This is a genomic window from Halalkalibacter oceani, assembly GCF_023715605.1.
Classification (GTDB): Bacteria; Bacillota; Bacilli; order Bacillales; family Bacillaceae_D; genus Halalkalibacter; species Halalkalibacter oceani.
Genome location: NZ_JAMBOL010000020.1, coordinates 1 through 53,860, shown reverse-complemented (window position 1 = coordinate 53,860; position 53,860 = coordinate 1). Strand labels below are relative to the sequence as shown.

Annotated in this window: 44 protein-coding genes and 1 pseudogene; 5 read left to right on the top strand and 40 right to left on the bottom strand. The window is 44.2% G+C overall.

The window, feature by feature from the left end; genetic code table 11:
* Positions 1 to 367 precede the first annotated feature (367 nt).
* The gene (locus M3202_RS16990; RefSeq protein WP_251224467.1) at positions 368 to 820 is read right to left on the bottom strand and encodes a hypothetical protein; all 453 of its coding nucleotides are present in this window, start codon (positions 818 to 820) and stop codon (positions 368 to 370) included.
* 360 nt (positions 821 to 1,180) lie between these two features.
* On the opposite strand from M3202_RS16990, the pseudogene M3202_RS16985 reads away from it, so the two are divergent.
* The 4 genes and pseudogenes from M3202_RS16985 (at position 1,181) to M3202_RS16970 (ending at position 5,910) form a co-directional block, all read left to right on the top strand.
* Positions 1,181 to 1,871 (top strand): annotated as a pseudogene (locus M3202_RS16985) (N-acetylmuramoyl-L-alanine amidase family protein).
* A gap of 248 nt (positions 1,872 to 2,119) precedes the next feature.
* Entirely contained in the window at positions 2,120 to 3,193 is a 1,074-nt protein-coding gene (locus M3202_RS16980; protein ID WP_251224466.1) for a GerAB/ArcD/ProY family transporter, read from the top strand.
* A 9-nt stretch (positions 3,194 to 3,202) separates the two neighbouring features.
* Positions 3,203 to 4,750, top strand: a complete 1,548-nt coding sequence (locus M3202_RS16975) for a spore germination protein (protein WP_251224465.1) — start codon at positions 3,203 to 3,205, stop codon at positions 4,748 to 4,750.
* Positions 4,751 to 4,764: 14 nt separating this feature from the next.
* Positions 4,765 to 5,910: a Ger(x)C family spore germination protein gene (locus M3202_RS16970; protein WP_251224464.1), complete on the top strand. Its 1,146-nt coding sequence runs from the start codon at positions 4,765 to 4,767 to the stop codon at positions 5,908 to 5,910.
* 213 nt (positions 5,911 to 6,123) lie between these two features.
* Here M3202_RS16970 and M3202_RS16965 read toward each other — a convergent pair whose 3' ends face one another.
* From M3202_RS16965 to M3202_RS16790, 36 genes are all read right to left on the bottom strand, one after another.
* On the bottom strand, positions 6,124 to 6,969 hold the full coding sequence (locus M3202_RS16965) for an aldo/keto reductase (RefSeq protein ID WP_251224463.1): 846 nt from the start codon (positions 6,967 to 6,969) through the stop codon (positions 6,124 to 6,126).
* Between the two features lie 223 nt (positions 6,970 to 7,192).
* Positions 7,193 to 7,474 (bottom strand): DNA-binding protein, encoded by a 282-nt coding sequence (locus M3202_RS16960; RefSeq protein ID WP_251224462.1) that lies wholly within the window; start codon positions 7,472 to 7,474, stop codon positions 7,193 to 7,195.
* Between the two features lie 18 nt (positions 7,475 to 7,492).
* Positions 7,493 to 8,590, bottom strand: coding sequence for a LolA family protein (locus tag M3202_RS16955; protein WP_251224461.1), 1,098 nt, complete (start codon positions 8,588 to 8,590; stop codon positions 7,493 to 7,495).
* Complete coding sequence (locus tag M3202_RS16950; protein WP_251224460.1) at positions 8,568 to 10,055, bottom strand: sensor histidine kinase; 1,488 nt, start codon at positions 10,053 to 10,055, stop codon at positions 8,568 to 8,570. Before M3202_RS16950 ends, M3202_RS16955 begins: the two co-directional genes overlap by 23 nt.
* Complete coding sequence (locus tag M3202_RS16945; protein ID WP_251224459.1) at positions 10,052 to 10,756, bottom strand: response regulator transcription factor; 705 nt, start codon at positions 10,754 to 10,756, stop codon at positions 10,052 to 10,054. Before M3202_RS16945 ends, M3202_RS16950 begins: the two co-directional genes overlap by 4 nt.
* A gap of 256 nt (positions 10,757 to 11,012) precedes the next feature.
* Positions 11,013 to 12,203: a galactonate dehydratase gene (gene dgoD / locus M3202_RS16940; RefSeq protein WP_251224458.1), complete on the bottom strand. Its 1,191-nt coding sequence runs from the start codon at positions 12,201 to 12,203 to the stop codon at positions 11,013 to 11,015.
* A gap of 42 nt (positions 12,204 to 12,245) precedes the next feature.
* On the bottom strand, positions 12,246 to 13,391 hold the full coding sequence (locus tag M3202_RS16935; protein WP_251224457.1) for a mandelate racemase/muconate lactonizing enzyme family protein: 1,146 nt from the start codon (positions 13,389 to 13,391) through the stop codon (positions 12,246 to 12,248).
* 154 nt (positions 13,392 to 13,545) lie between these two features.
* The gene (locus M3202_RS16930) at positions 13,546 to 13,788 is read right to left on the bottom strand and encodes a hypothetical protein (protein WP_251224456.1); all 243 of its coding nucleotides are present in this window, start codon (positions 13,786 to 13,788) and stop codon (positions 13,546 to 13,548) included.
* Between the two features lie 369 nt (positions 13,789 to 14,157).
* The gene (locus M3202_RS16920) at positions 14,158 to 15,189 is read right to left on the bottom strand and encodes a LacI family DNA-binding transcriptional regulator (protein ID WP_251224455.1); all 1,032 of its coding nucleotides are present in this window, start codon (positions 15,187 to 15,189) and stop codon (positions 14,158 to 14,160) included.
* Between the two features lie 155 nt (positions 15,190 to 15,344).
* Positions 15,345 to 17,273: a TRAP transporter permease gene (locus tag M3202_RS16915; protein WP_251224454.1), complete on the bottom strand. Its 1,929-nt coding sequence runs from the start codon at positions 17,271 to 17,273 to the stop codon at positions 15,345 to 15,347.
* Between the two features lie 71 nt (positions 17,274 to 17,344).
* Positions 17,345 to 18,430 (bottom strand): TAXI family TRAP transporter solute-binding subunit, encoded by a 1,086-nt coding sequence (locus M3202_RS16910; RefSeq protein ID WP_251224453.1) that lies wholly within the window; start codon positions 18,428 to 18,430, stop codon positions 17,345 to 17,347.
* A 257-nt stretch (positions 18,431 to 18,687) separates the two neighbouring features.
* A complete protein-coding gene (gene eutC, locus M3202_RS16905) occupies positions 18,688 to 19,575 on the bottom strand; it encodes an ethanolamine ammonia-lyase subunit EutC (protein ID WP_251224452.1) in 888 nt (295 codons plus the stop codon).
* A 15-nt stretch (positions 19,576 to 19,590) separates the two neighbouring features.
* A complete protein-coding gene (locus M3202_RS16900; protein ID WP_251224451.1) occupies positions 19,591 to 20,952 on the bottom strand; it encodes an ethanolamine ammonia-lyase subunit EutB in 1,362 nt (453 codons plus the stop codon).
* A 16-nt stretch (positions 20,953 to 20,968) separates the two neighbouring features.
* A complete protein-coding gene (locus tag M3202_RS16895) occupies positions 20,969 to 22,411 on the bottom strand; it encodes an ethanolamine ammonia-lyase reactivating factor EutA (RefSeq protein WP_251224468.1) in 1,443 nt (480 codons plus the stop codon).
* A gap of 309 nt (positions 22,412 to 22,720) precedes the next feature.
* Entirely contained in the window at positions 22,721 to 23,290 is a 570-nt protein-coding gene (locus M3202_RS16890; RefSeq protein WP_251224450.1) for an ANTAR domain-containing response regulator, read from the bottom strand.
* The gene (locus M3202_RS16885; protein ID WP_251224449.1) at positions 23,287 to 24,711 is read right to left on the bottom strand and encodes a sensor histidine kinase; all 1,425 of its coding nucleotides are present in this window, start codon (positions 24,709 to 24,711) and stop codon (positions 23,287 to 23,289) included. Before M3202_RS16885 ends, M3202_RS16890 begins: the two co-directional genes overlap by 4 nt.
* 201 nt (positions 24,712 to 24,912) lie before the next feature.
* Positions 24,913 to 25,494, bottom strand: a complete 582-nt coding sequence (locus tag M3202_RS16880; protein ID WP_251224448.1) for a TetR/AcrR family transcriptional regulator — start codon at positions 25,492 to 25,494, stop codon at positions 24,913 to 24,915.
* A 67-nt stretch (positions 25,495 to 25,561) separates the two neighbouring features.
* Positions 25,562 to 26,923 carry a cytochrome P450 gene (locus tag M3202_RS16875; protein WP_251224447.1) on the bottom strand — a complete coding sequence of 454 codons (1,362 nt, stop codon included), beginning with the start codon at positions 26,921 to 26,923 and terminating at the stop codon, positions 25,562 to 25,564.
* A gap of 145 nt (positions 26,924 to 27,068) precedes the next feature.
* Positions 27,069 to 27,626 (bottom strand): thioredoxin family protein, encoded by a 558-nt coding sequence (locus M3202_RS16870; protein ID WP_251224446.1) that lies wholly within the window; start codon positions 27,624 to 27,626, stop codon positions 27,069 to 27,071.
* Between the two features lie 64 nt (positions 27,627 to 27,690).
* The gene (locus M3202_RS16865) at positions 27,691 to 28,560 is read right to left on the bottom strand and encodes a putative RNA methyltransferase (RefSeq protein WP_251224445.1); all 870 of its coding nucleotides are present in this window, start codon (positions 28,558 to 28,560) and stop codon (positions 27,691 to 27,693) included.
* 357 nt (positions 28,561 to 28,917) lie between these two features.
* Entirely contained in the window at positions 28,918 to 28,962 is a 45-nt protein-coding gene (locus M3202_RS22730) for an erythromycin resistance leader peptide (protein ID WP_354572138.1), read from the bottom strand.
* Positions 28,963 to 29,090: 128 nt separating this feature from the next.
* Positions 29,091 to 29,861 (bottom strand): MerR family transcriptional regulator, encoded by a 771-nt coding sequence (locus M3202_RS16860; RefSeq protein ID WP_251224444.1) that lies wholly within the window; start codon positions 29,859 to 29,861, stop codon positions 29,091 to 29,093.
* Between the two features lie 558 nt (positions 29,862 to 30,419).
* Complete coding sequence (locus M3202_RS16855; RefSeq protein ID WP_251224443.1) at positions 30,420 to 30,881, bottom strand: tripartite tricarboxylate transporter TctB family protein; 462 nt, start codon at positions 30,879 to 30,881, stop codon at positions 30,420 to 30,422.
* On the bottom strand, positions 30,878 to 32,425 hold the full coding sequence (locus tag M3202_RS16850; RefSeq protein ID WP_251224442.1) for a tripartite tricarboxylate transporter permease: 1,548 nt from the start codon (positions 32,423 to 32,425) through the stop codon (positions 30,878 to 30,880). Before M3202_RS16850 ends, M3202_RS16855 begins: the two co-directional genes overlap by 4 nt.
* Positions 32,426 to 32,528: 103 nt before the next feature.
* The gene (locus M3202_RS16845) at positions 32,529 to 33,563 is read right to left on the bottom strand and encodes a tripartite tricarboxylate transporter substrate binding protein (protein ID WP_251224441.1); all 1,035 of its coding nucleotides are present in this window, start codon (positions 33,561 to 33,563) and stop codon (positions 32,529 to 32,531) included.
* A 75-nt stretch (positions 33,564 to 33,638) separates the two neighbouring features.
* A complete protein-coding gene (locus M3202_RS16840; protein ID WP_251224440.1) occupies positions 33,639 to 34,721 on the bottom strand; it encodes an Ldh family oxidoreductase in 1,083 nt (360 codons plus the stop codon).
* A 116-nt stretch (positions 34,722 to 34,837) separates the two neighbouring features.
* The gene (locus M3202_RS16835) at positions 34,838 to 35,614 is read right to left on the bottom strand and encodes an SDR family NAD(P)-dependent oxidoreductase (protein ID WP_251224439.1); all 777 of its coding nucleotides are present in this window, start codon (positions 35,612 to 35,614) and stop codon (positions 34,838 to 34,840) included.
* The gene (locus M3202_RS16830; RefSeq protein WP_251224438.1) at positions 35,611 to 35,979 is read right to left on the bottom strand and encodes a VOC family protein; all 369 of its coding nucleotides are present in this window, start codon (positions 35,977 to 35,979) and stop codon (positions 35,611 to 35,613) included. The genes M3202_RS16835 and M3202_RS16830 overlap by 4 nt, the downstream gene beginning before the upstream one ends.
* Before the next feature lie 75 nt (positions 35,980 to 36,054).
* A complete protein-coding gene (locus M3202_RS22590) occupies positions 36,055 to 36,681 on the bottom strand; it encodes a GntR family transcriptional regulator (protein WP_251224437.1) in 627 nt (208 codons plus the stop codon).
* Between the two features lie 324 nt (positions 36,682 to 37,005).
* Positions 37,006 to 38,340, bottom strand: a complete 1,335-nt coding sequence (locus M3202_RS16820) for an NCS1 family transporter (protein ID WP_251224436.1) — start codon at positions 38,338 to 38,340, stop codon at positions 37,006 to 37,008.
* A gap of 85 nt (positions 38,341 to 38,425) precedes the next feature.
* Positions 38,426 to 39,676 carry a M20 family metallo-hydrolase gene (locus tag M3202_RS16815; RefSeq protein WP_251224435.1) on the bottom strand — a complete coding sequence of 417 codons (1,251 nt, stop codon included), beginning with the start codon at positions 39,674 to 39,676 and terminating at the stop codon, positions 38,426 to 38,428.
* A 21-nt stretch (positions 39,677 to 39,697) separates the two neighbouring features.
* The gene (locus tag M3202_RS16810; RefSeq protein WP_251224434.1) at positions 39,698 to 41,473 is read right to left on the bottom strand and encodes a hydantoinase B/oxoprolinase family protein; all 1,776 of its coding nucleotides are present in this window, start codon (positions 41,471 to 41,473) and stop codon (positions 39,698 to 39,700) included.
* A gap of 2 nt (positions 41,474 to 41,475) precedes the next feature.
* Positions 41,476 to 43,548: a hydantoinase/oxoprolinase family protein gene (locus tag M3202_RS16805; protein WP_251224433.1), complete on the bottom strand. Its 2,073-nt coding sequence runs from the start codon at positions 43,546 to 43,548 to the stop codon at positions 41,476 to 41,478.
* A gap of 372 nt (positions 43,549 to 43,920) precedes the next feature.
* Positions 43,921 to 45,618 carry a sigma-54 interaction domain-containing protein gene (locus M3202_RS16800; RefSeq protein ID WP_251224432.1) on the bottom strand — a complete coding sequence of 566 codons (1,698 nt, stop codon included), beginning with the start codon at positions 45,616 to 45,618 and terminating at the stop codon, positions 43,921 to 43,923.
* Positions 45,619 to 45,828: 210 nt separating this feature from the next.
* Positions 45,829 to 46,497, bottom strand: coding sequence for an MOSC domain-containing protein (locus M3202_RS16795; protein ID WP_251224431.1), 669 nt, complete (start codon positions 46,495 to 46,497; stop codon positions 45,829 to 45,831).
* A gap of 56 nt (positions 46,498 to 46,553) precedes the next feature.
* Positions 46,554 to 47,234: a FadR/GntR family transcriptional regulator gene (locus M3202_RS16790; protein ID WP_251224430.1), complete on the bottom strand. Its 681-nt coding sequence runs from the start codon at positions 47,232 to 47,234 to the stop codon at positions 46,554 to 46,556.
* Between the two features lie 228 nt (positions 47,235 to 47,462).
* Here M3202_RS16790 and M3202_RS16785 point away from each other — a divergent pair, with 228 nt between their 5' ends.
* A complete protein-coding gene (locus M3202_RS16785) occupies positions 47,463 to 48,098 on the top strand; it encodes a LysE family translocator (RefSeq protein WP_251224429.1) in 636 nt (211 codons plus the stop codon).
* Positions 48,099 to 48,252: 154 nt separating this feature from the next.
* Here M3202_RS16785 and M3202_RS16780 read toward each other — a convergent pair whose 3' ends face one another.
* From M3202_RS16780 to M3202_RS16770, 3 genes are all read right to left on the bottom strand, one after another.
* Entirely contained in the window at positions 48,253 to 49,395 is a 1,143-nt protein-coding gene (locus M3202_RS16780; protein WP_251224428.1) for a mannitol-1-phosphate 5-dehydrogenase, read from the bottom strand.
* 6 nt (positions 49,396 to 49,401) lie between these two features.
* The gene (locus M3202_RS16775; protein ID WP_251224427.1) at positions 49,402 to 51,489 is read right to left on the bottom strand and encodes a BglG family transcription antiterminator; all 2,088 of its coding nucleotides are present in this window, start codon (positions 51,487 to 51,489) and stop codon (positions 49,402 to 49,404) included.
* Positions 51,490 to 51,616: 127 nt separating this feature from the next.
* Entirely contained in the window at positions 51,617 to 53,539 is a 1,923-nt protein-coding gene (locus tag M3202_RS16770) for a PTS mannitol transporter subunit IICBA (RefSeq protein WP_251224426.1), read from the bottom strand.
* Between the last annotated feature and the right edge of the window lie 321 nt (positions 53,540 to 53,860).

The following is a 53,860-nucleotide window of genomic DNA, read 5'->3' as shown; positions in this document are numbered from 1 at the left end:
AAGATACCCTTAAAAAGTCAAATAAAACTATTCAAAAATGGATGAAAAGTCAACTTCAGCAATGGATTAGCGGTCTGCCTACCTATATCAAGGCTTATTTATCAATTTCAGTCTGCGAAGTTTGAGTTACTTATATTAAAAATTTCCGGGGATTGTGAAACAACATACCTAATCAAGCAGGCTATTTCTATAAGGAAGTATTTGTTTATCTAACTAGGCACGATCATCAAAGGGTTCCGAGTACATTTTAACGGAGATATACGCTAAACTCAGATTTAAAGCAAGGCTGTATTTTCCGAGAACACTTTTTAAAAAACAACCTTAGTCAATCACAAACGAAGGTTGTTTTTATAAAGTCATGGTCTAATTAAAATAATTGCTGTCCCAAGAGCATACTTGAGACTGAAAAGGCACCAGCAGGTGGTAAAACATTAGTATATATGGGAGGTCCCAAACGGGTTGTAAAGGTTGTAGCAATCCAATTTCCGTATTCACCAGCCAGCAAAGAGGGAGGTTTCATTATAAACCGTCCACTTAAAACGAAATGCCGAATGCTTATAGCGGTCTCATCAAATATTGTCAAGTTGCCAAAAAAGGAGGCATATGGTGAATCGAAACTTATTTGTTTAGCTCTTTCGTCCCAATACCCATTAATCGGAATAGGTATACCACGAAAATTAACTGTACCTACTACTTTGTTGTCTACAATGGAATCAATGGTAAGTATACCTCTAATAATGGATCTCCCCGCAATAGAAGCATCAATCCCCCATACGGATGGAAAGGGGATACTGACTTTGGCTGTCTTTGGAATTTTCAAAATTAACCTCTCCTTGATTATTTTATGTATGGACTGAGTTGTATTTAATCATAATCCTGTAGTAATGATACAGTGTATGCACAGAGAATCACTTAGGTGTTTTGTTAAGAAAGAAGCATCAATAATCAATCAGCCTACTGTCTATACAAGAGTTTGCCTGACCCACGAAAAATATGGAACATTAATTGCTGCTGCTCATACATATGGTCTCGCATTTGGAAAATTTCTTAGCTTTAAAATAAATCATCTGATTCAATGAAATGTAATGCCTATCATCACCTATTTTTATATGTACCTCAGACGAATTCCTATACCTCCGTTACTCTTCGATCATATTGCATTTGTACGAGGTGGTGTAAAATGTTTAAATTATATTTAGATCCTGGTCACAGGGGAGTGGACCCAGGAGCTATTGGCAATGGGATGCAGGAAAAAGAAATTACCTTAAATATTTCCCATAGCATTCGAAATCTCTTGGAAAACCATTATGAAGGCCTGCAAATTAAAATGAGTAGAACAGCAGATATTACGCGCAGCTTAAAAGAACGTACAGATGATGCGAATGCTTGGGGTGCAGATTATTTTCTATCCATCCACGTTAATGCATTTAACGGTTCAGCACATGGGTATGAAGATTATATTCATAACAGTTTGTCTGATTCATCGAGAACAGCGTTCATTCGGGACATTAGAAATTGTCAAAGTAAATAACTTGCATAACCGTGGCAAAAAAAAGGCCAATTTCCATGTACTGCGAGAAACCAGAATGCCCGCTTTATTAACGGAGAACGGATTTATTGATCATGCAAGCGATGCCCAAAAATTAAGAGACCCGAATTGGCGGCAAGCGGTTGTCCAAGGGCATGTTAATGGGTTAGCACGCGCGTTTAATTTGAAGAGAAAATCGACTAATCTGAAAAGCAATATGGCTATTAAACGTGTAATTGTTGACGGTGTGCAAGTAGGTGCTTACGCAGAAGAAGAAAATGTGTTGAGAACTGTACAACGCAACCTGAGAACAGCACAAAGGATTATTATTGAAAATGTGTAGTTTCGTTGGGCTAACGGTTGCTTGACTGCAAGCACGTTAAAGTTTTATCAAAATGGATAACTAGGCTGGATGAACAAAATATACGCTAAGCCTTTGATGTGACGGGCTTAGCATTTTTTTCTTGCTCTAAGTTGGTCCGGCCGATATAAGCCAGGACTAGCTTAATATCAGATGAATAGAACGAAGTTGTTAAGGGAATTATAGCTCATGATGTTTCTATTTCCAATTGTTGGATTTGAGGTGAGTTTTTGCCTAAGATTACTCCTATTCAGTCATACATGATTATTATGCTTTCGGTTGGATTAATGAACCACGTGATTATTATCCCTTTACTACTCGAAGCATCAAAGCGAGATGCCTGGCTCGTAGTGCTTCTTGTTTTTGTCGCTTCACCTGTCTGGATTGGTTGCTTGAACTACATCATTCAAAACATGAACAATCAACACATTAAAAAGTGGCTAGATCAGCACTTTGGAAAGTTTTTATCTGCAATCTTAGTGATTATTTATAGTTTGTTATTATGGCTCATGGGCTTTATTTCCTTAAAAGATACTCTAACATGGACAATCGCATCTTACTTGCCGCAAACACCGATACTAGTTCTTGCGGGAACTACACTTGTTGCATGCTTCTTTGCTGCTTTTCAAGGACTCCGTACAATTGCAATTGTGAGCGGAATATTGTTGCCATTTGTTGTTATTCTAGGTCATCTTGTGGCGATTGCCAATTTTCAGTTTAAAGATTATACCCTGCTTTTTCCTTTGTTAGAAAACGGGACAGCTCCATTATGGAAAGGTGTTCCTTACGTTGCCGGGGGATTGCTGGAGTTGTCTTTCTTGATGTTGCTGATTCAGCACAAATTAACAAAGAAACCAGGATTTAAAAGCTTGATGTTGATGTGCTTCATCCTTACAGGACTTACGTTAGGACCATTGATGGGATCGATTGCGATGTTCGGCCCTGATGAAGCGGCTAACCAGAGATACCCCGCTTACGCTCAATGGAGAATCGTGAGACTGGGAGAATATGTGGAGCATGTCGATTTTTTTTCGATTTATCAGTGGCTATCCGGTACATTTATTCGTGTGTCCCTTTCTATCTATCTCTTGGGAGAATTGTGGAATTTACAAAAACGCAGATGGTTACCCGTGTTATTTGGCGCATTGGCCATGCTTGTTGCCATTTTGCTGCCGATGAGCGACATAGCTTTTCTAGACTTGTTAGGAAGATTTTATTTTCCTTCATTTTGTATCTTTACAGTAGGGACCTTGATCCTGTATGTCGGTCGAATGATCATCTCAAGAATTCGCCAAAAGGAGTGACTAGCTAGGATGAATAAACTATTCCGACGAATGATAAGATTATTTGGAAATCAGGGGGCAGAAAGCAAGAGGCCATCGCCTAATACAGAGGCAACAGTCTTGCAACCGCTTAATGAACAATCACTCATCCAACACTTTAAAATGTGTCAAGATGTTAAGCACCATGTTTACAAATTAAACCCTGATGATGAACAATCGAGAATCCTATTGCTTTATTGTGAGGGGTTAAGTGACAACCAAACATTCATTCATGAAACTGTGCTTCCTCATTTGACCCGATTTTATGAAAACAATGGTTTTCATCATCAGGAGGAAATGGTCGAGTCGAGCCAACTGCAATTAGAGTTCGTTACTCTTGAAGAGTGGGAGCAAACGGCCGAAACGGATATTTTTGAAGGCAAACTGCTTTTGTTTATTCCGACCCTACGCTCCTTATTCTCCCTCGATATCTCAAAAAAACCAGCGCGAAATCCGGAAGAATCCAGTATTGAGGTCTCGGTACGTGGACCAAAGGATGGATTTGTGGAAGAACTTGGAGTCAATGTGGCGTTAATTCGGAAACGAATCAAATCAACCAGTATGGTTTATGAAACGAAAAAAGTAGGCGTTCGCACGAAAACAACCGTTGCGATTCTATACATGCGTGACATTGTTGATCCTAAGATTGTTCAAGATGTAAAGAATAAATTAGATGATCTTCACATTGACGGAGCGTTTAGCGCCACTCAGCTAGAAGAATTAATGGAACCGACAAAAGCATTATTTCCTTTGATGGGGTATACAGGCAGACCAGACTTTACCGCTAACTGTATGCTAAATGGCCGTGTAGCGTTGATTGTGGATGGTACACCAGCTGCGTTGATTGCGCCTGCCAATTTATTTTTGCTTGTGAAAGCACCCGAAGATATCCACTTTACTGCTTTGTCAGCTACATTTGGTCAAACGCTTCGTTTACTTGGTTTGTCCGTATCGCTACTGCTTCCTGCATTTTTTGTTGCCATTCTTTCCTATCATCAAGATCAGCTTCCCTATTATCTGCTTGCCACTTTGGGGATTAACCGGTTGGGAATCCCTTTTGATGTGGCAACTGAAATGTTTATTGTACTTATCTTCTTAGAAATCCTGCGGGAAGCTGGTACCCGACTCCCTTCTGCGGTCGGCAGCACGGTAACGGTTGTAGGAGGACTTATCCTGGGGGATGCAGCCATTCGTGCAGGATTCTTATCCCCTGGTATTGTTGTCATCGGAGCAATTACACAGATCTTTGGTTCAACTTTATCGAGCCTATCATTGGCTGGTACGATTAGTGTCTTACGCTTTTTTCTTTTCATTCTGTCTGCCATGCTTGGCATTTATGGCTTCTTTCTTGGATTATTTATTGTGCTCAGCCATTTAGCTTCTTTGCGTTCATGCGGCTTGCCTTACTTGGCCCCAATATCACCTCCATTTAAAGACTTTGCCAACGCTTTGTTCCGACTACCTTGGCAATGGCGAAAAACACGACCGGACATGTTGAAGATGCGAGATTCTACAAGCCAAGGGGACAGGAAAAAATGAGGAGATATAAAAGCATGGTGGCACTTCTCCTCCTTCTCACCCTTACCGGTTGCTGGAGCAGTTATGAAGTGCAAAACATGAACTATGCTACGGCTGTTGGAATAGACTATGTCGATGGTCAATACACCTTATATGTGCAATTGCTTGATTTCTCGACAGTGGCCAAGCTGGAGGGACAGCAAAAAGCGGAGCAGCCCCCGGTTTGGGTGGGCAAAGGCGAAGGTTCCTCGTTTACGGAGGCGGCAAATGATTTGTACAGTACATCACAACAACGCTTAAACTGGGGACAAATCTCTGCCATTTTGTTCAGCGAGAGATTGATGAAGGAAAACAAAGTCGGAGAAGTGCTGGAATTGATCAATCGTTATCGTGAAATAAGGTACTTGGCCTGGCTGTTTAGCACAAGAGAGCCTCTTGAAGAAATCTTGCTGGCAACCCCATTTTTTAGATTATCGCCAAATGCATCCATTCTTCACAATCCCGAGCAAAATTTCAGACAGCGTTCTATCCTTGCTCCGGTCCGCCTGCAACAATTTGTACTGGACTCAAACGAAAAGGCCAGAACCAGTTATATACCGGAATTATCGCTTCGCAAAGGTCAATGGCAGGAAAGTAATAAACCAAAAGAGCTGCTTAGATATTCTGGCATACATGTATATGATCTACACAATTATTATGGACGAATGGATCTTAAGGATTTGCCGGGAATGCCCTGGCTAAGTACTCACACGATCCGAGTACCTCTTGATTTGTTTGCCGAAGAGAAGCTTGCGGCTGTTCTTGTCGCAGAAAAACCCAAATATGAAGTGACTCCTATTGTGAAATTGAACAAGGCGTATTTCGATATTTCAGTAAAAGTGAAGGCAGGGATCAATGAATTGCATACGGACCTTACCGAAAAGGAACTCACACAAATGGCTCAGGAAAAAATAGAGGAGCAAATCCGCAAAACGTATCAAACTGCTTTTAAAGAGGGTATAGATATTTACAATTTGGGCGAATCTTTGTATCGCAAACATCCACATCAATGGAAGAGCATTGCCACAGGAAAACAGCAACTCGTTTTAAACCAAGATTCCCTGCGCCATGTAAAGGTTGAGGTGAATATTGTTTACCCTGGAAGATATAAATTACATGAACATGGTGAATCCACCTCGTGATTCTGGCAAGTGAAATTATTAACTCACCTTGCTTCTTCTGCTTAGCGTTGGGGAAGCAAGGTTTTTGTTTCCAAAAAAATAGTTTAACGTTGTAAATCCGCATTTTCCTGACGGAACCCCTTCCATTTTTCAGCTGAAAAGGACAGCCAAAGAGCGGGTTCCCAGCCCTAATTCAATAGAAGCCGGGAAACGGTGCCCCTTTGTCTCAAGCACTTAAAATTCCTCGTATATCGCCGGGTCCTGATTTTTCATCCTTCCATCCGGACGCGTTACATCCGAGATTGCCCTCATATCGGCTTCCTCTAAAGAAAAATCAAAAATGGAAATATTCTCGAGCTGTCTTTCCGGAGAAGCAGATTTCGGAATGGAAATTGCGCCGAGCTGATAATGCCACCGTAACACCACCTGTGAAACCGACTTATGATATTTATCGGCAAGCTGCTGAAGTGTCTTGTTTTGAAAAACCTGATTGGCTCTCGCCAGCGGGCTCCAGGATTGAGTCTTAATCTGGTTGCTTTCATGCCACGCTCTTTGTTCGGCCTGATTAAAGAAAGGATGCAGCTCAATTTGATTAATACTTGGCTTGATTCCCGTCTCCCGCTCCAGACGCTCAAGATGCTCCGGTAAAAAATTGCAAACCCCGATCGAACGGATCAGCCCTTGCTTCTTCGCATGAATTAAAGCTTGCCACGCTTCCACATAGTGATCCTGTTTAGGGTTCGGCCAATGAATGAGATACAGGTCATAATAGTCAAGATTCGCGCGAAATAACGATTCCCGAATCGCAATTTCAGCTTTTTCATATTCCTGGTAACGCCCCGGCAGCTTGGAGGTAACGATTACCTCTTCTCTTGGAATCGAGCTGCGTCTAATCGCTTCCCCTACCGTTCCCTCATTTTCATAATTATAGGCCGAATCAATCAGGCGATAGCCTCTTTCATCAATCGCACCCCGAATCGCCTCAGCGCCTTGCTCACCCCTTAATTGATACGTCCCCAACCCAATGACGGGTATAGTAATCCCGTCATGAAGAGTAACTTCCGGAATGACATTTCCCATTGCGCATATCCCCTTTCAGACTTGGTAAACTCTCTTACATTATGAATAGATTAACATATTCCTCCAATTAATACTCGCGTAAAGCGAGATGGAGACAGCAGCAATCGCTCCGTTCATTGCTTAAAGGCTGGGCAAAGGTTTACACCCTTTATCCCAGCCTAATCCTCTGTTTCATTTCAAACATTAAACGAGGCTCGAAACCTCTTCTGCTGAGCCTGTCAGATTACGACTCACCAAGCTGCATCACCCATTCGCGGAGTTTGTGCTTCGGATAATAGATCGTGCCGTTTAAGACGACATGGGGAATATCCGGGTGCTCGACCGTTAAGCTTCGGGCATCCTCCTTGGAGATATTCAGGAAATCATGAACATCTTTCTCCCGGATCAGCTCGTACTCATCTTCAGCCGAGTCGAGCAAACCCTCCGCCTGAGGATTATGAAAGTTCTTCAGCCCTTCGCCGATAAAATAACCGGCAGCTGCAATGCCAATTGCTAACGAAATCATTGTTCCGCTCCCTTTTCATTATTCAGCAACAATCATCTTCTCACTCAACTCGATAAACCCGTCGGCAGTAAGCTCTGGATGAGCCAGGATAACCGAATAGGAAAGTCCCTCTTCCTGCCATACTAGCGAGCGGAATTCATTTAACTCTAAGTACGACCCCTCTTGCCCGCGAATCATTATTTTTTCTTCCCCCAAGGAAGCAGACTCCTCTTCCATCTGCTCCGATGCTTCAAATACCGTTACCGAAAAATGTGGGACTCCTTCTTTCACATATTCGATTGTCACTTCCGCGCGGTCCCATTCCCCTTGAAGCTCCAGCACTTCAATTCGTTCAATCGCAAGCCCGTCGGTTTCAGGAATGTAGGAAAACGGCTTGCCGACATATTCAATCGCTTCATCTAATGTCAACTCCTTCGGATCCGTAATACTCAGATCCTGCCATTCCACATCTTCAGGCAGCTCCAGTTCAAAAAGATCATCCGTGATCTCAGCCTCAAAATCAACCATCGTATATGTCCAATCGATCGTCAAGTTGCCTGAGCTGGAGACATTTTTCAAGATCATCCAATTCTCTTTATCGACCCAAATTTCCTGATCACCGAGCATTTTGCCTTCTTCATTCGCCGTCGCGATCAAATGATGAGCGGCCCGGCCGGCAATTTCCGCTTCCTGTCCGGCTGAAATCGCGTGCGTATCGCGAATGAGACTTAATAAGTGCTCAGCCTGCTGCTTAGGAGACATCGGCGTAAGCGCAGAAAGCTCATCCTCCGAGCTGTCGAAGCGCATTGCCTTATTCGCCAACGGCTGGTAGCTGATAAATGCCGTTCCTGTATTGACAGAGATTTCCGTTGAATCGCCCTCACTGTTCACAAGGTCGATCCGCCTCTTCCCATCCGCGCTAACCCATTCCTTCAAGCTGTATTGGTCAATCACCTCATCACCCTCGCTGGTCGTCACTTGCGCCTCCCCATAGTAGGCCTGAATACCTTCCTGCTCCTCTAACGCCTGGCTCAGCACCTGCTCTGGAGAATACTGACTATCGCCAGCGGCACACCCAAATAACAGCAGGGAGAGTCCCGCGAGACCAGCTGCTTTACCGAAATTCCTTTTGTTCATCTTCCTCACCTTCCCCTTCATGTTTTGGTAAGCGGCAAATGACACATGTACCGGACTCCTCTTCTGAGAAAAACCAGACCTCGCCGCCATGCTTTTCGATAATTTGCTTTGTAATGCTCAACCCAAGTCCCGTTCCTCGGGATTCCTTCTTCGTTCTCGCCTGATCGGCCTGGTAAAGCGGATCAAACACATACGGTCCTTGTTCCTTCTTGACGCCTTTCCCTTCATTTTGCACGACCAGATAGAGCGCTTCCTCCGCAAACGGCATCTGCTCTGCGGCAAATGGAAAAAGCCACTCCGGCTGCCTGCGCGTGTCCGAAAACACCGCCAGCCAAATGGTTTTGCCTGGCGCGGTATGCAAGATAGCATTGCTCATCAAATTGTCCGCCACCCGCATCAGCTGTTGCGGATTGACGAAATACGCGCCGCTCACCTCACAGCTCACATGAATGGTGATCCCTTTTTCGCGGCAGAGCGGCTCATAATCCGCAACGAGCATTTCAAAGAACTCCTGACCTTCGACCTTGACGAACGTCATCTCATAATTAGATGACTGCATCAGCGTGAACATCAGCAGGTCATCGAGCATCTGTTTCATATAATTGGCTTTATCAAGCACGATCATATGGTATTCCTTCCGTTCCTCCTCCGCCAACCTGTCTCCTGAATGGAGAATTTCTTCGGTATAGGCGCGAATCGACGTTAAGGGCGTTTTTAAGTCATGCGACAGCGTGGCAATCATATATTCCTTTTCCTTTTGCTCTTTCTCGACCGCTTTTCGCGCGTCTTCGATTTGCCTTTTCATCCGGTAAAAATGCTCTGTCAGCAGCCCGATTTCATCCTCATTGGTTCTGACTTCCTCGATCTCTTGACGGTTGGCAAATGCCGTCATCTGTTCCATCAACAGCTTTAACCGCCGGTTTAATTTCCGATTAAGCAGTAAAATGACGCTCGTATAGATAACTAGAAACAGGAGCGCCAATCCGGCGAACGTCAGCCAGCTTCTTTCCTCAACAGCAGCGAGCCATTCACTTCGGCCAACTTGCACTTCAAAAAAACCAATCACTTCATTTCTTTCAAAAACGGGCTGTCTGTAACTGTATGCCCGGTGCCCCTGCTCCAGCTTGTATAAATCCTGATATAATCTGTCCAGCGGAGTGGCGAAGGAGGAGGTGTTCCATGGAGTGGAACTGTATAAAGTAAAACCGTCACGATTATAAAGAGAAATGGACAATTGAGCATTGGTCAACTCTTCAACACTCGTCCAGTCGATGGCTGGCTGGTACAGCAGCGGATCATCGAGCGCGTCAATAATCGCCTGGAGTTCAGACCATGTTTGAAAATACTCCTCAACATTTTGCTCATGATGATAGGCCTGAATTGAAGCGACAAGGAAATAAGCGCCCGCCAGTGGAAGAACCATTACGATAAAGTAAGAGAGCAGCAGCCATGTCTTCAGCTTCATGTTGGCTCCCCGATAAAGCGATAGCCTTTTCCCCATACGGTCTGGACAAAGCGGGGACTTTTCACCGGATCGCCAAGTTTTTCCCGCAATGACTTCACATGAACGGTGACGGTATGCAGTCCATTTGCATCGACCTGCAGCCATACATGCTGATACAGTTCGCTTTTAGAAAAGATCCGGTTTGGATGCTGAGTCAGAAGCTTAAGCAACTCAAATTCCTTCACTGTCAGCTCTTTTTCCTTTGCATCGACGAACACCTTTTGCTGCTCCCAGTTAATCATTAACCCGTTATCATAGACGGTCGTGTCGCTGAAATCAGCCGTCCCCTTATAGCGGTGCCAGCGTTTGATTGCCGATTCTACCCGCGCTTTCAGTTCGGTAATGCTAAACGGCTTTTGCACATAATCGTCCGCGCCAATGTCAACGAGCCCTTTCACCTTATCCTCATCTTCCGTCCGGGCACTGATAATTAATAACGGAATATCGCTTTTCCAGCGGATATTCCGGCAAAGAGTAAAGCCATCCATTTCAGGCAGCATCAAATCAACGAGCACAAGATCAAACGTGTCTCGCAAAAAATCCTCCCAGCCTTCCAGTCCGGTCGTGGCCCACGTCACCTCATACCCTTCCCGGGAAAACGCATCTCGAATGACACGGGCAATTTCCGGATCATCCTCTACTAACAATAATCGTGCATCCATGCTTATTCCTCCTGACTACAATGTACCATGCGCATTTTTCATCTCTGTCTATTTTATCGTTTCTTTATAAATAGGGAATGCGCTTTTTCCTTTGGAGCAGGGAAAAGCTCCTGATACCCAAGTTAATGAAGCAAAGAAGGTGGCCTTTTATTTGTTAATCTTCAGTTTGTAATAAGATTACTGAAGGTGATAAATTCTGAATATAAAAAGGCCTCAAGCGGATGACAATGAACCACCTGAGACCTTTGCTATAAGTTTATTGATCTACTACTGAACCGTCCACATGAAGGCGGGTTCGAATTTCTCTTCTAGAATACGGGAACCGTGTTTCGACATCATCTGCCAACTCTACCCCTACACCCAGAAGTTCAGGAATAAGAATATAGCCATCTTCACAAGGCAAGGTTTTCTTAACCACATCGGCTTGACTGAACGATTTATCTTTATCATCAGTCTTAGCTGCAATATACCGCTCTGTCGCTGAAGCTCTGTCGTCACCTGGATACTCCTGTAATGCAAAATTTGGAATGCTTGCGGCAATTTGAATACAAGCTGCTGTACTAACAGGGCTTAATGGATTATGAGGAACAACCATCGCATCATGTGCCTCTGCTAACGCAGCAATTTTTTTAGCACCTGTTATGCCGCCACACATACATACATCTGGCCTGACATAATCAACAGCATTTCTGCTTAAAAGATGAGCAAACTCTTGAGGTGTATGGAACCTTTCACCTGTTGCAAGTGGGATATCAATGTTATTTGCTATATGAGTCATTGAATCAAAGTTATCAGGTGTAGTAGGATCCTCGATAAAGAATGGATGATATTGTGCAATTCCTTTAGCAAAAGCAATTGCCTCCGCTGGTTTAAGCCTTCTATGTATTTCAATACACAGATCGACTTCATCACCAACAGCTTCCCTATACAAGCGAACTCTCTCAATTGCATTTCCTATCTTCTCAGCATACGTTTCGTAATATGGTAATTCTCTATCTTCGTCCAAAAAAGGAGTCAAATGACCAACCGCTGTGAACCCTCTTTGCTTTGCCACTTTGAGGTTATTGATTAGATCTTCTGTCGTTTCTCCTCCGACATGATAGTACACTCTTGCTTTGTCACGAACTTTCCCACCAAGCAATTGATAAATCGGGGCATTTAAGTACTTTCCTGCTATGTCCCACAAAGCAATATCGATCGCGCTCAAAGCGCCCATAATTGCTGCCCCGCGAAAATGAAAGCTTCGATACATATATTGCCAATGATGCTCAATCCGTAAAGGATCTTGGCCTAAAAGGTAGGTTTTAAAGCTCTTAACTGCCTCTGCCGATGCGTCTAAAAAACCCCAGCACCCTGATTCACCTAATCCAACAATACCTTCGTCTGTGTGAACTTCAACAAAAAGAAACCTATTAACAGGAATTACTTTTACATCTGTAATTTTCATTAACTATCCTCCTTAGAAAGAACATAATATGTGAGGCAAACTTTATTTATCCAAACGATGCTTATCTACGTAGCTCCGATTCAGCTCGATTCCAAATCCATGCCCGTTCGGTACCTCATAATACCCATTTATGAAAGGGTTTCTATTCTCAATTATGTTATAAAATAAGGGATCCCTATCAGGGTGAAAAACTTCCAAGTAGGTTCCATTCGGAATCGACGCTAATAGGTGGGCGGATACTTGTGGTTCTTCATGGTGGGCCATCTGAATACCTAAAGCCCAACTTGCTGCTGCTGCTTGTTTCCATGCCGTTGGGCCAGCTCCCCAGCTTGCATCAAAATTACAAACATCAATCGATCCTGCTTTCATTAACTCAATACAAGCTGCAGCTGAAACTTCACTCTGTCCTCCAGTAATAGGGATTCCAGACATGAACCGTACGTCCCGCATCATCGTTTTGTCATTGTACCAGTGACAAGGCTCTTCAAACCAACGAATGTTATAGTCTTTAATTCGTTCAGCAAAATGAAGCGCTTCCATTACTGTCCAGCCTTGATTAGCATCCACTGCTATTATAAACTCCTCACCTGCTGCTAACCTGGCTATCTCTACGCGCTTCGCATCAATCTCAGGCTTCCTTCCTCCTACTTTGAATTTAACACCGGCTACTCCTAATTCTTTGTAAGATTCTATATCCTCTTTAATAGCTTCCGGATCGTACTCTACCCCTTCTTGGTAATAACCTCCAATCAACATAACTGGTAACTTTTCTTGATAACCCCCCCACAGCTGATATAAGGGAATTGACAAGGTTTTACCTATAGCATCATATATAGCACTATCTATACACGCTAATGCTTGAAGAGCAATTTTACGATCAGCTAAAATATCAAAGGTAAATGGTAATAGTTCTTCCCATATTTTATTTACTTGAAAAATATTTTTACCTTTAATCAAAGGCGCCATTTCATTTGTAATCATCTTTATTATCTGGGCCTGAGCCTCTTCCATTTCATCACCATTATAGATTTCTCCTACGACCCCGTCCTCAGTAGTAATTCGGGTAATAATAGTACAACGATGCGTCATATAGTAATGACTGCCTTTAAAAGTTTTGTTTAAAGCTACCCGAACCGGAATAACCTCCACATCTTTAATTAGTGATTTCATTTTCGTCAATGCTTCCATGTTTATGCCTCCTTATAAATAAATCTTTTCATTCCGGAAACGTTTCCAATAAAATTATCTCACTTCTCATGCTCGACGTCAATAATAATTCTGAATATATTTAATTTTTAAAACTATATTATTTCCATCATTCCGGAATTACTTTTTTTGTTTTTTAACCTGATTTCATTTGCAGATAAAATAAAAAAAGGTGGTTAAGCCGCCTCAGACCGTAGACAAAACGACTTTGAGAAAGGACTCTCAAAGCCGTTTTGCATTTTTCGTATGGTTTTCCGAAGATGGCACTATCGGTTTGGTATTCCTTCAGTGCCACATCGCCAGTTTTTTCAGATTTATGGCAGCAAAAACAAGCATCGTCTGCATGGAAATTTTTTTGAGCCCCTTCAGGTTCGTCCAACTCATCCTGCCAAATGTGGCATAAGACCAGCTTCTTATGGAGTTTTGGTACATTGGGAAAGCACTGAACAGTCCTGACACATATTTGGATTAGAGCTGTATTCACGTCTTTTTTTGAGGAGAAGCCACCTCCCTATTTCCCACTAGAAAAAGCGAACGGGATGGGAGGGCCGACTCCTGCAGGAGAGAAGGGCAGGTTGAAATCCACCGGCGCAGCCGGTTAATTCAACGCCCGCCTGCGGAAAGCGTGCCCCCCATCCCGGTAGCGAGGACGAAGAGCTAAACCTTGACTACGAAACAAAATAGCCTGTCGACTTTGTCGACAGACTGAAGCGGTATAAGTTGCCTTAGATAATTTTAATACCATATGTTATTGTCGTTTTAAGAAGCCACACGATTCCCTTATAATAAATTCGGTAGGAATTCTAAAAGGTTCAATTTTGCCGTAGAGTTCCGGTTCATTAATATAACGGATTAATATTTGCGCAACACTGTAACCTATGTCATTTAAGGGACGCCGAATAACGGTTACCGGGGGATCTAACAAATGTGTTAGTTCATAGTCCTCAAACGTGATAATGGAAATATCCTCTGGATATCGCAGATGATTATCCCTTATCACTTGTAAAACCCCATGAAAGATATAATGATTCAACGAAAAAATCGCTGTTATCGTGCCGTTTCTAATTTTCGGTAAAAGATCATTCATTGCCTTCTTACCGCCTTGGCTTGAAAGGTCACTTTCAATAATGATCCCTTCCCCTGTATTCTCAATACCACTGTCAATGAAGGCTTGTTCATAACCTTCTTTGCTTTTTCGAAATTGACGGCGGGTATGAGAACCTCCAATTAAGGCAATTCCCCGATGACCAAGCGATAATAGGTATTGTACAGCTTTATTAACAGAAGTGAAGTAATCAGTATATACACCCGCAGGTATACCAGGTATGTCCCTGTCCATCGTTACAATAGGAATCCCCATTTGATTAACAATTTCGCTTAAATTAAGATTATCTTCTCGTGGCGGAGCAATTATAATTCCATCCAGATGTTGATTCTCTAACGCCGCTAATATTTTGACTCTAACATCCTCATCGTCTCCAACGTTACATAAAGAGACAGAATAGCCAACGGTATCTAAATATTGAGAAATACCATTAGCTATTTGGGTAAAGGCTACATTGGAAATATTCACAAATAAAGCGATTTGTTTATATTGTTTTGTTCTCATACTGCGAGCTATCCGATTAGGGGTATATCCTAAGTCTTGAATGCTCTTAAACACTTTCAGTTTTGTTTCTGCATTTATTTCTCCTGAACCATTTATTGCCCTTGATACAGTGCCTATGCCTACACCTGCATGCTTTGCTACATCTTTAATTGTAACTTTATTTTTTTTCATTAAGTATTTCCCCTAGCCCTCTGAGTAAGGTCTTTTAATGTAAGAATATCAAATTTTCGAAATTTTTCAATGAAATCATCAAATCATTAAAAAGATACAATTAAGATGCAACTACCTCACCTTAACTAAACATTTTTTACCCTCATTCCTTTACATTAGAACTTAACATTATTATCTTGCGACGACAAATGATCTGGAAACATCTTATTAATCAAAAATGCTAGAAGAGCTAACGCGATACCAATAAAGTCAAAAAATATAGATCCATTAATTAAAGTCAAAGCTGCGATCAACAGAACTATTCGCTGAACCCATCTTGCTTTTCCAAAGAAATATCCTTGAACGGCACAGGCCAAAAGATAAATTCCAATTATACTTGTCAAAATCGTTAATGCAATCTCGTAGAAACTACCTTTCATTAAAATTGAAGGGCTGTAAATAAACATATATGGAACAATAAAAGCAGCAAGCCCTAATTTAAATGCTTGAAGAGACGTTTTAAAAGGATCTGTACCAGCAATTCCACCAGCAGCAAATGCTGCAACAGCTACAGGAGGAGTTATAGCAGATAAGACAGCAAAATAAAAAATAAACATATGAGCAAAGAGAGGTTCTATCCCCACTTGAATCAATCCTGGAGCTAAAACAGAACCAGCAATAGCATATGCAGCTGTTGTCGGCATCCCCATTCCAAGTATTATCGCAAGGATCATTGTTGCTACTAATGCTAATAGTTGACTGGAAGACCCCAATGTTATTAACAAATTAGCAAACTTTCCTCCAATTCCAGTAAGAGCTATAACTCCTACAATAATTCCCGCACATGCGCATATAGAAATTAATTGAACAACGGACCGAGCAGCTCCTGCTAAAGCTTCAGCTGTTTTCTTCCAACCCATTCTAGTCTGTTTAGAAAACCAACTTATCACTAAACAAGCAAGAATGGCAATAGTGCCGGATCGAATAATTGAGTAATTCATTAAAATCGCAGAAATTAATACTACAATCGGGATAAAAAGGTGAGCTTGTTTTATAAGATCTTTCATCTTCGGCAATTCGCTTCTCTTCAAACCCCGTAACTTCATTTTAATTGCTTCTAGATCTATCATAAAATAAACAGAAACAAAATATAACAATGCCGGGATAATCGCCGCAATCATAATCTCTTTGTAGGAAATTCCAATCATTTCAGCCATGAGGAAAGCCCCTGCCCCCATTATGGGCGGAAGGATTTGACCCCCAGTAGATGCAGCAGCCTCGGTTGCCCCTGCAAATTGCGGTTTATATCCTACTCGTTTCATTAATGGGATTGTTAAGCTTCCTGTTGTAACAACATTACCTGCTGAAGTTCCACTGACCATCCCCATTAAACCACTGGCCAGTAAAGACACTTTAGCCGGTCCTCCTCGTAAACCTCCAGCAGCCGAGAATGAAAAGTTAATGAAATAATCTCCAACTTTTGAAGCTTGAAGAAAAGCACCAAGAGCAATGAACAAGAGGATATACTTAGAGGATACATCAATTGTAACCCCAAAGATCCCGTCAAGCCCATATATATACGAGAAAAAACGTTTTATGGAGTACCCATTATGCTGTAAAATTCCCGGTAAATAAGGACCCAAAAAAGCGTAAGCAATAAAAATAAGCGATAAAATTGGTAACGACCAGCCCGAAGTACGCCGTGTTAATTCCAAAACAAGCAGCGTACCTACTATTGCTATGACAAAATCCATTGTGGTTGGAGTTACTCCTGCCCTAAAAATAAGCTGATCTATATTATAATAAATATATATAAAAATGATCGCACTTGCTAAAATTGCAAGCCAGTCAATCAAATGTATCTTTCCAAGGTTTTTTTGATTCCAACCCGGAATTAAAGCGAAACCAAGCATTGAACCACATAATAAATGCATTGCTCGAAACAACCATGGGTCGATTGCAGCGAAATTTAATAAATATAAATGAAGAAGTGTAATACAAATTGCAAATAAAAAGAACAATCCTCCGACTGCGCCTTTTAGTTGACGCTGTATTATTCCTCCTTCATTATTACTAACCGATCTTTCTCCTTTAGAAATTGTCATTTCTCAATCCCTCCCCTTGGACATTATGAGAGAAAGCCCCTCTTATTGAGGTATAGAGGAGCTTGTGCGAGTTAATCATTTTTCGGATACTCCGGAGGATAGACTTCTTCCGGAAGATCATATCCGTTTTCTTCAAACCATCGAATCGCACCTGGGTGCATCCATAGAAATGTATTGTATTTTATGTTTTCAGCTAGTGTTTCCTCACCTGCCACATGCGCTTGTATAAGTTCCTCATTATGGGATAAGACGGCGTCTGTAGCCTGGTAAACAAAACTATCAGGTAAATCTTTTTGCACTACACCTAAGTTCCAAATAGACGGGCTATACATCACATCGGGTTGATTTTCATAGGTATTAGCAGGTATGACTGCTTCAGAAAGAAAAGGATACTCACTTACAAGCGTACTAACTTGTTCTTCGGTAAAGCCAAACACATTTAATTTATGCTGTAACTCTGCTTCTTGAACAGAGGTAAATGGAATGCCTCCTCCAAACCCGACTGCTGGTATTAGACCATCCATTTGCTGCGAAACTAAATCTCCCAGTCCTGCATAAACAGGTTCGGCCTCAACACCGAGTATCTCTAAAAATTCAGGAAGATAAGTAGCCGGCGTTCCCCCAGATGGCCCCACCCCTACCTTCTTACCATTAAGGTCATCAATACTTCTAATTCCTGTATCTTCTTTAGCCCACCAATGGAAATAAGACGTATACATTGGAAAAAATACTCTCCAATCTCTTAGCTCTTGTCCACCGGTCCATTCTCCTTCGCCATACCACGCTTCCCAAGCAGGTCCCATGGTAACTACACCGATCTCAATATCCTGATTTTGCAGAAGCTGAATGTTATGAACGGGTCCTCCTGTTACCTCTACAGCCGAGTTTACGCCTGTATACTTTTGAATTAAGCTAGAATACCCTCCTGCATAAGCATAGGCAGTCCCTCCTAGAGAAGCTGAACCTACTCTAACCGAGTTTGGCCAATTACTTTTATCGTTTGGATCAAACTCTACATTTTCACTTGGCTCAAGTCCATCCACTGAACTTTCCGGGTCATTACTAGTCAAATCATTATTAGTTGATTGTGATGTACATGCACTTAATCCCAAAATTGCAAAGAGAGCTACTATTATCACGAAAAATTTCAGTTTCATATTACCCCTCCTCAGAATATAATTTAAGCGCTTACAATTATCCGGAAACGTTTCCAAAAACATCTTAACACGAGGAACGCACGTAATCAATAAGTTTTCTAAATTTTTTATTTAATCAAAATTATCTAACTCGAATTGCATAAACAATAAGTATTTTATTTTTTTCAATAAAACTAAAAAAGCGAGCAATAGCGGAGTTCTCCCGCCTATTGCTCGCTTCTCATCTTCCTATAGTATCGATTATTTATCAATTTCTTTTATTTATCCAACGACACCCCGCTTGCCCGGTGCGTTAATACTTTCTCGACGACGGTGCTAATGTATGCCCCTGCTTCAACCGGTGGAATTCCGCCTTTATGAATATTGGAGACAACCATTCGTTCCGCTTCGATTGTGCCGCTTCTCGGGCGATAGCAAAGATAGGCGCTTAACGATTCCGCGCTTCCCAAACCCGGCCGCTCGCCAATGAGGAGGACGATCACCTCGGGACGTAAAATCTCGCCGACATCATCCATAACGGCCACTCTTCCATTTTCAATGTAAAAGGGCGTTCCGAGCTTATGGCCGGCACTCATTAATGCCTGCTGCAACGATAAATAGACATCAGCAGCATTTTCCTCGACAGCACTGGCGCTCAGTCCATTTGATAGGATAATTTGCACAGTCGGGGACGCTTCACAGTTCCCGCGAATGATCTGCTTCGCCTCTTCGGCCAGCTTCCTGCCATAATCGGGGCGGATAATATACGTTTCTTTGTCCGCTACCTGCGTGTTCACCTTAAACAAATTTAGCTCCTTCAGCAATGTATCACTGACCTGGCCATAGACGGCATCCACCGCAGCGGCATGGTCATAGCGGAACTTGAGCCACTCCTTCGTTTTCGGCCGTACTCCAGCCCTGCCAACTCCAATCCGGGCAGGCGTCTTGTTCATCAGCTCCCGCAGCTTCTCGGCTTTATGCTCCGGCTTTCTCAACGCGGCGCGCTCGATCCGGACAGCAGGAGGAGCTTCCTCCGCCGGCGATTCTATAAAAAGGGATTGTGTCTTGCTCGTACTCGTCTCAGTTGATCTCTCCCGAATATTCGTGCCTTTATTTTGGCTGCTGTTCTTCTCATCTTGCAGCCTTTCGATGAACTCTGAATTCACTATCCTCAGCTCCTATCATAAAAAGATCGTCGGATCTCCAGCCAGCTTGCTTAGCTTTCCATTTTCGAATATCCCCATTTTTTCCAGCCACTCCGCGAAGCGTGGAGAAGGCGGTCGTCCTAATGTTTGCCGTAGCGTGGCAATATCGTGATAGCTCATTGATTGATAGTTCAGCATGCAATCATCGCCCATCGGCGTTGCAATAATAAAATTCACTCCGGCGGCTGTCAGCAAGACGCCCAAGTCCTCAATATCATTCTGATCGGCCTTAATATGATTTGTATAGCAAATGTCGACCCCCATCGGGATGCCATGAAGCTTAGCCATAAAGTGATCCTCAAGCCCCGCTCTGATCACCTGCTTGCTGTTATATAAATATTCCGGTCCGATGAAGCCGACAACCGTGTTGACGATATACGGATCATAATGGCGGGCAAAGCCATAATTACGCGATTCAAGCGTCATTTGATCGATTCCGTGATGCGCTTCGGCCGACAGCTCTGAGCCTTGCCCCGTCTCAAAATAGAGCCGCTGCGGGCCTGTTCCCGTGCCGTATGTTTTCACGAGCTGATTCGCTTCCTCCAGCAGCGCAGCGGAAATACCAAATGATTTATTGGCTGCCTCGGTACCGGCGATGCTTTGAAAAATCATATCGGCCGGCGCCCCCTGCTCGACGGCCTTCATTTGTGTCGTCACATGCGCAAGCACACAATTTTGCGTCGGAATTTCCCACTCCTGAATGAACCGATGAGTCGCATGCAACAGGCGCTTCACGCTCTCAACAGAATCATCAACCGGATTTATGCCGATGACCGCATCGCCGACGCCATAGGAAAGCCCTTCCTTTAACGAAGCGAGCATTCCTTCCACATGATCGGTCGGATGGTTCGGCTGGAGGCGTGAGGCGAGCGTTCCTTTATGGCCAATCGCGCTGTTGCATTTCGTAATAACCTCGATTTTATTCGCTCCATAAACGAGATCAAGGTTCGACATCAGCTTGGCGACAGCGGCGATCATCTCACTGGTTAGCCCCCGGCTGATCCGCAGCAGCTCCTCTCCTGTCACCTCGTCGCTTAAAATATATTCACGCAGCTCGGCGACCGACCAGTTTTTCATTGATTGATAAATCGGTTCATTAATCTGTTCTTCAATAATTCTTGACACCTCATCCTCTTCCGGCGTCAACAATGGATTCTCCCTTATTTCGCCGAGTGTCAGCTGACTTACTACTTCCTTGGCGGCAATTCGCTCCTGGACGGTTTCCGCCGCAATGCCGGCCAGACGATCCCCTGATTTCTCTTCATTTGCTTTCGCGAACAACTCCTTTAATGAGGAAAATTGATACACGGTTCCAAGATAGGTCGTTTGCAGCTTCATAAATAAGTCCTCCCCTCTAATGTTGAAATGTCAACGTTTTAACGACGACCGGCACGACACCTGTCTTGAGAAGGTGACCGATATCAATATAGTCACCATGACCAACATAAATCTGGTCAATCGAGATGACGCTTTGCTGCCTGGCCTGAAACGTCAGCGTCTGCCCAAGCACTTTCGCATAATCCGCTTCAAGTACAATGACCAAAGGCTGAGCGCTGAACGGCTTTGCCTGAATTGCCTCCAGCAGCACCATCGCTAAAAACTGCACATCCTTAAAGCTTAAATAAGGAATGTCACTCACATACAGAGCAAAATTTTGCCCTTCACGCTGCGGATCATAGAGCTCAATTGCCTGCTTCACCGCCTGATGAATAACCGCTTTCACGGCTTTGAGGTCATGATTGAGGCTAACGCGAAAGACGGGCAAGTTTTTGATCGGCAAATCAGCCGGATCGACTTGAATCGTCGCACCGCTAATGTCCGTCGTTTGCGTTCCTGCGCCCAGTACCGTAGCGCGCACCGTTTCACTCGGAGGAATCCACCTCCACGATGCTAAGTTGTTGTTCTCTTTCAGGGAGACCGCCAAAAGCTCGCCGATATCTTCGTATCCCGTCTCTTCTGCCGCTCTTTCATACCGGTACAGACATTCGCTGACTCCTCCTGAAAACATAATCGCTTCTATTTCTTCCTCCCAGTTGGGCAAATGTCCGAGGAGCAGCACGTGATCTTCCCCACTAAGCCTGCGCCGAAGCGTTCGTGCGATCACCGCGGCCATATAATCGGTTATTTGTTTCAGCTCCAACCGCGTATAGCCGCGACCTTCCACAAGCGTTACTCCAAGCTGCGGCAGCAGCTGCTTGATCGGCGGCGACAGGCGCTGAATATGGCCACCTGCCAATTCAATCAGTCGTCCGCCTATATGCAACGTACACGTCCCACAAAGCTTCCCGGCCTGATACACAGCCACATTTGCCGTCCCTCCGCCGATGTCGATATTTGCGATCACTTTTCCCGTCTTTTTGGAATATTCGTAAGCTCCCGATCCTTTTGCGGCAATGATTCCTTCTAAATCCGGCCCGGCTGTCGCCACTAGAAAATCTCCGGCATAGTCAGATAAATGATCGACGACCTCTCTGGCATTGTGCTTTGTTGCCGTCTCCCCCGTAATCATCACGGCTCCCGTTTTAATATCAGCCGGCGAAATCCCAGCCTTTTCATATTCCAGCATAACGAGGTCTTTTACCTTTTCCATGTCAATTGCCGTCGCAGACTGCAGCGGCGTACGATAAATCGGACTCCGATGAATCATCTCTTTGTTAACAATTTCGATGCGCGGCATATGCATCCCGCCCGCCATGTTTCGAATGAAAAATTTGCTTAGAACAAGCTTCGTCGTGCTCGTTCCAATATCAATTCCGGCGCTGTAGATCTCCTCGCTTCCAGGGACAAATGAGTGAATAACGAAGTCACCTCCTCATTTTGACGCAAACAAAAAGGCGCCTTACAAAAACCTCATCCACTGCGATGAAAGTTTATATAAGGCGCCGTTGCCGATTAGATTCATTTGGTATAGAACGTATTATAGACGAACTGCTCTTCGTTGTACACCGCTTCATTCGAAAAATTCTGTCAGATTATCTTACAATATTCCTTTAAAATCTGAGCCGCACCGCCACGATCGGTTAAAGCTTTTTCATAACAAAGGGCTCGTGACATTGCCACAAGCCCCACCCCCGCTGTAGAAAGGTTGCGTTTTTTAAGGCCCGGCTTACGACTCCTTCTTTACGATTTCTCGGGCGATCGCTTCCATGCCGACCTGTTTGTTCATGCTCATCCGCCTCAGCTTCCGATACGCTTCCTCTTCGGACAGGCTATATTTGTTCATCAGCATTCCCTTCGCCTTCTCAATCAGCTTTCGATCCTTCAGCTTCTGATCCATTTCCTCGACCTGCCGCCGGTAGAGCCGGGCATTTTCCGCCTGCTGCAAGGCAATTTCCACCGCTGGAATAAGGCTCGCTTCGGAAACCGGCTTAACTAAATAACCGACGATATTCGCCCTCTTCGCTTTATCGATGTATTCCCGCTGGCTGTAGGCGGTCAACAGCAAAATCGGCAGATCCAGTCTTTTCGAGATGATTTCGCTTGCCTTCAGTCCGTTTAATTTCGGCATTTTAATATCCATGATAATTAAGTCCGGCTTCAATTGAAACGCGTGCTCAATCGCTTTCTCTCCATCACCCGCCTGAGCGATGACCTCATAGCCCGCTTCCTCAAGCATCATGGAAACATCAAGCCGGACAATCGATTCATCTTCAACGAGCAAGATCCGTTTTTTCACCGCAACACCAACTCCCTGTTCAGCGGGATATCAACCGTAGCGACAGTCCCTGCTTCCATTTGCCTGATCGAAAACTCACCCGCCAAATCATGCTCAATCAGCATCGTCACAATATCGAGCCCTAATGAGGACTTTGCCTCCGGGGCAAACCCTTTCCCATCGTCCGTGACCCGGATCAAAAGGCGATCCCCTTCCCGCGCAAACGTAACGTCAATCTGTCCTCGATCGACCCCGTCAAAGGCATGCTTCACACAATTTTGGATTAATTCATTGATAATTAACGCAATCGTAACGGCCTTGCTTGATTCAATCTGAACCGGTATCCCCGAATAGGAGAGCGCGATTTTCTTTTCTTCACGCTCTGCTTCCCCAACAAGGGCGTTTCCGATTTTCTCAACGAGCTGATAGAGATCGACGACATCAACATTTGAATTGGCAAGAATGATTTCATACACAGCGGCGATGCTCGTAATCCGGTTCAAGCTTTCGGCAAAGTAAACCTTGCTTTCTTCCGGTAATCCTCTTTTCATTTGCAGACGAAGCAGGCTGGCCACCGTCTGCAAATTGTTTTTCACCCGATGGTGAACCTCGCGCAGCGTAACTGTTTTAACGAGCAGCTCCCGTTCCTTCTCGCGCAATTCTGTGATGTTTTTCAAAATGACAATCGCGCTTTTGTCATGATCGAGCTGTGTAAGCGGAATTTTCTTCACTTGAAATATTTGATCAAGAATATGAATTTCGCTTACGAGCACCTCCTCCTCATCCTCCAAAACCGCCGCAACTTCCGGAATATAATCGGTAAGACGGTTCCCCAACTTCCCTTCCCCGCCTATTTCCTGTATCAAATTAATCGCCGGTCGATTCGTATAGAACAGCTCGCCATGATCATTAATAAAGAAAATCGAATCCTCCATCACTTCAGGCAAAATCGGCTGTTTCTCTGAGATTCCGATCAGCATTTCGCTTAATGTCTCATTCGCCTCCGACAAAGCCTTCACCTTTTGCTGATAGTGCAGCTCTTCACTCGCTTTCTCCATAATGACCGTTCCGATAACCCGGCCACGCGGACCCGAGAGCGGAACAACACTTTGCTCCACTGTCCTGCCTTCTTGAGTTAACGCACGATTTTGAAACATCGGCTTGCCGGTCCGTAACGTATTAAATACAGCGGGCTCGAACGCTTCATACGCAAACTTTCCAACTACCGGGTTCTCGTACACCGGCACGGCTGTCGCAGGAGAGGCTTCCGCCACTACAATCGCATGCTGGCCCTCCTTCGTCAGACAATCAATAAAGATATTCGCTTTATTCAGATCAGCAATAAGCTGTAAATTCCCGGCCACTTCTTGAATAACCTCAATATCTTCCGCGCTTAAATTCGTATAATTCAAGCAAAGCTCCTGCACCATTTCTCTTGTCATTCATATTTCACCTGCTTTTTGAAAGCTACGCATCTTTTGTTCTGACTCTTGTCCATAGTATATTTTTGTTGCCTTTCTGATGCAACTGATTTTAAAGGGAGTCTGTCTGTAACCGCTGTTCAGAAAAAACAAAAAAGATATGGGAAAGGGAATTCATCCTTTTTCCATATCTCTAAAACAGTAGACGCTCGCTTCGTGAAGCTATGCCTGCAACGCTTTTTGCACAAATCTCGTCAGGTTTGCAATATACACCTCAACTGAAGCAGAGGAGCGGTGAACATAATAATCGTCAACCGCCTGGTCGGTCAATGAGACAATCAGCCTTGAGATTACCTTTGGATCAAGCTCGGAATCCACGCTTCCCTCTTCCTGCCATTTTCTAATATACGTTTCCAACAGCTCATAAAATGGCACGAACAATTCTCTCCATTCCTGCGATTCTGAGGAAAGCACGGCACAGCCATTCATCAGGATATTAAAAATGTCCACATAATCACTCATGCTGTGAAAGGCAACCCGAAGCCCGTTCTGAAGCCCTTGCTCAAACGTAGCACTTTCCGCAAGACTATCGCTCACTACATCAAATACTTTATCCATCATTTCCTTCGTCAGTGCCTGAATGAGCGCGTTCTTCGAATCAAAATATAAATAAAACGTCCCTTGGGCTATCCCTGCCCGTTTGACAATCTCCGATACCTTTGTCGCTTCCAATCCTTTTTCTGCGAGCACCTCCCGCGCCACAGAAAGAATTTCCGCCCGCCGCTCTGCATTCTGCTGTTTCATCACCAATCACCCGCTCGTTAAAATGGCTCCAAAAAGATCGTTCCAGACCCTTTTGGAGCATCTATTCTTATCGTTTATGCAGCCTCATGTTGATCCCGTGCTTCGGCCGCAGTGTAATCGACGGCTCCATTTTAATTGGCAGCTGATCGACGAGTTCAAAGCGGAACTCTCTGACAATCGTTGCGAGTAGAAGCATCGCCTCCATCATCGCAAACCGTTCCCCGATACAAATTCGAGGGCCGCCGCCGAAAGGGAAATAAACATATTTAGAAGGCTTGTTATCGCTATTATCCCACCTTTCCGGAGAAAAAGTCAAAGGATCATTGAAATAGCGCGGATTCCGGTGCATCGCCCACTGACTGATCATCACCTCCGAGCCGGCCGGAATATCGTAGCCTCCGAGTGTGACGTCCTGCTCTGCGTATCTTGAAATCAACCATACTGTCGGCTGAAGGCGCAGCGTTTCTTTAATTACATTCTCGGTATAAGACAGCTTCGATAAGTCAGCCAACGTGGCGGGACGATCACCTACTACCCGAGACACTTCCTGATACAATTTCTCCTCGATATCCGGGTGCTGGGAAAGCAAGTAAAAGGCCCAGCTGAGCGTATTAGCAGTCGTTTCATGCCCTGCTAAAAACAGGGTAATGACTTCGTCGCGCAGCTGCTGATCGGTCATCGAGCTGCCATCGTCTTCATCATAAGTAGAAATCAGCATGGAAAGAAGATCTCCTCGGTCACCAGGATGATTCCGTCTTTCTTCTATGATGGCATAGATCATGTTATCCAAGTCAGCCACCGCCTCCTTCAGCTGACGATTCACAGGCGGGACAAGCCTACCAAGTCCGATTAGATGCAAAATATGACGGAAAACGTTTGTCATCTGCGTGTTAAAGGCGGTCATCACCGTGTCGAGCGCGCGGCTCGCATCACGGGAGTCGCCTTGATGAAGATCGAGGTCAAACAGTGTCTTCGTCGCAATTCCCATCGTCAGCTGCATCATTTCATCGTTGATATCCCGTTTATCCCCATCGTTCCATTTCGTTACCGTTCTCTCACTGTAACGAACCATCGTGTCAGCGTAATCTGCAATCCTCCCCGGATGAAAGGCAGGCTGGGACAAACGGCGTTGTCTGAGCCAGAACGACCCTTCACTCGTCAGTAAACCATTGCCGAATACGAGACCCATAATTGGATCCTGCTGATACCCTTTTGAAAACTCGCCGCCTTTGTTCATGAAAACGTATTGAATATGCTCGGGATCGTTAAGCAGAAATGACTCCCTGTCCTTCTCAAATTTCAACCGGACAATCTCTCCATACTGCTGACTGCATTTTGTAATAAAGCGGAGCGGATCTCTCCCAAACTCAATCGTATTTCCTAAAACAGGATTCCCCTTTGGTCCGGTCGGCATCGTTTTTTCTGGCATCTTTCTGGCTCCCTTTTTCAAAACAAATTATGACTGACTGTCAGTCATAATTGTAAATGGAGTACTTCCTTCTTGTCAACAACGATCCTGAAACAGGGGCTGGGCAAAAGGTAGAAAATGATCTTTTGCCCAGCCCCCTCACTTTTTATTCAATCAAACTCAGCACCGTCTTTTTAAAGCTTTCATAGACAGAAAGCCAAAGCTGTGAATCTTCTGCATATGTTGATTTCAGCGCGGCGTACATCGCTTTTTGCTTTTCTTCAAAGCCGGGGTCTTCCTTCGGCGGTAAAGCGGCCCGAAGCTCATCAACCAATTTCTGGCCTTCAGGAGAACGAGGCCCCCACTTTCCGACCAGCTGTCCTTGCTCATCTAAAATTAAAACAATCGGAATCGCCCGCCCGCCATTTGTTAAGTGACGGTCGATTAAATCAGTATCTGCATCACGTAGCGCGACACGCATGTCGACACCAGCAGCCTCTGCTACTTTACGAATGACCGGATTAATCATCATCGCATCTCCGCACCAGTCTTCGGTGATTGTCAGGAAATGAAGACGGTGCTGCTTCAACGTTTCCACAAAGCCATCCTCAGGCAATTCAAATGCTTTATAAACGCCGGTGCTTTCTTCCTTCAGCTTGCTCATCTCTTCCATGTACGTCTGAATTGATTTTCCTTCTTCAAAGTACTGCTGTTCCGTTTTCATCTCTTCACGCTCCTTATCCCCCTAATCTTAATACCCGCCACGGTGAAAAGCAAAAATGTGCCGACTATCCTTTCAGCCGTCCGACTAAAATTTCTAAATCAATTGTAATTCCGGCTGTTTCCCGCTCCGAAAAACGCACAATCCTCTCCCTTTCCGCGGTCCAGGACAGCGGAGACATTAACGCGAGCTGGGACAGGTGAGCTTGATTCAAGCTTGTTACATGGCTGACATCCATCACGTCAACGAGCTCAAAGTGCTCTTTAAACCGGTGGGCCGGACTCTGTTTTCGGTAAACCTTTTTCTCCGTCTCCATAAATAACGCCTCTCGCAGCTCTTTTAAATAGTTCTGGCGCGGAACGACCTTTATCACGATCCCGTCTGGAGCGAGCAGCCGCTGAAACTCCTTGTAATTGGCTGGTGACAGGATATTCAAAATCGCATCGAACACCCCGTCAGTGAATGGTGATTTTGCTAAATCCCCGACAAACCAAAGCGGCTCCTTATAGGACTGGGCAGCCAGCTTAATGCCTTCCTTTGAAAGATCAAGACCAACCCCGGTTATAACCGGCTGTTGGCTCCGCTCGATTATCCGTTGCAAATGCGACCCTTCGCCACACCCGGCATCTAACATGAAAAGAGAGGAACGCCCGGCGGCGAAGTATTCCTTAACCACTTTGGCGATCTTCTGATGTAACACGTCATATAGTCCGCTGGCCGTAATAATCTCCTGTCTTGCCATGAACAATCTTTTATCATATTGCTGATTTCCCGGGCGGTTCAGCATGTTGACGTAGCCTTGTCTCGCCAGGTCAAACGTGTGGCCGTCCGTGCAAATCAAGCTGCCATTCTTCACTTGTAAGGAGCGCCGGCAATAGGGGCAGCAAATCGCCGCAATATGCTGTTGAACGCTCTCCATCTTTTTTTGTTTATTCATCCTGCTCACTCTTCCCTTCTGCTTTATCAGGAGCCAGCGGCTGCCTGAACGAAAAAAATCACAGGCAGACTGCCTGTGATTGAGAGTAAAGGGAAACGTCCACACCCAAGTCAGGTTAAGAGTGAGGAAGCCGTCTCACATACACCTTCTCCCGTTTCGCAAAAGAAGGAATAATGGACATAAAGAAAGAAAGGCAGCACGATCCACCTTTCTTTCATGACATATTCATCGCAGAAAGACCGGCTTAAAAGATTATCCTTAAGCGGCCTTTCCAATATGAAATGAAGATTATTAAAAAAGGGCAGACTGATCCCGTTTACTCTGCAAACACAAAACAGAGCCTTTGAACGTATTTAATTACCGGTTCAAAGCTGGGAAACGCAGTCTCATATAATGTACCATTTTTTAATAATCCTCCTTAACCTGCCAGTAAATCTATTATAGTTTCTCGTCCACCCGCTGTCAAAGGAACGGATGAGAGGTATGTATATAGAAAGGCGGCTGGACAGGAAATCCGCCGCCGCTCTCGATTAATTACCATTTTTTAAGCCGGTATAGATGTGAATCGCATCGCGTAGAAAGGCGGCCACTCCCGGCTGCTTCTTATCATAAAATGCCGTAAACCGTTCATCGTCGACATACATTTGCGCCAGGCCAGCGTGCGCTTCCTTGGAATAGCTCGCCCACGTAAAGCCGAGCCATTGGCGATGCAGATCGGCCGCCTGCTGCGCCAGCTCTCCCGCCGGATCTCCTGTTAAAAACGCTTCATGCAACACATCCAGAACCTCCTCGCCGAGCCTTTCCATCTCGGCATACTGCTCCTGCGTCATGCCTTTCAATTTGGCATTTGAATGCTCGACAGCCTCCTCACCGTATTTCGCTCTTATTTCCTCGCCATACTTCCGCTCGTTCTCATCTACTAGCGTCTGTTTGAACGCTTCAAACTTTTCTCTGTCACTCATCGTTATTCTCCCTTCCTTTGCAGCCAACGTCTTTTCCACAGTGGCAATCAACGCCTCCAGCTGCTTTTGCTTTGTCAGAAGCTTGTCGCGATGCTCTTTCAATGTCTTTACTTCATTGAAGGTCGGAGAGGTGACGATCTCCCTGATCTGTTCAAGATCTACTTCCAGCTCCCGGTAAAACAAAATTTGCTGCAGCTTATCGACCTCCGCCTGTCCATAGATCCGATACCCGGATGAATTGATTCTTGCCGGCTTCAGAAGCCCAATTTCATCATAATAACGAATGGTTCTGCCCGTCACTCCCGCCAACTGCGCCAGTTTTTGCACCGTATATTCCATCACTTCACCTCCTGACTCCTTCACTATAAACGTTTACGCAGCGTCAATGTAAAGAGTGATTCCAAAAAAAATTCCTTTTCTCTCTCTTTGCCCATATGCGCTAACGTGATACCATGATAAAAAGAGGAATTAAAGGACTATTTTTCCACTTGATGATTGAGCTGCGCTCACTGTCACTGGACGGATGAGGTTTTTAATCTGACCACGTAATGTTCACAGATTAAACGCCCCAGTCAAATGGTCCATGCTTTGCGTTACCATGGTACTTGACGAACTGGCGGCGGGAACGATAGCGTATACAATTTCACGAAAAGAAAGGAAGAGCGGCAACTTGAACATTCTCCTAGCGCTTATTTTCTTACTTGTCGGTTTTATCGAATGGAAAAATTTCAAAAGCCAGGTTCAGAGAGCTGAAAATGAAGAAGAAACCAGACATCTCACCGTCAGGTTTCTTCTGAAAATCTTGCTGTTTCTACTAGCTGTGATCGTTTTTATTTTTTAAATAGATGGAGGGTACTTTCATTCAAATAGCTAAAAGAAGAGCTTCCTCTTTAAACCCTAAAACAAAATTCCGGCCGGGGTGCGAACATTAAGCATATAACCGAAAGCTACATAAATAAAAATTGTAACGAAGCAGCCTCCCAACAGAGACCGGCCAACCGTTTTCCAATTGAAGGGCGTCCTCGACATCAAAATAAAGAGCAGGCTCGTAAAAATAACGGTCATTGTATAATAGCCGACAAACGGGATGATATATACATACAGAACCCCTGCCACGGCGATTCCAGCGACACTGTACGCTTTTTCTTTCTGAAATGCGAACGTATCTTTTGGCCGTTTCTTTTTCACTGCTATGAATATACTTTTCAGAAAGAGGACAATTGCCAGCAACGTCATGATCGCAATCACGGCGCTTGGAAATAAGCTTCCTTGTCGTAATTCTCTCGTTGGAATCCAAAAGGCGATTGCTACGATAAAAATCACGACGCTTAAGAGAAGGTCAGCTTGTGTTTTCGTCATTTTAACTCCTCCCCTTTTGACAAAACAGTCGTTTCTTTTTTTGCTTTAAGTTTATCCTTCCAGTCAAGAATAAGAGGGGTCACGACAGCCAAAATACAAAGAATGATTAAGATCAAGGAAATAGGTCTTAACACGAGCACATGCCAAATCGACGCCTGCGTCTTTGCCAGCATCATCGACACGCCTAAATTGTCCTCGGCAATTGGACCGAGGATGATACCTAATGCAATCGGTCCAAGAGGAACATTGACTTTCATCAGCAAATATCCAATAATTCCGGCAATGATCATCACCTTCACATCAAACATTTGCCCGCGAACAGCAAACGCCCCAATGACAGACAACGCGATAACGGTGGGGACAATCGCCATTCGTGGCACCATTAACACCCTTGCCGTCATTTTAATCATGAAATACCCGACGACGAGCATCAGGATGTTGGCAACCAGCAAACTCATAATAAAGGTGTAGGCGATATCTCCGCTTTGGGATAGAAGCAACGTCCCCGGCTGAATACCGTGGGCAAGCAACCCTCCCATTAAAACGGCGGCGACCGCGCTGCCCGGAATGCCTAATCCAAGCATCGGAATAAGAGAACCGCCGACTTGGGCATTGTTCGCCGACTCTGCTGTTGCAATTCCTTCCATTGCGCCTGTTCCATATTTTTCAGGGTTCTTATCCCAACGACGCGATTCATTGTAGGCAATCAGCGAGGAAATTGCCCCTCCGGCTCCCGGCAGCATCCCGATAAAGGTTCCGATGATAGAGGACCTTAGAAGAATCACTTTGCAATCTTTGACAAACTTCTGGAACACTTTTTGGACGACTCGCGGTGCTTGTTTAAATTTAGCGACAAACTTTTCGTTCGATTCCATTAAGATTAACATTTGACCAATCGAAAAGAGACCCACCATCGCGGCAACCATATCAATACCGAGAGACATCGATGACATTCCGAATGTAAAACGACTCGTGCCGGTAAATGGGTTAATCCCAATCGTGCTGATCAGCAGTCCAATACTTCCACCGAGCAATCCTTTTAGAATATTTCCCGGCGACATCGCCGCAATCGTTGTCAGCCCAAAGATCGCTAGCCAGAAATACTCGGGCGCCCCAAACCGTAAGCCAAATTGCGCCAACGGGGCAAAGAAAAGCATTAAAATGATAACGCCGATTACGCCTCCAATCACAGAAGCAAGAAGCGAACCGAATAAAGCTTCGGATGCCCTCCCTTTTTCCGTTAACGGGTAGCCATCGAAGGTCGTCGCAATAGCAGAAGGTGTTCCCGGAATATTTAATAAAATAGCAGAATTGGCACCTCCATAGATCGCGCCGCAATAAATGGCGCCAAGCATAACGAGTCCGGTCGCCGGTTCCATCGCCAGCGTAAACGGCATCATCAGCGTAACACCCATCACCGCCGTCAGTCCCGGTAAAGTACCGACGATAATTCCACCAACTAAACTAATCATCATTAAAAAAATATGATAGGGAGTAATACTATTAAGAAAACCTGAGACGATCAGCTCCGATATGCCTTCCATCCTTACCCCTCCTTTTTTCGTATAACTAGCAGTGTCCGCTTATTCTTAAAGAGGTAGGATACGACTGCCGTACATAAGCCGTATCCTTGATGATTTCACTGCATTACTCCCCCTGTTCTTCCAGATCCCGCGTCAATCGCTCGACCAGATCTGCCGAAGTTGCATCAAAATTACGAATATGCTCCTGGATTTCTTCCCTTCCCATCCAGTCAATAACAAATCCGGTTCCTTCCATTTGTTCCTGGAATTCAGGATTATCGACGATGTTTTTAAATCCATCCTCCAGCCGTTGCAATACTTGTGGATCCACACCGGCCGGCGTCAGCCACAATCTGCCAATATGCGTTTCGATCCCGTATCCTTGTTCTTTAAAAGTCGGAATATCAGGGAAGCGTTCCAAACGCTCCGACGCGGAAATTGCCAGCGCCCTCAAGCTTCCTGTATTCACTTCCTGCATCGTTGTTCCCATCGATCCGATCGCTGAATCAACATGGCCGCCGAGAATGCCGCTTAATAGCTCGCCGCCTGATTGATACGTGATCCTTGGCGCTTCGATTTCAGCTTCATCAATTAGCTGCACATAAGACATATGAGCCGGCTCCATCACTTGGGCAAGGGCGATATTCAATTCGCCTGGACGGCTTTTCGCATCATTAACGAAATCCTCCAATGTTTCCCATGGACTGTCAGCCGGTACGACAAATACGGTATAATCACTGGCTATTTGCGCAAACACTTCAAAATCATCAATTTGATATTCGGCCACTCCGGAAGCCGGCTGCAAGGATATATGAGGAAAATTAAAGGTTGCGATATCATGGCCATCATCGGAGCCTGTATTGGCAAACTCCAGCATTCCCACTGCTCCTCCCGCACCGTCCCGATAATTAAAATTCATCGTGTAACCAAACTCATCAGCGAAATATTGTTCGACAAGCCTGGCGCTCACGTCACTTCCTCCTCCTGGACTAAATGGCACTGTTAAATCAAAATTTCTTGTCGGGAAATCGACTTCTCCCGCTCCTTCAGGCGCTTCCTCCCCTTGTGACGGAGCCGCCCCTTCATTTCCACAAGCCGATACTACAGCAAATAACATGACGATAAGACCCACTAAAAATAACTTTATTCCGCTATTCATTACGATCACTCTCCATATTTTTCATACGTGAAATGTTGGCACCCAAACCTTATCGACAAGTAAGCGAGCCATTCGTTAAAACCGGGCGCTGACGCCTAACTCCTGACTTAACTCCTTCAGTTCCTCTATCATCGATAGCGGATATTGAATCCCTTCCTCCATTTGCTTTTTTGCTTTCAGCGCTTCGGGTTCTCCCGGAACATAAATCCGCTCGACTCCTTTTGCTTTCGGAGAATTGTGCATATACTCGATGGCTTCATCTATTTGTCTTTTGAACAGCTCAGGATCAATAAAGCTCGCAATATCGATTGCCTGCATATAATGTCCAATATTTTGCGGGATTGTAAACTCTTCATATAAATCTGAATCGGTCAAGTGCTGGCCAAATGCCGCTCCTGACAATATCGAAGAAAGAATTCCTGTAATAAACGTCAGTCCATAGCCTTTATAGCCCCCAACCGGCTGAACCGTGCCATTGTATCCATCGGTAGCGTCCGTCGTCGGTGTGCCATCTGGCGCAAACGCCCAGTCATCCGGAATCGGTTGATTTGTTTTCTTGGCGAGAACAATCTTTCCCCTTGCCACGACACTATTCGCCATATCGAGCACGATCGGCTCTTTTGTCAATGCCGGTATCGCGATCGCAAAAGGATTATTGCCGAGACGCCGATCCGTCCCACCCCATGGAGCCATAATGTTTCCGCCAATTGTTCCCGTCATTCCGATCATATCCTCTGATAAAACCATTTGCGCAAAATGAGCTGAAGCACCGTAATGATTACTTCCCCTCACGGCGACATAGCCGACGCCGTATTCCTTTGCCTTTTTAGCGGCCAGATCCATAGCGTGCTTCCCTACAACCTGACCCATCGCGTTATGTCCTTCAATCAGAGCTGTCGCTTTTGAGTCGCGAATCACCTCATATTTTGCCGTCGGACTCGTCACATTCACTTGTAAGCGCTTAACATAAATGGGAACACGCATGACACCATGAGAATAAACGCCACGTAAATCAGCGGTCACTAAATTATCGGCCGTTATTTCTGCATCTTCTTCATCCATGCCGACAGCCTGAAACAATGCTTGCGACCATTCTTTCATATCAGAAAAAGGAACCTTTACATTTTCCACATTTTCAACAAAATTTTCTGCTTTCATTGCAAAACCTCCCGCTTAAGATTGGACAAACACGAACATATAATTCTAAATATTACTAATAATCAGTCTTTAAATGCTATAAAAAAGTGCTTATTTCCAGCTGTTCGCCTATTCCCTTAAAGAGTCACTCCGGCATCGATTGTTGCCACCGTACCGGTTATCGTATCGGCTTCAATAAAAGTACGCACTTGCTTGACACAATCCTCAAGCTTAGGAAGCGCTTTCAATTGTGAATTCGCTACATACTGTTCAATGACAGCATCACTGTGCCCTTTCGTCCACCTTGTATCGAGGATTCCGGGAGCAATAGCATTAACCCGGATTTCAGGGCCAAGCGCCTTCGCCAGACCTTTTGCTAAATGAATGGCTGCTGCTTTTGAAACAGCGTATGGCAAAGAGCTTCCACTAGGGCTTAATCCGGCAATGGAAGACGTAATGACAACACTTCCTTTCCCTTGGCTTTTCATATAAGGAGCGGCCGCTTTCACCGTCAGCCAAATCCCCTTCACATTCACATTCATAATCCGATCCCAATCTGCTTCGCTGACACCTTCAAGATCTTCAAACGGACGAAACACCGTCGTCCCCGCATTTGCAATGACAACATCAAGCCTGTTAAACCGCTCAACCGTTGACTGTACCATCAAGTCTACCTCGTCCTTTGACGAAACATCGGCTTTCAAGGCGATCGCCTCGACACCAAGGGCCGTTAGCTCTTCAACAGTAGTCTTTGCCTCATCTTCAGATCGTGAATAATTCACCGCCACATTCATCCCGGCGCGGGCCAGCTCAAGACTGATTGCCTTCCCAAGTCCTGTTGCTCCCCCTGTCACTAAGGCAACTTGTTTTTCATTCTTTCCTGCATCAACCATCGAACCATCCCTTCTGATCATTGTTTTTCTTCCAGTAATTCAATAATCACCCCTTCAGGAGACTTTAAAAACTGCATTCGCAAGTCGTTATTGACAAGATTGTCTATCACCTCCCAGCCTTCTTCCCTGAACTCCTCAGAGACCTTATCAAATTCCTGACTTGAGATCCCGAGATGATTGATCCCCGGCGGTCTCTCTCCGTTTGTTGGCGATAATAACAAGCTGACCCCGTCAAACTTGAGGTGAAGAATCTCCTTTGATCCCACGACCGTTCTCTTGATAAATTTTGCTGACCCGACTTTTTCAAATAGATTCGCCATGCTGTTAATATCATCAACATGTAAATGAATATGATGAAATAAAGCGCTTACATTATTGTCCTTCATCTGCTAGCTCACTCCTTAAGCCGGGGAGCATACTTTCCATCTCCCCAGCATTCATTTTATTTATCAGCCTTGATACTATATATTTGCTTTCGCGTTAATTAAATGAGTTTTTAATTCCTTAATTGCTAATTCTTCATCTCTTGCTTTAATAGCTTCGACGATCCGGGCGTGCTCTTCAATCCGCTTTTGTGTCGTTTCCGGATATTTTTGACGCGAAATATCAAAGAAAAAACGTGTCCTAATATACGACATCGTATCAATGAACAGCTTATTATCATTGATTTTAATTAAATGCTCATGAAATTCCCCGTCAAGCATTAGAAATTTCACGAAGTCCTGGTCCTTTAAAAACCCTTCTCTTTGCTGCTCAACATTTCGCTCCAAATAGTGAATTTGCTGGTCGGTAATGGAACGAAAAATTTGCCTTAAAGAAAAGGTTTCAATCGCCAGCCGCATATCAAACATATTGTTCAGTTCCTTCAGAGAAAGCTCCTGAATCGCAATGCCCTGATTCGGGATGATCTTGACGATTCCATCGTGCTGAAGTCGTTGCAAAGCTTCCCTTATCGGCGTCCTGCTCATTTGCAGCAATTCTACCAACTGATTCTCTGACGTATGATTATCAGTAAAATAATCCCCTTGCAGAATCATTTCAATAATTTTTTTATATGCCACATCTTTAAGGAGAATACGAGGGCCCACCACAACCACATCCTTTTCCACAAAAAACACGACCTGTAGGCAACTTAAAGCATTCTATCTGTCGAAAACCTCCTTTCGCATCTTCCTCCTTTCACAAATAAAATAAATATACAAGTTTACATACAAGTTGTATACAAGTGATTATATTCTGACTTTTTTGAAATGTCAAATGGATTTCGCAAAAAAAAAAGCGTCGATTGTTCATCAACGCATCTTTCCAATTAAATCTTCCCCATTCATTTTCTCTGCGGCGGGACGGTGCCCTCCTTCAGCCCCCTGAACAGAATGCACGGATAGCCGGTGTCCCTTTTCTGTTACCTTTTTTTAACTGCCTATATGGACGTCGACCTGAGAAAGCTGCTTTTTGTATGCCGGCAGATATTGATAACCGGCCCAATAAAGAAATCCTCCAACCGGTAACGCGACCATCCACGAAATCTCCAAGAAAATAATTCCAATTATCCCACCAATGACTAAAGAGCCGAGTCCTAATAAATTGTATTTTACATTATCGCTATATAATTCATCGATATTTAACTTCTGCTTTCGGACAAGATAAAAGTCTGCCAGTAATATTCCGAGGAGTGGTCCGAGGAACGCTGAATAGAATGCAATAAATGTATTAAATGCCGTACTCGAAATTAGCAACCATGGGAATGTGATAATACTGAGGATACCTACGATAATAACCGAGGTGCTCCATTTCAAGTTAAATACTTCCATCAATACGATTGCAGGCGGTTCGATATTAATCGTAAGGTTACTCGTAAACTGGGCCATGACGATAAAAATCATTAATGCGACGGCAACTATTGGATTTGGAATAACGGAAACCAATGCCTGTACCGGATCCCAAATCCCCGTTGCTGCCGCAGAAAGAACTCCAATGGCGAGCATAAGGACAAACATTGGAACAACACCAACGATATGACCAATCCAGTTATTTTTTGGTTCATTTTTTAAATAGCGACTTAAGTCTCCGTTATTAATCGTCGCGGTAATTAAAACTCCTACGGATGCGGTGATCGCTGCATAAAAAGGCATGCCCCATGTACCGGTAGTCTGAAAGCTGCTGAGCATATTATCGCTTCCCACCCGAAATAACTGCGCCACGATATAGATTAAAAATCCAAGGATAACAACAGAAAGCGCAGAGTCAAACCATTTAATTGATTGAATACCATAATAAGCAATCAATGTTTGTAATACTTGGAACAGAATAAAATAAAGCCAAATATTTCCCCATCCCCAAATCGTAACTGTAATAAAATCCATTGCACTGGCACCAATCCATGAACCAATTCCATACCAAAATACGGCAGGAAGGACACGGATTAACGAAGCAATCCTTGCACCGTTATAGCCAAATGCTGTTCGGGCCTGGACAATGAACGGAATCCCGTACTCCATTCCCGGTTTTGAGTTTAGAACAAAGAACAGACCTATTAAAAGAGCCGCAATAACCATTACAACGACGGCCTGGGTGATGTTAAGCTGCCCGGCAGGAGGAAGGAATGACTGTCCGACCATAAAGATTTGAATAACAACCATAGAAGAAATCCACAATGCAATATAACTTGGTAAGCCAAAGATTCTGCCACTGTTTGATACAGGATTTAATGATTCGCGCCTTGAGTCTTTGTTAAGCTCAGTACTCATAGTAACCACTCCTAATAATTGAATTTTCCGAATTCTTATTTTGCAGATAAGGGTGCAGTTTTAAGGAAACCGCACCCTCTCTTCCTTAAATATGTTGAAGAACAGCCTCTAATAATAATTCAGTGCCTATTGCAATATCCTCTTCTGTAGCAAACTCATTAGGCTGATGGCTGATACCGTCTTTACATCGTACAAACACCATTCCAATATCGGTTATAGCAGCCATTAACATGGCGTCATGTCCTGCACCACTTATCATGATCGGAGCATTAATGCCCTTTGCTTTACTGACGTCGAGAAACGTTTTGACTAATTTTTCAGAGCAGGGAACCGGGTCGATTTCCATATTCGTTTCTATCGAGTAGCTGAGTTTTCTCGCAGCACAAACGTTTTTGATTTTTTCTTTGATTTCATCATATCGGTTTTGTCTTCTTTCTCTATCGATATCACGCAAGTCGAGCGAAAATTCTACCTTAGCCGGGATAATATTGCTACCACCGGGGAAGGATTGAATCCTTCCAACCGTGGCGACGGTATCCGCCTCTGGATCCTGCTTGCATATCTTCTCAATTTCGGTGATGATTTCAGCGGCACCGACCATTGGGTCTTGACGCATTCCCATCGGAACTGTCCCCGCATGACCTGCAACACCTTCAAGTGAAATCGTGTACCAAGCAGGACCGGCTATACCTTTGACGATTCCGACCGGTTGATTCGTTTCATCTAAATAAGGTCCCTGTTCAATGTGCATTTCAAGAAATAATTTAATTTCATTTTTTTTTCGTACAGATTCATTTATTTTATCGGGGTCAATCCCAAAACCAAATGTCTTAAGAGCTTCGTATCGGGAAATTCCATTATCATCGAACCGCTTTTTTAAACTCCCTACGTCAATTTGCCCAATCATCCCTCTGCTCCCAAATAGACCATCATTAAATCTTGAACCTTCTTCCTCACAGAAAGCTACAACTTCAATTGGATGATCATGGGAAATGTTTTCATCAGTAATCGTTTGAACAACCTCGATGGCACCAATGACGCCAATGATACCGTCAAATCGTCCACCATTTAGCACAGAGTCAATATGAGAGCCGAGCATCACTGAGGGGAGGGAAGGATCCTTCCCTTCTTTTCTTCCGATTACATTTCCGAAATGGTCATGGGAAACGGTTAAACCGGCTTCTTCCATCCACTTCGTCGCAAGTAGTTGTCCTTCTTTATCCTCTTTTGTTAGGGCAGGCCGCTTAACCCCCGTGTCGCCAACTTTTCCAATCTCAGCCAGTTCCATAATTCGTGAATAGACTCTTTTGCTGTTAATCTTATAAAACGTCTGCATGTCCAGCCTCCTTCGTTTCCCTTACTTCCCTCTCTTTTCGGCAGTTTTGCCAAAATCAATTTCATTGGCATCCGTGATAAAAACGCCATAATCTTCGTAGGCTTTCTCTTTTGTAATATAGCCATCTAACATATCACTTAAGACTTTCTCTGGATCACGCTCTAATGGATCTCCATAGCCTCCCCCGCAAGGACCAACTAATTGAAGTACACTTCCCGCTCTAACTGGTGTATTTGCTAGTTTAGAAGGTAACTTTTTTAAAGCGCCCTCTTCAGAATCGCGAATCGAAAGACCACCAACCGCTCCGCTTTTTCCACCCTTAAATCCCCAAGGCTCGTATTTATGTCCATCTCCTTCGACGGAAACACTACCGCCTGAGATAAAACTAATTTCGCGAATAGAACCGATTCCGCCGCGCCACTTTCCAGGAGCACAGTCGTTATCGCGAAGTTCGTATCGGTTCACCCTAAGTGGATAATGGGATTCTATATCTTCAATAGGGTTGTTCCTTGTATTCGCATATAATGTATCGACCGCATCCATTCCGTCTTTTCCATATCGACCACCATAGCTCCCCTCCATAATATCCATATAGACCCAATAGTCTTCATTCTCTGTTTTTCCACTGAAAGCAACCACTTGTAAATTTCCAACACCCGCACTAATTTGCTGTGGTACAACGTTCCCTAGGGCTTTCATTAAAGTGTCTGCAATAATATTACCAGAACAAAAACGTGCAATTGTCGGTGCCGGGAAAGTAGGGTTAGCCAGCGTCCCTTTTGGCGCAATAATATTGACCGGACGCGTTAAACCAGAGTTTTGTGGAAAGTTGCCATATGTCTCTGAATCGAGCAGGATTGATCTTAGTGTTAAATAGATCGCAATGTCGACTGTACCCATTAACGGCATATTGATCGGTCTGTCTGGAACCTGTGGGGATGTTCCCGTTAAGTCTATTGTGATGTCGCTGTCTTTGACTTTTACCGTCACAACGATTTTCAAGTCTTTTCGGGCTGGGTCGTCACTGTCCTGATAGCCATCCAAATATCCTTCAGCCGTATATTCACCATCAGGCAGTTTTTTAATAGCATTTCTCAACATCGTTTCTGAATAATTCATTAGCTCTTCTGTCACTGCTTCAATGACATCTATCCCGTATTTTTCAACGATTTCAAGGTAGCGCTGTGCTCCAATTTTGGCAGAGGCGATCTGCGCCTCCATATCCCCTACAACCATGTCTGCCGCACGGATGTTATCGCGAAGCATATTCCAGATGTATTGATTTTTTACGCCTTTTTCATAAACTTTAATTGCTTTAAATTGCAGACCTTCTGCATAGGCATCGACCGCATCAACAATTCCGCAACTTCCTGGTGTAGAGGCACCGATGTCTAAATGATGGGCAGTTGTCACCGAGAAGCCTATTAATTCATTCTTATAAAATACAGGTATGCAAAAGCCAACGTCAGGCCCATGGGAACCTCCATGATAAGGAGAGTTGTGCATAATAATATCCCCTGGATTAATGGAATCCCCTCTTTCCTCCATAATTTGCAGAATCCCTTTCACATATCCTGGGATAGGGCCGGATTGAAGAGGTGTACTATGGGTAGACTCACATAATTGCTGCCCTTTAATATCAACTAAGGCACAACCGAAATCTTCGGATTCGCGAATAATACTGGAGTAGGACATCCTAGCTAATTTATGGCCCATTTCGACAGCGACATTTTCCAGTGCTCCCAGTACAACTTGAACTGTAATAGGATCCATTTTCTTTGTGTCAGTGTATGCCATTTTTACACACCTACCTTAATGATGATATTACCGAATTTTTCCACATGCGCAGTACAATTAGGAGGAATCACAGTTGTCGTATCTTTTTGAAGGACGATACTAGGCCCGCTAAATTCAACTCCAACAGGGAGTTTGCTACGTTGATAGAAGGTTGTTTCGAGTTTTTCAAGACTTCCGCCTATATTAAAGGTTGCTTCGCCCTTTTTCACAATCGCGTCGTCTAATTTATACGGGTGACTCACGTCCTTCTTTTCAATTTTCGGCATTTCACCAACACCTGTCACGCGGATATTAACAATCTCAATTGGACTCTCCAAAAAATGGTGTCCATACTCTACTTTATGACTCTCATGGAAGGCTTCAAATGCTTCCTGAATCGTCTCTTCATTAATCTCTCCAGTCGGAATATCCACACGAAGCTCATATCCTTGTCCTACATAACGACAATCTGCACTGCGGTTTATTTGGATGTGTTCTTTCTTAATTCCGTCTTCAATTAACTGCAGAACCAACTGAGCGGAAAGAGCATCATAGTCGGCATTAAGCTGTAGAAAATCAAGTTCTGTACTTAACATGAATTCAGTCTTAATCACATCGTATTTCAGGTCTGTTGTCAGTAATCCAGCTCCTGAGTTAATGCCAGGATAAAGTGGCACAAGAACTTCAGGAATACTTAAGATTTGCGCGACTTCTACTGCATGAAGAGGACCTGCTCCACCGAATGCTACTAAAGTAAATTCACGAGGATCCTCGCCTTTTTGTATCGTTTTTTCTCGAATCGCATTCGCCATATTGTTATTCATGATTTGCAGCACACCCTCGGCTGTTTTTTCGGTACTCATGCCAAGTTGCTGAGCTAACTCTTCAATCACTTTATATGCTGCGTTTGTAAATATTTGCATTTCGCCACCAAGGAAGTTTTCACTATCAATCCGGCCCAGAACCACATTCGCATCGCTAACTGTAGGCTTTAAGCCACCATGGCCATAACAAGCGGGTCCAGGGCGGGATCCGGCACTTCTTGGTCCAACTTTAAAGGCTCCTCCTTCATCAATATGAGCGATACTTCCACCCCCTGCCCCAATTGTATGGATATCAATCATCGGCACCATTACGGGGTAACCGGCAATCCATGTGTCGCGGGCGGAAGATTCTGCATAGCCACTATCCGTGATAATTCCAATATCTGCGCTAGTACCACCGACATCAAAGGTAATAAGCTTGCTACGGTTCGATAATTGACCAGACCAAGCTCCTCCAAGAATCCCTGCTGCCGGCCCCGATAATAACGTATTTACCGGTTTTTCTGAAACTGTTGTTGGCGTTGCGACGCCACCGTTTGAACACATGATATGTAACTCAGCTTCTATTCCACATTCCTTTAAATTCGCTTCAAGGTTTTTAATGTAGTTCTTAACTTTAGGGCCAACAAATCCGTTCACCGCTGCCGTTGTAAAACGCTCAAACTCTCTAAACTGTGGAGAGACATCTGATGAAATCGTTACAAACGCCTCCGGATATTCCTCATTAATAATTTCTTTTACTCGTTGCTCATGCTGCGGGTTAATATAAGAGAACAAGAAATTGACAATGATCGATTCTACGCCTGCTTTTTTCAATGTCGCTACCGAACTCCGCACTTCCTGCTCATCTAATGTGGTGATGACCTCCCCTTTTGCCGGCCCTTGCCTCTCAGTCACAGGAAGACGATTTCTTCTTTGAACTAACGGTCTGTCCTGCCAAGGAATTTCCTGCATGATTGAATAGTTATGAGGTCTTTGATGGCGTCCGATGTGGATAATATCCCGGTACCCTTTTGTTGTTAGCATCCCAGTTTTCGCCCCGTCATACTCTAAAATTGCATTTGTAGCAATTGTGGTTCCATGAAAGATATGATCGATTGTTGTCTTATCAATACTTTGTTGCTCGCATAATTCCAATATTCCACGTACTACACCTTTTGACGGGTCTTCTAAAGTGGTAGGAACTTTATGAATTTCTGTTAACTTGCTTTCCGTATCATTGAAAATGACATCAGTAAAAGTGCCTCCTACATCTACACCGAATAATTTCATATCCTTCCTCCTTATACTAGTAGTAAAAGTAGTAACGCAAGTATCGTGCCAACTTAACAATCCCTCTCTAACGAAGCTGCTGAAAAAGGACGATTTTCACTTTTTCAGCAGCTTTTTCGTAATGAGCGTATCCGTTTCCTGATTTCAAAAGCCTTGCTACGAGTGGGCTTCTCGAAGCGAGGCGCGCAACGTGCGAAACTATTACTCTTCTTCGCTTTACGAAAAAGGGTGTTTTTCAGCGGCCTCTCTATAACAAGCTTTTACAAAAAAACAGCTAGTACCCTCCTTGCAATATTGCAACCCATAAAATAACAAAACATTATAAATAATCAGAAACAACCGAAAAATAAACATTCTACTAAAATTGCGAAATCACAATATATGTTGCAATTTCGCAATTTCAATAGAATGCTTTTTTATTTTTCTTCCAATTGTTGACGGATCAATGCCTAGTTTTTCGCTAGCTTCTTTTAAAGTTGACGAGGATTTTAATGCTTCAATAATTAGTGATTTTTCATATTCATCCATGGCTGACTTTAAATTCAGATTTCTTGTAGAAAAGCGCATTGGTTTTTCTCCTGCAAGATTCTCGGGCAGATGATGAATTTGTATCCGATTTTCCGGAACGGTTACGACCAATCGCTCAACCGTGTTCTGTAATTCGCGGACGTTCCCTTTCCAATCCAACTCCATAAAAAACTCAATCACATCTTTATCAAAGCTCTTCGCTTGCTTGTATTTCTGATTATATCGTTCAATAAAATGATTTAATAAAAAAGGGATATCCTGCTTTCTTTCTGCCAAAGGAGGGATTGTAATCGGAATGACGAACAGACGATAATATAGATCTTCACGAAAGGTTCCTTCCTTCACCATTTCTTCTAATTTCCGATTGGTAGCAGTGATAAACCGAACATCGACGTTTATATTCTTAGTTGTTCCTAATGGAGTAAATTGTTTTTCCTGTAAAACTTGAAGTAACTTTGCTTGAAGGTTAAATGGAAGTTCCCCGATTTCATCAAAAAATAACGTTCCGTGATTAGCAGCCTGGACGAGCCCTACCTTCCCATTACTGTTTCCACCTGTAAATGTCCCTTTTGCATAACCAAACAACTCCGACTCTATTAACGTTTCAGGGATAGCCCCACAGTTCACCTTTACAAACGGCTTGTCCCGTCTTGAACTTAAATTATGAATGGTCCGGGCCAATACTTCTTTCCCCACACCGGTTTCCCCTTGAATTAGAACCGTCGCATCGACGTTAGCGATCCTGCTGGCTAATCCGTATACTTCTTCCATGGATTTTGATTTAAAGATTAAATCATTTCCCTTATGCTGAAGTTTTAGCAACTCCTCCTGATAATAGGTTAATGTACGATTCGTTTCTTCCAGCTTGGCTTTCAAGTCACCAATTTCAGTTATATCCTTTGATATATTAATCACTTTGCTTAGTTCACCGTCATTATGAAAAATCGGATAGCCATTAACCAAAAGCCGTCGCCCTGATTTTGTCACTTGCTGAAGCGTTACCTTTTGATTTGTTTCTAACACTTTGGCCGTTGATGATAAATTAACCACCCCTGATTTCTGTAAATCAAGAACAGACCTTCCCACAAAATCGTATTCTTTTATCCCCATGATTTTTTCACATGTATTATTAACGCGAAGTACGATTCCGTTATGGTCAGTAATGGTCACCAATTCTCCTGACAAATTCATAATTGATTCCGTTTCTTGTAAAAGGGACGTATACGCGGGTGACTTTTCAATAATATTCTGGAAGACATTCTCAGGCACGAGAATAATAACTCCCCTATCACCTTTTTCCAGTGGGAACTCTAAAAGATAATAAGAATCGTCCAATTCAAGCTGGTTCACCTCGTGTCTCCCATTTTTTATGACACGAATAATATTGCTAGTTGGTAGTAGGTGTTGAATCGTCAACATTGAAGGGTTTTCTACCTTCATTAACCTTATTTGTGCAAACTTATTAGCAAATAAAATAGTACCTTTACAATCAACCACTAGTACGCCTAAAGGAAAATCCAGATCTAATTCTTTCCATTTCATTGGATCAACTCCCCTGCACAAGTAAGATTATTAAGAATATTAATACCATAATATACTTTATTTTTTTCTATCACCATTGCTCTGCAAAAATCATGTAGAGACTTTCCTAAAATTATTTTTATCTATTAATTGCCTCCGCTCCATCAAGATAAGAATCCTTTACATCTTACGCTATAACTATCACCAGCACCCTGCCTCATTAAAACCACTCTATCCCCATTCATTTGCTCTTTTTGACTCATACTGCTTTTGCAACGTCTCTTTTAAACTCGCTGACAAAGCATCAACCGCTAAGACGGTCTCAAGCTTGGCTTTATTAAAGCGGTCAAAGAATTTCACATCATTTACGGCTGCCACGGAAACCTTCGCACGATCTGGCTCGACAAGCTCGAGATCATCCTGCGGCGTGACGGTTCCCTCCTGCAGCACCCGGAACAGAAAACCCGTATAGCCGGTGTCCCGCATACGCTTCACCATATCGGGCACTTCATACTTTGCCGCCAGCTTATAGCAGGGATTTCGCGGCTCTGACACTTGGATCAGCGCTTCACCAAATGCGAAGACATCCCCGATATGAGCGTTTTGCTCTGTTAATCCTTCAACCGTGATATTCTCTCCGAATAAGGCAGTCTCGCTGAAATGCTGAACAACGCCGCGCCAATACGGGTAATAATCATAAGGATATAAGCATAGCGCCTTATCAACTCCACCGTGATGCTCATATGCCTGCTCATCAGCTAGTAATCCTGTTTTGCTCACATAAATCGGCTCCTGAATGGCTTTTTTCCTGATCGCCGATTGAAATGTTCTTTTGCCATAGGTGAGTGTTTCAATCTTTCCAGCATTCAATGATTGTACTTTAAAGCTGTGCACTTGCATGAAAAAAACCTCCTTTATACATCATATCATCAGATGTTTTAGAATAGAATTTGGAGTTATTTTCGCTCCAAATTGGTTCTTGCACATGTTTCAGCTTCGTCCGGATCCTGCTCTAAAATAGCACGGAAAAGCCGAAGGTGGATCTCTGTATTATCCTGATAGCGATCCGTTTTTAAAATAAGTCCGCTTAAAATATTCCGCAGCTTCGGCGTGATCGTTTGATAGAGCTCGTATAGAAGGGTATTTTGACTTGCTTTGGCAATCGCTGCATGAAACTCGATATCAAAATCGATATAGGCTGAATAGTTTCCTTCCTGTAGAGCCTGATTCCTTTTATCCAGATAGCCCTTCAGCTGCAAAAGATCTTCTTCCGTTCGTCTTTTGGCCGCCAAACGGACGACTTCAAGGTCAAGCATTTTCCTTACTTCAAAAATATCCTCCTGCTTTGCTTCATTCAGCCGCTGTTCAAATTGATTGGACGAAAAATGAAGCGAGCGGATGTAAGTGCCAGCCCCTTGCTTCACTTCGAGCACGCCAGCATAGACTAATATTTTAATGACTTCCCGTAATGTTGAACGGCCAATACCCAATTCCTCCATCAGCTTCGGCTCTGTCGGAATCTTATCGTTCACTTGGAATTCCCCTGAAAGCAAATATTGCTTTAATTGCTCTAACACTTGATCAACCAGCTTTCGGTGCTGAACCTTGGACAAAGATTGCTTTTCTCCTGAATTCATCTGATCATCTCCTGTTTATATTTTAACGGGAGAATGATCGGATGTAAACTACTCTTTCCCCATGGAACATGCCTATAAGGGGAATCGCCTGTCCCAAAGGGTGCACATCCCGGGGTGGATTCAAAGTGAAAAAACATTTCCTCTTTTTGAGCATTTATGTTAATTTATATTTAACAAATATTAAATTATATTTTTTATTCATTTCATGACGTGGCGAGGAGTGAGAATATGAATGATTTCTTTCCGTTTTTACTGTTGACTTTATTTATCGTCTTGAGTCCCGGGATTGATACAGCGCTTATAACAAAAAGAACCATTGCCGACGGCAGACAACATGGCTACAAAATGGCGTTAGGAATAACGACAGGCACATTAGTTCACACATGTGCCGCTGCTTTTGGCCTTTCTGTTGTTTTGATGCAGTCAGCCCTTGCCTTTGAAATTGTGAAATATATTGGAGCAGTCTATTTAATTTATCTAGGGGCTTCTTCATTTTTCCAGGCAAACAAACAGGGGCATACAGGTCAGGAGTCCAAGCAGGATGGTCGAACGAGACGCCGCAAATCCGCCTTTAAGCAAGGGCTGATGTCCAACGTTCTCAATCCTAAAGTGGCGCTGTTTTATCTTACTTTCCTTCCGCAGTTTGTCAGCAGCGGCAGCGCGATTCCAGTGCCTGCTCAGCTCATGATTATGGGGATCATCCACACCGTCTTATCGATCACGTGGTTTCTTCTCTATGTATTTTTTATAAACTATTTACGCAATTGGCTGATGTCTGTCAAAGTTCAGCGTCTAATGGATAAAGTAACAGGTGTTATTTTAATCGGGTTCGGAATTAAATTAGCACTGGAAAAACAGCAATAGCAAATTCCCCCGAAAAGGATGCGCGGGAAACAGGAGAAACCCTACTCGGAACAGAATTCCGTCATTCCTCTCTTTTGCTGCCAATTTGGATGACATACGGAACGACTGGACCTCTGTCTACTTTTGACAGAGGTCCAGTCGTTCGCTCATGGGCTTACCTACTTTTCAATGCTTCATACTGGCGAATCACCTCTTGCGCCACTTCGCTCTTTTCATCCAGTCCGCTTACCGTGTTCAGTACATAGGCAGGTCCATTCTCCTGAATCATTTTCTGAAGCTCCTGCGCTTCCTGATCTCCGGGATCATCAAACAGCAACGCGGCAGCGATCGCCTTAGCGAGATTATGATAAGGCAAGCCGGCTTTTTGCGCCTGCGTTGCCGGACGAATCAGCCTGTCTTCAGGGCCCAGCTTGCGGATTGGCGCTCTTCCAACTCGCGTTACGCCGTCATTCAAGTATGGATTTTTAAATCGTTCGATGATCTTGTGAATATAGGCAAGATGCTCCTTTTCATCAAGACGATACGCTTTTACGAGATAAGCCCCTGTCTCCTTCAATGTCTCCTCAACCTGCGCCTCAATCTTTTCATCAGCCAATGTTTGATCAATTGTCGCTTTTCCTTCGAGATAGCCGAAGTAGGCGATCACCGCATGGCCGGTATTGACCGTAAATAATTTGCGCTCAATAAAAGGGGCCAGCGATTCGACGATTTTCATTCCATCAACAGCGGGAATTTGCTCGTTCGTTTCGACTACCCATTCAAAATAAGGTTCAACGAGCACATCAAGAGAATCTTGCACCTGAATCGGCACGATCCGGTCTACGGCAGAATTGAAGAAGAACACTCTTCCTTCGAGCCTGCTCTTCGTTTTCCCATCAAGCTGGTCAATAATATGCTGCTTTAATAGATCTGTCGCCCCGATTTGATTTTCACAGGCGATCACATATAATTTTTCATCGGTGGTAGCGACTCGCTTTGCAATTCCGCGGGCGATTAACGGCGCGATTCTTGGTAAAATCGTCGGACCAATCGCGGTAGTTAAATAGGTGGCGTTCCCAATCGCCTCGATGACTTCCTTTTCCTGACTTAGATTATTTAATCCAGATACCTTGTCAATCGTTACCGTTTCTTTCTGTTCCGTCGCCAGCATGACGTCGTAATGCTTTTTTTCATTTAACTGGTTAATAATTTGTTCCGCAATATCGACAAAGATCACATCGTAGCCGGATTGCGAAAATAAGGCACCGATAAATCCTCTGCCAATGTTTCCGGCTCCAAAATGGACAGTTTGCTTCAAACTAAATCAGTCCTTTATCAATTGATTTTGTAAATAGTCTAAAAATAGATCTTCCAGCTTTTGGCGGATCATCGTTTCATTCGCGGACGAGAAGATCATCATCGCCCGGTCACTCTCAATTAAGCTCGTACTAATCATGCTCAGTATTTCCTGCTCTCGTTTATTCATATTCTCCGGCGCAAGCATTAACAGCAAGTTCTTAACCGGCATCTCTTCCCCATCCATTCCTTTCATCCGACACGGCTGGCCAAAATGGGCGACTTGAAAAATCAGCTCACGGACCCCGTCCGCCCGGCAATGGTAAAGAGCCATCGTCGTTTGCGGGATGCCAAGACCTCCCGTGTGCTCCCGCTCCTTCAGCCGCTCGATAACATCCGCCGGATTCGTGAGGAGTCCGTCCTGCTCCGCCCGTTCCACCATCTCTGTTAACACACTCCAATAATCGTTGCCGGCATGATGAAAGACGTTAAAATGATCGAGGATCGAATCCATGCTGGAATAGACATCTTTGATTTCCTGCAAAAGAATCCGGATAGCGGGCAGCCGGGTAGCCTGATGCGCCGCAACAGGCTGATTGACAGGAGCCAAATACTGCTTGTTTCTCGTTACCCGCTCTACATTACGCTGCAAATGCTGCTGAATGATTTCAATGTCATGATCATCAAGCAGCGGGCTCACCAAAATGTAATCAATATTAGTAAAAGGCAGCCTCACCGTGGAAATAACAAGGTCATATTCTTCAAGATCCTCCGTCTGAAAATCCTTAATCGACAATATATCAACCGTTTTAATTTCAGCTACTTCGTTTTTGATCCGGCTTGCCAGCATTTTCGAGGTACCGATGCCCGTCGGACAGACAACAACTGCTTTTATGCTGACCTTTTCTTCTCTCATCAGTAACGCCGAACCAAAGTGGAGGACGATAAAAGCAACTTCATCTTCGGGAAAGGGAATATCTTTAAAATGTGTCTCCAGGCTTTGTTTGACGACCATAAAAAGGACGGGGTATTTTCTTTTAATGTCCTCAGTCAGCGGATTAAAGGATTCGAGCTGCTGCTTCAGCCGATAGATGGCAGGAGCCATATGGGCAAGCAAGCCGCGATACAGGGAGAAGTCGTCCGATAAATTAACATGCAGCTTAGCTGACACCTCGTTAATAACAGCTTTTATCAGCTTTCCGAGCACGATGCTATCATAATAGACCGACTCATCCGTCTGTACTTTCGAGCCTCTTAAAATCACTGTTAAAAAATGAATGTCGCTTTGTGTAATCGGAATCGACAGCCGCTCCTTCAGCTCCCGGCATATTTTTGCCACCCATTGAAATTCGGCTGTCTTTTCACTTTCAGCAGGATAATCAAGCTCTAACAGGAAACGCTGCTCCGTCCGTTGCATCGTCAGGCAAATATGGACAATCAAACCGATATAATCACTGTCTGCCAGACTGATTTGCGCTTTCTTAATTTCCTGCTGGAGCAGCTCGTCAATCGCCCCGAAATACTCAGGAACAAAATAGCCGAGAATGTGATCCGTTTTAGTCTTTCCTTGCTGGAGCAAATACAAACTTTCCAGCAAATCCTCATAAAAATAAATGAGGACATAACTGGCTAAAGCATGGCGCTTGTTCTCTTCATGCGCCACCAGTTCAATTCCAACTCCTCTTTTTCTCGTTACCGTGATCGAAAATTTACTTAGCCAGTCCGCTATATCGTCGAGGTAAGAGGTTAACGTCGCCCCGCTGACCCCAAGCTGTTGAGCGAGAACCTGTTTTTTAAAAGAAGGTCCTTCGTGCAGCAGGGTAACGAGCAATCTCAACTTGCGCTCCTCAGGTGTCTCATCGGTTGGATCGACGTTCGCCAAATGCTGAATCAACCTGTAAATCTGTTCATTTTTCCCCTTAATAAACAAACCTTCATTTCCTGTACGGTCTAACCCTAATTCAAATTGCCGTAACATTTTCTCTATTGATTTCAGATCCCTTTGAATTGTGCGCACACTAACATTTAAAAATGTCGACAAAGAATGAACGGTATGTTTTCCTGATGTTTTGACGATGAGATCAATAATCGACTTTTCCCTTGAGGTAATAAACATTCTTCTCACTCATTTCACTTATTAGATGTTTCTTCCAAGAGAAAAAAAGTAACAGTGGAGTGGAATTTGCGTGCTTAAGCGCGCCGTTGCCTTCTTCCTCCCGTCCGGCCCCGGCGCACAAACGCATTTATTTGCGGTTAATTATTTCCATTAATTCTTTAGCTGATTTCGCTTCAACCATTTGATCGACATTTTCCTGCTCTGCACAAATGACAGCAATGCCTGAAAGGATCTCTAAATGCGTCCCGTCTTTCCCGGCGATACCGAAAATCAGCTTAGCCTGCTCACCATTAAAGTCAACGCCGTCCGGCACTTGGACGATCGTGAAACCGGATTTAATGACCGCCTTCTTCGCTTCTTCCGTTCCATGAGGGATCGCGACATTATTGCCCATGTACGTTGAGGTAATCTCTTCCCGCTCCAACATCGCTTCTACATAGTTGTCTTCCACATATCCGGCTTTCACCAGCGCTTCACCAGCAAAGCGAATCGCTTCTTCCTTCGTCGCGAACTTCTGGCCGATAAAAATGTTCTCTTCAAGCAACAGATCATCATCTTGATCGAGATTCGGCTCGATGTCCGCCGCTTCTTTCTCAGCCTGTTCGATTAGCTCCGCCTGCTCTCCGCTAATGCCATTTTGCAGGCCGGCGATCAGCTTATCGTACTCCGGACTTGATAAGAAGTTATCAACTGAAATATGGTAAGCGTCAGGGACCTTATTGCGCGCACGCGGCGTTAATTCTTCCTGCGTGATCACGACCTCGGCGTCGGCCGGAATATTGCTGATCGCCGTATTCGTAACCGTCACGTCAAGCTCTGCTTCTTTTACTTTCTTCTTGAGCAGCGAGGCGCCCATCGCGCTTGATCCCATTCCGGCATCGCAGGCAAAAACAATCTTACTGACCTCTTTCGGCAAAGTTTTGTTATTTCCTGCTCCACCTGTCACCTGTCCAGCAACAGAGCTCTTCTTGCCCTTCATTTCCTCCATTTTCTTTGTTGCTTCGTCCAGATCCTCTTCTGTCTGCTTGCCCGACTTCAGAACAATCGCCGAAATGACGAACGACACGACAGTTGAGACAAGGACAGCGGCATAGTTTGCGACATATACCATCCCTTCTGGAGCCGTGACCAGTGTAATCGCAATAATACTACCCGGCGAGGCCGGTGAAACAAGTCCCCCTCCTAAAAGGACGAGGGTGAAAACCCCACTCATACCACCAAGAATGACCGATACTAATAACATCGGCTTCATTAATACATAAGGGAAGTAAATTTCATGAATCCCGCCGACAAAATGAATCAGCGCCGCACCCGGTGCAGACTGTCTGGCCATCCCTCTGCCAAACAGCATGAACGCGAGCAGCACCCCTAAACCAGGCCCCGGGTTCGCTTCGAGCAGGAACATCACCGAGCGGCCCGCTTCCCGCACCTGCTCCAGCCCGATCGGAGACAGCACACCGTGGTTGATCGCATTGTTTAAGAATAAAATTTTCGCCGGTTCAATCAGAATACTCGTTAATGGCAAGAGCCCGGCATCGATCAGCCAGTCAACACCAGCCACCAGAATTTGCGTAAAGCCGTTTACGGCTGGACCTACCCCAAGAAAGGCGAGAATCGCTAAAATCCCCCCGAGAATACCGGCAGAGAAATTATTGACGAGCATTTCAAAGCCTGCCCGGACCTTTCCATCAATCGCCTGATCAAATTTCTTAATGACATAACTCGCGAGCGGTCCCATCACCATTGCTCCTAAGAACATCGGTGTATCCGGCGCGCCGACGATCACACCCATCGTCGCAATCGCCCCGACAACCCCTCCTCGATGATCGTGAATCAGCTTTCCTCCCGTGTAACCGATTAAAAGCGGCAGCAGGTAGGAAACCATCGGATCTACCAAACTGGAAAGGCTTTCATTTGGAAAGAAACCAGTTGGTATGAATAGAGCTGTAATCAATCCCCATGCAATAAAAGCACCAATATTCGGCAATACCATTGAACTGAGGAAGTTACCAAACTTCTGCACTCTAACCTTCATATTTGATTGTGCCATTTCATTCTTCCTTTCAAAAAATAATCATAACTGCTAACTCAATCATAGAGCAGCCTCAAACAGGGATTCAACGACAATGAAAACTAACTTTGTCGTCCTGCTTATGACAAACCTGTTGTTTCTCAAGTTATAAGTGTCTCCTTATAGTGGAATAACTATCCTTCTTTTCAGAAGAAGATCTCCCAGCTGCCATGAATCGAGTAGGAGGGGGCGACTAACCCCCGACCTCTCACACCACCGTACGTACGGATCCGTATACGGCGGTTTCAGTTAAGTCTGACGAAGGGTTTCATAACGTTCCAGTACGCTCTTGAGCCCTTG

Bases quoted from the DNA above. Each gene is read 5' to 3' on its own strand.
- M3202_RS16975 (WP_251224465.1), top strand. From the start codon at position 3,203: ATGAATAAACTATTCCGACGAATGATAAGATTATTTGGAAATCAGGGG.
- M3202_RS16970 (WP_251224464.1), top strand. From the start codon at position 4,765: ATGGTGGCACTTCTCCTCCTTCTCACCCTTACCGGTTGCTGGAGCAGT.
- M3202_RS16965 (WP_251224463.1), bottom strand. From the start codon at position 6,969: ATGGGAAATGTCATTCCGGAAGTTACTCTTCATGACGGGATTACTATA.
- M3202_RS16960 (WP_251224462.1), bottom strand. From the start codon at position 7,474: ATGATTTCGTTAGCAATTGGCATTGCAGCTGCCGGTTATTTTATCGGC.
- M3202_RS16955 (WP_251224461.1), bottom strand. From the start codon at position 8,590: ATGAACAAAAGGAATTTCGGTAAAGCAGCTGGTCTCGCGGGACTCTCC.
- M3202_RS16950 (WP_251224460.1), bottom strand. From the start codon at position 10,055: ATGAAGCTGAAGACATGGCTGCTGCTCTCTTACTTTATCGTAATGGTT.
- M3202_RS16945 (WP_251224459.1), bottom strand. From the start codon at position 10,756: ATGGATGCACGATTATTGTTAGTAGAGGATGATCCGGAAATTGCCCGT.
- dgoD (WP_251224458.1), bottom strand. From the start codon at position 12,203: ATGAAAATTACAGATGTAAAAGTAATTCCTGTTAATAGGTTTCTTTTT.
- M3202_RS16935 (WP_251224457.1), bottom strand. From the start codon at position 13,391: ATGGAAGCATTGACGAAAATGAAATCACTAATTAAAGATGTGGAGGTT.
- M3202_RS16920 (WP_251224455.1), bottom strand. From the start codon at position 15,189: ATGAAAAAAAATAAAGTTACAATTAAAGATGTAGCAAAGCATGCAGGT.
- M3202_RS16915 (WP_251224454.1), bottom strand. From the start codon at position 17,273: ATGACAATTTCTAAAGGAGAAAGATCGGTTAGTAATAATGAAGGAGGA.
- M3202_RS16910 (WP_251224453.1), bottom strand. From the start codon at position 18,430: ATGAAACTGAAATTTTTCGTGATAATAGTAGCTCTCTTTGCAATTTTG.
- M3202_RS16900 (WP_251224451.1), bottom strand. From the start codon at position 20,952: ATGAAGCTGCAAACGACCTATCTTGGAACCGTGTATCAATTTTCCTCA.
- M3202_RS16885 (WP_251224449.1), bottom strand. From the start codon at position 24,711: ATGACAAGAGAAATGGTGCAGGAGCTTTGCTTGAATTATACGAATTTA.
- M3202_RS16880 (WP_251224448.1), bottom strand. From the start codon at position 25,494: ATGAAACAGCAGAATGCAGAGCGGCGGGCGGAAATTCTTTCTGTGGCG.
- M3202_RS16875 (WP_251224447.1), bottom strand. From the start codon at position 26,923: ATGCCAGAAAAAACGATGCCGACCGGACCAAAGGGGAATCCTGTTTTA.
- M3202_RS16870 (WP_251224446.1), bottom strand. From the start codon at position 27,626: ATGAAAACGGAACAGCAGTACTTTGAAGAAGGAAAATCAATTCAGACG.
- M3202_RS16865 (WP_251224445.1), bottom strand. From the start codon at position 28,560: ATGAATAAACAAAAAAAGATGGAGAGCGTTCAACAGCATATTGCGGCG.
- M3202_RS16860 (WP_251224444.1), bottom strand. From the start codon at position 29,861: ATGGAATATACGGTGCAAAAACTGGCGCAGTTGGCGGGAGTGACGGGC.
- M3202_RS16855 (WP_251224443.1), bottom strand. From the start codon at position 30,881: ATGACGAAAACACAAGCTGACCTTCTCTTAAGCGTCGTGATTTTTATC.
- M3202_RS16850 (WP_251224442.1), bottom strand. From the start codon at position 32,425: ATGGAAGGCATATCGGAGCTGATCGTCTCAGGTTTTCTTAATAGTATT.
- M3202_RS16845 (WP_251224441.1), bottom strand. From the start codon at position 33,563: ATGAATAGCGGAATAAAGTTATTTTTAGTGGGTCTTATCGTCATGTTA.
- M3202_RS16840 (WP_251224440.1), bottom strand. From the start codon at position 34,721: ATGAAAGCAGAAAATTTTGTTGAAAATGTGGAAAATGTAAAGGTTCCT.
- M3202_RS16835 (WP_251224439.1), bottom strand. From the start codon at position 35,614: ATGATCAGAAGGGATGGTTCGATGGTTGATGCAGGAAAGAATGAAAAA.
- M3202_RS16830 (WP_251224438.1), bottom strand. From the start codon at position 35,979: ATGAAGGACAATAATGTAAGCGCTTTATTTCATCATATTCATTTACAT.
- M3202_RS16820 (WP_251224436.1), bottom strand. From the start codon at position 38,340: ATGAGTACTGAGCTTAACAAAGACTCAAGGCGCGAATCATTAAATCCT.
- M3202_RS16815 (WP_251224435.1), bottom strand. From the start codon at position 39,676: ATGCAGACGTTTTATAAGATTAACAGCAAAAGAGTCTATTCACGAATT.
- M3202_RS16810 (WP_251224434.1), bottom strand. From the start codon at position 41,473: ATGGCATACACTGACACAAAGAAAATGGATCCTATTACAGTTCAAGTT.
- M3202_RS16805 (WP_251224433.1), bottom strand. From the start codon at position 43,548: ATGAAATTATTCGGTGTAGATGTAGGAGGCACTTTTACTGATGTCATT.
- M3202_RS16800 (WP_251224432.1), bottom strand. From the start codon at position 45,618: ATGAAATGGAAAGAATTAGATCTGGATTTTCCTTTAGGCGTACTAGTG.
- M3202_RS16795 (WP_251224431.1), bottom strand. From the start codon at position 46,497: ATGCAAGTGCACAGCTTTAAAGTACAATCATTGAATGCTGGAAAGATT.
- M3202_RS16790 (WP_251224430.1), bottom strand. From the start codon at position 47,234: ATGAATTCAGGAGAAAAGCAATCTTTGTCCAAGGTTCAGCACCGAAAG.
- M3202_RS16785 (WP_251224429.1), top strand. From the start codon at position 47,463: ATGAATGATTTCTTTCCGTTTTTACTGTTGACTTTATTTATCGTCTTG.
- M3202_RS16775 (WP_251224427.1), bottom strand. From the start codon at position 51,489: ATGTTTATTACCTCAAGGGAAAAGTCGATTATTGATCTCATCGTCAAA.
- M3202_RS16770 (WP_251224426.1), bottom strand. From the start codon at position 53,539: ATGGCACAATCAAATATGAAGGTTAGAGTGCAGAAGTTTGGTAACTTC.